This window comes from Bacteroidota bacterium, assembly GCA_016713765.1.
Taxonomy (GTDB): domain Bacteria; phylum Bacteroidota; class Bacteroidia; order AKYH767-A; family 2013-40CM-41-45; genus Pollutiaquabacter; species Pollutiaquabacter aromativorans.
The window spans coordinates 115,344-173,014 of sequence record JADJON010000003.1; the positions used below are offsets into that span (position 1 = coordinate 115,344).

Sequence of the window (57,671 nt, forward strand, 5' to 3'; positions counted from 1 at the left end):
CCAAGACGCCGCCACGTTCCGTGATGCGATCGAACTCGGCCATCACCGCCTCCTCGACGAGATCCGTCAACTCTTCGATGATGAACGAACCCTGCATCGGGTTCTCATTCTTGGCAAGGCCCAGTTCTTTATTGATGATCAGCTGGATCGCCATGGCCCGACGAACGCTTTCCTCCGTAGGCGTCGTGATGGCTTCGTCGTAGGCGTTGGTGTGAAGGCTGTTGCAGTTGTCATAGATGGCATACAAGGCCTGCAGCGTGGTCCGGATGTCGTTGAAGTCGATCTCCTGCGCATGCAGAGAGCGGCCGGAAGTCTGAATGTGATACTTGAGCAACTGCGATCGCTCGTCGGCTCCGTACTTCTGCTTCATCGCCTTCGCCCAAATCCTGCGTGCAACCCGACCGATCACCGCGTATTCCGGATCGATCCCGTTGCTGAAAAAGAAACTCAGGTTCGGCGCGAACGCGTTGATGTCCATCCCGCGCGAACGGTAATACTCCACATAGGTGAATCCATTCGCGAGCGTAAAGGCCAGTTGGGTGATCGGATTGGCGCCCGCTTCGGCAATGTGGTAGCCGGATATGGAAACGGAATAAAAATTCCGCACTTTTTTCTCGATAAAATACTGTTGCACGTCGCCCATGAGGCGAAGCGAAAATTCTGTCGAGAAAATACAGGTATTCTGCGCCTGGTCTTCTTTGAGAATATCCGCCTGCACCGTACCGCGCACGACTTGCACGGTGTGGGCCTTGATCTTATCGTACACTTCCTTCGGCAAGACCTGGTCACCCGTCACGCCCAGCAACATCAGGCCCAGACCGTCGTTACCTTCGGGCAACGGCCCCTGGTAAGCCGGTCGAGCCGTGCCGGCTGCCGCGTAGATCGCCCGGATCTTCGCCTCCACTTCCTGCTCAAGTCCGTGCTGCCGGATGTACAGTTCGCACTGCTGATCGATCGCGGCGTTCATGAAAAAGCCGGTGAGGATCGCAGCAGGACCGTTGATGGTCATCGATACCGATGTCTTCGGATCGGCAAGATTGAATCCGCTGTACAGCTTCTTCGCATCATCCAGGCAACAGATGGACACGCCGCTGTTACCGATCTTACCGTAAATATCCGGGCGATAATCAGGATCGTGACCGTAAAGAGTCACCGAGTCGAATGCTGTCGACAACCGCTTGGCAGGCATTCCCTTGCTCACATAATGGAAACGACGGTTGGTACGCTCAGGTCCGCCTTCGCCGGCGAACATGCGCGTGGGATCTTCTTCCGTCCGCTTGAAGGGGTACACCCCCGCGGTAAAAGGAAACTCGCCCGGAAAATTCTCCTGCAGGCTCCAACGCAATACTTCACCCCAGGCTTCAAATTTCGGCGTGGCGATCTTGGGAATGTGTGTCCTCGACAGGGATTCGGTAAAGGTCTTCACCTTGACTTCCTTGTCGCGGACTTTGTAGGTATAGACTTCATCCCGGAACTGCTGGACCTTCCGGGGCCATTCCTGCAGTGCCTTCTTGTTCTGTCCGTCGAGCTTCAACTCGGTCTGCTCGTACAGTTTGTCAAGCGCCAATTTAACGGGAGCCTTCTCCGCGAGATCCGAAGCATCCAGGGTTTCCAGTGATTTCCGGATGGCAAACAGCCGCTGCGCGATGTCCGCCTGGTCTTTCACCCATTGATTGTAGTTGCGGATCGATTCGCTGATCTCGCTCAGGTAACGGGTTCGTGCCGGAGGAATGATGTAGATCTTCTCCGACATCTCTCCGGTGATCTCGAACTTGCTCTCGAATCCCGCTTCCAGTTTTTCGTTCAACTTGTCGATCAGTTTGCGGTAAAGCCGGTTCATTCCCGGATCGTTGAACTGCGAAGCGATCGTCCCGAAAACCGGCATCGCTTCCGGATCCTGGTCCCACAACTGATGGTTCCGCTGATATTGCTTCTTGACGTCGCGCAACGCGTCGAGCGCGCCGCGCTTGTCGAACTTGTTCAACGCGATCACGTCGGCGAAGTCGAGCATATCGATCTTTTCCAACTGCGATGCGGCGCCATACTCCGGTGTCATCACGTACAAGGAAACATCCGAATGATCCAGGATCTCGGTATCGCTTTGTCCGATACCGGATGTCTCCAGGATAATGAGATCGTATTGGGCCGCCTTCAGGATGTCGACTGCGTCCTTGACGTATTTCGACAAGGCCAGATTCGACTGGCGGGTGGCCAGTGAACGCATGTACACGCGCGGGTGATGAATGGAATTCATCCGGATACGATCGCCCAGCAGGGCACCGCCGGTCTTGCGCTTGGAAGGGTCCACCGAAACGATGGCGATGGTTTTATCCGAAAAGTCGATGAGAAATCGTCGGACCAACTCGTCGACAAGCGATGATTTCCCCGCGCCTCCCGTTCCGGTAATGCCCAGTACCGGCACCTTCTTCGAGCCGACGAGTTTATCGAGATCCCGATGTACCTTGCTAAACTCGTCCGGATTATTCTCGGCACAAGAGATCAGTTTCGCCACCACGCGCGGCTCACGTTCTCCCAAGCGCTTCACTTCTCCATTCAGGTTAATGCCAGTGGGGAAATCACACTGCTTCAGCAGGTCGTTGATCATGCCCTGCAAGCCCATCGAGCGACCGTCGTCCGGTGAATAGATCCGGGTGATGCCGTATGCATGCAGTTCACTGATCTCTTCCGGAAGAATGACACCGCCGCCCCCACCGAAAATCTTGATGTGTCCGCAGCCCTTTTCCTTCAACAGGTCATACATGTACTTGAAGTACTCAATATGTCCGCCCTGATAGCTGGTCATGGCGATCGCCTGCACGTCCTCCTGGATCGCGCAATCGACCACTTCCTGAACCGAACGATCGTGACCCAGGTGAATCACTTCCGCGCCACTGCTTTGAATGATCCGGCGCATGATGTTGATAGCGGCATCGTGCCCGTCAAAAAGCGAGGCAGCGGTAACAATCCGGATCTTATTCTGGGGAACGTAAACGGTCGGCTTTTTCATACTTCGGGGTAATCTCGCAAAGATAAAACTCCGGGGCTAACCTTTTGTTCCGTTTAGCCGGGCCAAGCCAGTTCTAGGGTGCTAATTACCAGTTGTTTACAGACCGACAGCCCTTGATGCTATTTTCACGGACAAGGCTGATTCCTTCGAATGACTTTTCACCCTTCTTCATCGGATTCATTTCCCTAAATTCAAGCGGGAATCCTATGCAGTTTCGTTTTACCTGGCTAATACCCGTCCTACTGATCATCTTGATGGGATTCAGTTGGCAACCTCCATCTTCCTCCCTGCCGGAGTTCGATACGCAAACCCTCGTATCGCTGCGCAACAGTGACGTCATGGCTTTGGAGAAATCCCTGGCCGAACTTCGTAAGACTGCCCTTCGATCTGACGACCCGATCCGGGATAGCCTACTTCGGGAACGATGGATCGACGTTCGCGTTCATTTCAGGTTGCTGGAAGAATGGTTGTTGTTAACCGACCGGAAACTTTTCAAACGCTGGAACGGCCCCCCGCTCGAGCGTCCGGAAGAAGAGGAAGCGTTTGCACCCATCTTACCACCGGCAGGCTTACAAGCACTCGAACCTGCGCTTTTCGATTCAGCCGGACCGCAACGTCGAAAAGAATTGCAGGCACAATTCGAGTCGATCAGGAACCTGGTGCAGCGCCTGAAACTGCATGCGACGAATGAATATTCCAGCGAGCGAAGCTACCTGCGCCTATGCCACCGCCAACTCTTGCGACTGTTTCTCACCGGCCTCACCCAGATGGAAACGCCGGTCAGCCGGATCGCGTTCGAAGAGGCCGCACGAACACTGGATGAACAGGCAAGACGACTTTCGCTTTTGACCCAACCGGAATTCGAAGGTTCCCGGCTTGCCCTGAAGAATTTCGTCGCCCAACTCGCTACTGCAGCGCGGACACTTCGATCATCCGGCAAAGATTCGGAGCCCGACTACTACACACTCTATACGCAATGCTTCCTTCCGCTGAGCGACGCGTTTTCCCGCTACCTCATCACCCGCTTTCCCGACTGGGATTCGACTGACCCGGTCAACCCGGCCGTTCGATCCGTGTTCGACCGCAACGCTTTCCTGCTGGACAAGTTCATGCCGGCAAAGCACGAAGGCGACCACGAGCTGCTGGCTGCAATCGGTCGTATGCTATTTTTCGATCCGGCGCTTTCATCCAACAATGAACGCAGTTGCGCGAGTTGCCACCAGCCCGACAAAGCCTTTACGGATGGACAACTCACCAGTCACGGTGTTCAGCATGGATCGGTTTTACGCCGCAACGCCCCCACCCTCATCAATGCAATGCTGCAGCAAAGCCTGTTCTTCGACCTGCGCGTAGTCAATCCCGAAAACCAGGCGGGAGAGGTCCTGAACAACTCCGAAGAAATGCATGGCGATGCTTCCGTGATCGCGGAAAAACTTCAGGGCTCACCAGGCTACCGTGAGTTATTTCGCAAAGCCTTTGCCGGTTCCGAAGACACCCTTATCACACCGGCATCCATCGTGCTGGCCATCGCGGAATACGAACGCCGGTTGATTGCCTTGAACTCGGAATTCGATCTTGCCATGCGCGGAGAAAGCCAGCTACCATCCGAAGCGATTTCAGGATTCAACCTCTTCGTTGGCAAAGGCCGTTGCGCCAGCTGTCATTTCGTTCCGCTTTTCAACGGAACTGTTCCACCCGACTACTGGGAATCGGAAGCCGAAGTGCTCAATGTTCCTGCCACTTCCGACCCTGCGCACGCCCGCCCCGATCCCGATCCCGGGCGTGCCGGCTTTCTCGACCTGAAAGGTTTCAAAGGCGCTTTCAAGACACCGACCTTACGCAACATCGCCCTGACGGCTCCTTACATGCACCAGGGCGTCTATGAAACGCTGGAAGAAGTGATCGCATTCTACAATCGCGGCGGAGGCGCGGGCTTGGGTATGCTGGATCCGGAGCCGACACTCGACCCTGAACCGCTCAACCTGACGGAAGAAGAACAACAACACCTCATCGCGTTCCTGCAGACACTGACGGACACCAGCGGCACTACCGCATTGCCGGACTCGCTGCCGTCTTTCCCGGATGATCCCCGCCTTCGCAACCGCAGGCCGGGAGGCGCATATTGATTAGAACCGTATGACTCAGGCAATACGACTGGTCCCCGTCACTACGCAGCAGGAATTGAGGACGTATGTGCTGCTTCCCGAGATCATCAATACGCGTCCCAATTTTGTGCCCCCGGTCTGGTCGGATGAGTTCAGCTTCCACGATCCGAAGAAAAATCCGGCGCTCCAGCAGTGCGACACGATCCGCTACCTGGCCTATGTGGGCAACCGGGCCGTTGGTAGGATCATGGGAATCATCCACCATGAGTACAACAGCCGCAAAAAGGAAAAGACCGGTCGATTTTACCAACTCGAGGCCATCAACGACCCGATGGTTGTCCATACCCTGTTGCAAGCGATCCGAGACTGGTGCAAGGAGCGCGGCATGCAACGCCTGATAGGACCGTTTGGGCTTTCCGACAAAGACCCGCAGGGCCTGCAGTTGGAAGGATTCGAACACCTGCCCGTGATCGCGACCGCGACGAATCCGGATTTCCTGCCACCAATGTTGGAAGGCGAAGGCATGACGAAGCTGATCGATTGCCTGGTGTACCAACTGGAGATTCCTCAGTCGGTTCCGGACCTCTACCGGCGTATCGCGGAACGAACGCTTCGCAACAGTCGCCTGCGCGTACTGTCTTTTTCCAAACGTGCTTCGCTCAAACCGTTCATCGTACCCGTGCTTCGACTCGTAAACGAGACCTACAAGGATCTGCTCGGCTTCCAGACCATGAGTGAAGCGGAGATGCGCAAGCTGGCCGCGCAATACCTACCACTCCTGAAACCCGAACTTGTCAAGATGATCGTCGACGATCATGCCGCGCCGGTAGCCTTCGTCATCGCGGTTCCGGATTTCAGCGAAGGCTTGCGCAAAGCAAGGGGTCGTCTGTTGCCATTCGGCTTTCTGCACCTCTTGCAGTCCATGAAAAGAACCCAACAATTGGATTTGCTGCTGGGTGCGGTCCGCTCCGATTTTCAAGGACGGGGACTGACGCCCGTCCTGGGCATCAACTTGTTCGAAAGTGCCCGTAAGCGCGGACTGACGTGCATCGACAGCCACCTGATCCTCGAATCGAACACCCGCATGCGCGCGGAAATGGAACGGCTTGGCGCCGTCGTATATAAACGGTACAGGGTTTACCAGCAGGAACTCCGGTCAGAGTCCTAGCTTGCGCAGCCGACTTCGTAACCCGGGACTCGCCTTTTCCCGAAGCAAACCGGCGACGGCTTTGAATTCTCCTTCCAGTTCCGGGTAACGTTGCACCATGGCGTGTACAATGGTCAACGCGTAAGCATGTACCGCAATGGGTTGTGAACGATCTGCTAACCAGCCCAGACAGGCCTCCAGTACTTCGGATTCAAGCGCCTCCGGTACACCCGAGCATTCAAGCACTTTCAATAGATTCCGCCTGATCGCATCATGACAGGGCCGGCGGGACCGCTGCAAGGCCTTCTTCCACCAGGGACGCATCAAGCCGGGATGACGACAAGCCACCTTGCTCATTACCCAGGCGGCACGTTGCGAGAGAACGGGATCTTCGCCGAGATAGCGGCGCATTAACGACCCAAACAACAGGGAACTTTCCCCGATCTCCCGCGCGATCCGTTCCGTTTGCTGCAACGAATGACGTTCAGCTAGTAATCGGTCAATAAGCCCTGCTCCCGATACTCCTTTGGATTTATTTATTGAAGCGGCAGACTTCATTGAACGGCGTATCGTTCCCGTTGAAAATCCAGAAAGGCAGCAAAATCACTCCCGAATTGCATCCGAAATACGCGATCCAGCGAATCTTTCATCGCATCATACCGGATATAATTTAAAAAGTAGGCATTGTTCGGACGAGTACCGGAAAACCGCCGTTTAGCCCGGAGCGTATCATGAACGGTCACGGTATCCAATGCACTCAGCACCGAATCGATCATGTCGCGTTTCAACAACTGCTTTTCCGCGATTCCCCATTTGTAAAATTCTCGGGTCTGATAAACTGAATCCAGCCATTCGGTACCACGCACCAGGTGACGGGCCAGTGCATTGTAATCATGCAGGAAATCAAGATACCGAATGGTCTCTGGCGCCTCCGCGCCGAAGTGGGCGTTTAGAAATCGCTTCGCCCCTTCTTCGCCAATGAAACTCGCCAGGTTCTCATTGAAATCGACCTCGCCCGGAACATACAGGGTGGCATGCGTCATTTCATGAATGATCAGCTCCGCCAATCTTCCTTGTCCACGCCTCAGCATTCCGGAGAGGATCGGATCCCTGAACCACCCCAACGTGCTCCATGCTCCCACTTCGCCGTAGTCGATGTCGAACCCGCTCTCCTCCAACAGCCGCGCTTCACGCTCGCCGACTTCCTTTCGAAAGAACCCTTTATAGGACACCGTACCCACTACCGGGAATTTCCATTGGTAAGGCCGGATACGAAAGACTTCACTGGCCGTCAGGACCCACAACAACGGCTGACCGTGCTGGTCGTAGTAGGTGGTATAGTTCCTGGTATCGCGCAATCCCAGCGAGTCGATGGCAAAGCGTCTGACTGCATGGATATAAGTCAACTGAGCTTTGACGCTGTCAGGTGTTGTCGGATCTGCCAACACTTCATCAACGCTACGCGCATTCCACACGATGGACAACTGACCGCGCAACTGCATCCATCCGTAGCCCAACAGTTGGTGATACCAGATAGCCAGCAAAAAAAGTAAAACGACCATCAGCTCGATGATCCTGCCGATGGTCGTTCGAATATTCATCATCGATCAGTATTAACCCAAAGCGGCCAGTTGCTCCTCAATGGCGCGGATCTTGGCTTCCGCGTCACTTTGCTTCCGTCGCTCCACCTCGACCACTTCCGGCTTGGCATTCTCGACGAAGCGCTGATTGGCCAGTTTCGCCTGAACCGATTTCAGGAAGCCTTTGTTGTAATCCAATTCTTTCAGCAATCGCTGCTTTTCAGCTTCTACATCAATGCCACCGGAAACAGGCAGGAAACATTCGATCTTTCCAACCAGGAAGCTCAAGGCGCCGGCAACTTTATCGTCCGTCGACTCCAGCGATTCCAAGTTGGCCATCTTGATGATCACCGCATCAAAGCGGCTGTCGATGGTTTGCTCAGACCGGCGAAGCAAACGCAGTGGATCCTTGAACGGGATGTTCCGGGTCTTCCGAAGATTGCGGACCTGGGTAATGGTTTCCTGCGCGCTGGCGAATGCACCCAACAGGTCCGTATCAAACGTTCCTGATTTGGGCCATGCGCTCACAATGATGCAATCGCTACCCGAACGTTCTCCCAAATGATGATACAGTTCTTCGGTAATGAAAGGCATCCACGGGTGCAACACCTTGAGCAACTCCTCGAAGAATCCGACCGTCGCTTGGTGAGTCTGAACATCCATTCCGGTTCCCATGGCGGGTTTCACAATCTCCAGGTACCAGGCACAGAAGTCGTCCCAGATCAGTTTATAGGTACACATGAGCGCGTCACTCATGCGGTACTTCGCATAATGGTCGTTCAACAACTGCAATTGTTCCAGGAATCGCTCCTTGAACCAGGCAACAGCAGCAGCGGACTCCGCTGGTTGCTTCAGGCTGCCATCCACCTGCCAGCCCTGCACCAACCGGAAAGCGTTCCAAACCTTGTTCGCAAAATTGCGCCCCTGCTCACACAAGGACTCGTCGAACAGTAGATCGTTACCGGCTGGCGAAGAAAGCAACATTCCGACACGAACTCCGTCGGCGCCGTAGTTGGCGATCAGATTGAGCGGGTCAGGAGAATTACCCAACGACTTCGACATTTTCCGTCCCAGCTTGTCACGCACAATGCCGGTCAGGTAAACATTCGTAAAAGGTTTCTCGCCCCGGTACTCATAACCGGCAATGATCATCCGCGCTACCCAGAAGAACAGGATCTCCGGGGCAGTCACCAGGTCGTTGGTGGGGTAATAGTATTGAATGTCTTTGTTGTCGGGATCTTTGAAGCCGTCGAATACACTGATCGGCCACAGCCAACTGGAGAACCAGGTGTCCAAGACGTCTTCATCCTGCCTGAGTTGCCCCGTCCCGAATTTCTTCCCCTTCGTTTCAAACAACCTGATCGCTTCGGTTTCCGTCTTACAGACGACGAAATCGGTTCCGTCAGGAGAGTACCAGGCCGGAATACGTTGTCCCCACCACAACTGGCGCGAAATACACCAGTCGCGGACATTCTCCATCCAATGCCGGTAGGTATTGATGAACTTTTCCGGGATGAGCTGGATGTTGCCGTTAAGCACATTGTCCAGGGCCGGCTTCGAGACCTGCTCCATCCGGAGGAACCACTGCATCGATAATTTCGGCTCGATGACGGCGTCAGTCCGCTCGCTGTAGCCGACCTTATTCCTGTAATCTTCCGCCTTGACAAGATGACCGGATGCTTCGAGATCTTTGGCGATCTTTTTGCGAACCACAAACCGGTCTTCCCCGACATAAAAGCGAGCCGCGGCACTCATGGTACCGTCGTCGTTGATGGTATCGATCACTTCGAGCCCATACTTCACACCCAGGTTGTAGTCGTTGATATCGTGAGCAGGCGTCACCTTCAGCGCCCCCGTACCGAACTCCATGTCGATGTAATCATCGAAGATGAAAGGAACCGGGCGGTTCACCATCGGAATGACCGCGAACATACCACGCAAGTGGGTATAGCGCGGGTCATCGGGGTGGACGCATACGCCCGTATCGCCCAGGATCGTCTCCGGGCGGACGGTCGCGATGGTAATGAATCCATCGCCATTGTGCGTACGTCCATTGACCGTTACCTGCCAACCGTCGTCGGCAATGGTCCATGCTGAATTTGACGATTTGAGTTCCTCCGCGAGCGCCGCATCGATGACCGGATACCGGACATGATACAAACGCGAATTCACTTCTTTGTGAATGACCTCCTCGTCGCTGAGTGCTGTTTTTCCCTGCGGGTCCCAATTGACCATTCGGACACCGCGATAGATATGCCCTTTGTTGTAGAGGTCGATGAAAACGGAGATGACCGCGTCACTCAGGTCGTCCTCCATGGTAAAACGCGTGCGGTCCCAGTCGCAGGAAGCGCCCAGCTTCTTCAACTGTTCGAGGATGATGCCACCGTACTTCTCTTTCCATTCCCAGGCATGCTTCAGGAACTCATCACGGCTCAGGTCGCTCTTCTTGATTCCCTTTTCGCGCAACATCGCCACGACTTTCGCTTCCGTCGCAATCGAAGCATGGTCCGTTCCCGGCACCCAACATGCATTGAAGCCCAACATGCGGGCGCGCCGGATCAGCACGTCCTGGATCGTGTTGTTCAACATATGCCCCATGTGCAAAACGCCCGTTACGTTGGGCGGGGGGATCACGATCGTATAAGGTTCACGCTCATCCGGAATACTCCGGAAGAAGCCCTTATCCATCCAGTAACGGTACCACTTATCTTCTACCTGGGAAGGCGCGTATGTCTTTGAAATTTCCATTGAATGCGGGGAGAAAGGCCAAATTTACGCATTTTCAGTGTAAGGATTCAGCCCAATGTAAGACCGGAAAGGGAGAGCCCGTCCATTCAGGGGATTCGAAGATTCTACCTGCGTTTACAAACAACCCATTCGGTTTTAACAGCAGGTGAAATCGTTCAGAAACTCGCGCAATTACCAGATAAATGGCACGAGCTTCCACGAGGATCGTTGATACTCCTGATATGCAGCAAACCTGTTGCTCAGGATCCGCTCCTCCAACTTCATTTTCGTAACCAGCACCAGCAAGAGCAATACGTAAAGCATCCATCGGGAGAACGAAGGATGGTCTGACGCCCAGGAAATACCAACCAACAACAGCGCCGCATACATCGGATGACGGATCACTCGATAGGGCCCCCGACGAACAAGCTTCGCATCCGTCGCGGGCTCGGGATGAATGCGAAGGGATTGCGGAGGGATTACGATAACAGCCCAAAGACCGAGCAGTACACCCAACCCGAACACGTATCGCCAGACGCCCGACGGCAGGTAGGGTGCGTGAATAATCATGGCAAGAAGCAGCGCGAACTGCAAGACAACCAAGACCCAACCGGTCGTTCGCATGTGGCTATTCCCTGCTTTCATGTAACAGGACAAGATTTGAATCTGATGGCGCGAAATCGGTAGACTTGAAGAGAACGTCTGCCAACTTCCGGTCATGGCCATAAATATCTTCACGTTCCTGGAGAATGCCGTCTTCATCCACCCAGGATGTAAAATAAACAATGCTGACCGGCACCTTATTCAAGAGCGGTATGAAACGCTCCTTACCCAGATCCAATTCCCCGGCGAGTCGTTCCTCCGTCCACAAGGAATCTCCGCTAAGGACGAAACGGGCCAGTCGTTCGGGTTGTGCTACTCGTATGCAGCCATGACTGAAGGTACGCTCGGACCGCTCGAACAACTGACGGGATGGCGTATCGTGCAGGTAAATATCGTACGAGTTTGGAAAGAGGAACTTGTAACGACCGAGCGCATTCCAACTTCCCGAGCGCTGTCGGACGATATAAGGGAAGCTTCCAGGTCCGGCCTTTTTCCAGTCTATTTTCTTCGGATTCACGGGATGGCTCAAGTATGCCGGGCGGAAAAGGTCCATTTTATTTCGGGTAAGGTAATCCGCATTCGCCCGTTGCGCCGGAATGATTTCTTCATACACGATCTTACGCGGGACTGTCCAGGTCGGATTCAGCACCAGGGTTCGGATCGAACCGGTAAAGATGGTCGTTGCCGTGCCGACTTTCCCCACGATCACCCGCGTGCTCCAGGCAAATCCCGAATCACTGAACGCATACAATCGAAACGCGGGGATATTGACGACCAGGTGCCGACCAATCGGGTCTTCCGGAACCCACCGGCATCGCTCAAGGTTCAGCAGGATGGTGCGAATACCGGAATCGACTGGTAAGTTGAGCAATCGTAAGGTCGCGCTATCCAATTTCGCTTCACCATTCAGGCCATGGCGTAATCGAAATCGTTTTATCGCCAAAGCGAGAGCGTCATCGTAAAGATCCGACGTACTGGTATCCTGCAAATCGTCTGATTGAAGCAGGCGCTTTCTCAATTGAGCAATGCTGCTGTCCGCATCCCCTACCCGCGCCATTAGCACAACCGGATCTACCAATTGCCATCCGCCGGATGCGCGTATGGACCGATAGGATGCCAGAACCCGGATCAACCGATCATACTGGTGAAACATCGGCCCCTGCCAGGGTACCGCTACCCCGGCGCTGCGAATCGACGAGTCGAGCATCTGCACCCAGTCAACCTTCTTGCGGGGGATAAACCATTCCAGACGTTGCAGGTCCTCTTCCGGCAACCCTTCGAACTCCCGATGGGTATAGGAGAAATACAAGGCAGTCATGCCGATATCCCGGCTCGCATCAATTGAATCAGGACTCCACGAAGACAATAGGCTGTCCGCGTACACCGTCATGGCCGACCATGAAGCGGTGTCTTCAGTAGTTGCGGACGCAGCCGCCTGTTGTATGGCATTCAAAAAGGCCCGTGCACGTTCCGAAGGGCCTTCGGGTGTGAACCAGGCAAATCGGTAATAGCGTTGGTAATAAAATTCCCGCGTGGCGATTCGTGCTAAGGAGTCAACCCGCTGAGCACCCAGCCATGATTCGACAAATGAACTATCGGTAAAGAGATCTGTCTTCTTTAAGACGGCGAGGCCGGTGGTATCGGGTACCGAACGCGCTTTTTCTTCCGTGTGCCGATGACAGGATGAAAGGAGCAGAACGACGACCAACAAGCTCAAACTCGAAATACCTATCGTCCGTTGATCGTGCCTGCCAATCATTATCCTGTGATATACCGGGTGAAAATAGCAAAGTCCGGAGTTGTTTTTCCGGACTTTGTAACGAATTATCCTGATGATCAGAAACGATAAGTAACCGATAATTGCCAGGTAGTGTTACGGGCGTTGGTGATGGTGAAATCCGTTCCCAACAGTTGCTTCACGTCTTCTACTTTCCCCAAGCCGTAGTTGTAACGAACCCCTACGCCAAAATGACCAAGGTCCATCCCGGCACCAGCGGCAAGACCATAGTCCAGGCGGGAGAATACATCATTCGGCAAGTCATAGCTGAAATTCAGGAACGGGATCGTACTGCCGTGTTTCAAATTGGCGTCCAGGAGCAGCGAAGCATACGGACCGGCTTCGATGTGCGCAAACCGACCGAGTTTGACTTGTCCCATGACAGGTAAATCAAGATAGCGCAGATCCAGGGCGACCTGACCATCGAGCCAGTCGGTGATACGATAGGGAACCCGGGTACCTTTCGTGGAATACAGCAACTCCGGTTGGATGGAAAAACGATCACTCAAAGGCAAGTTGACGAAAGCGCCGAGATGATATCCGGTCTTGGGTTTGTCCCATGCAGTAAATGAAAAATTCAGGGAGGAATAATTCAGTCCGCCTTTGATACCAATCGACGGACTGGAAGTATTCTGAGCGCTGACAGTCTTATAAGAGGTGCCCAGCAACAAAGCGATACTCGTAATGCAAGCAAGCAGGAAACTTTTCATGGCTGTGAGGTTTGGTTGCCGCCACTATGAAAATCGCATGCCATCCTGCTCCGAAGCGCATGAAGCCGAAGTGAAGCGCTGGTGCAATCCGTTGAGATTCCAATGAATGCCCGCTCAATGACGTATTCTCCAGCCCTTGGGGAAATGATTGTTGGCGCGGCCATCGCCCACCACCTTCACCCAACCAAGTCCGTATCCGGAAGTCGTGATAAGACACCAGCCCGGCGATGCTCCGATAAAACGCAATGCCTCACCCTTCAGGAAGCAGATCGCTTGAGCATCATCCAATTCGATCCGCCTGACAGTATCCGACAAGGCCGTACTGAAAGCTAGTTCAGGGGCGGGAATCAATTGATCACCCATGATTTCCCCGACACGGACTCCCGCATAGCGAATCGTAAGCCCGGCAGCCAGTTCATGCAAGGCGCCGACAAACCGTTGCGCTATTGCATGCAGATGGGGTCCGACCCGAAATGCCTGCCACTGATCGACAGGCTGCAGGTAAGCTGCACAACGAGGATCCTGAACTACTTGAATTCCTGACTTACCTGGCCGTGGCCGTTGCGTCACGGATCCCTCCGTTTTGCGCAGCGCGCAGAAGAAAAATCCTTCGCCGGCTATACGATGCGGATAAAAACGCAGACATCCGGAACGCTCGTCGACTCCCTGCGGTGCCTGCAACTGAAGGATTTCCGCGCCCAATTTCCGCAAGCGCTCCACCTGTTCTTCGTTCTCCGCGGGCTCATAGGTACAGGTCGAATAGAATAATACTCCTCCCGGCGCCAATGCTTCCCAGGCCGAAGCTAGAATGGTTGTTTGCCTGATCGCGCAAGCCTCCACCGCGTTTTCACTCCATTCGTCGATGGCGGCAGGATCCTTTCGAAACAAGCCTTCTCCGCTGCAGGGCGCATCGACAACCACCAGGTCAAAATAGTCCGGCAGGCGCCGGAATTGTTCCGGGTCCGATTGCGTGACAACAATTCCCGGACTCCCCCACTTCACGAGATTTTGAACAAGGATCTGATTGCGGGAAGCAATGAGTTCATTCGAAACCAGGAGACTTTGGGCTGGCAGCAGGCTGCGCAAATGAGTCGACTTCCCTCCCGGCGCCGCGCATAGATCGAGTACACGTTCGGGAGCACGTGCACCAAAAAGCTGCCGGTATGCGCTCCCAAGAAACATGGAACTGGCTTCCTGCACATAATAACAGCCGGCCTGGAACAAGGGGTCCTGCGTAAAGGATGGCCGCTGGAGGAGCAACCGCCCTTCAGCGCACCATGCAACCTCTTTTTCTTCACGAAACGACTCAACCGGCTTTGCCTGATTCAGACGCAAGCTGACCGGTGCCGGTGATTGCAAGGCGGAAAAGAAGGATTCCGCCTCCTCACCGAGTAAGGCCCGCATGCGACGTACAAAGGGTTCCGGAAAATCGACCACGTGCTGTTGTTCCTGCAGCGAGATTATTACTTTTCCGGCAAAGCGTCAAACAGTCATGAGCGGATACAGTATCAGCACCGATAAACGTCGACTACAACTTCCGGTAATTCACGATTTCCTGCGCGAATCGTACTGGGCGAAGGATATCCCGGAATCGGTGGTACGTCGGTCGGTCGATGGCTCTTTGTGTTTTGGCGTGTATCACGGCCGGGAGCAAGTCGGTTTTGCCCGGGTCATTACAGACGAAGCCACCTTCGCCTATCTCGCCGATGTCTTTATCCTGCCCGCGCACCGCGGGAAAGGCTTGTCCAGGCGCTTGATGGAAGAGATCATCGCCCACCCGGCCCTGCAGGGACTTCGTCGTATGCTGCTGGCGACACGCGATGCGCACGAGCTTTATGCTCGGTTCGGATTCAAAGGACTGGGAATTCCCGACCGTTGGATGGAGTTGCACCAGCCGGACATTTACCGCTGATCTTCGTACTTTACACTGCTCATTCTTTATGAAGTCATTCAAACCTACGCTGACCACCTGGATCATCCTGGGCCTCCTGCTCGGCCTGGCAACCGGTGCCTGGTATCGCGCCAACTGGCCTGACCCGGAGAACATCCGTCCGTTTGCGGATAACATGCACCTATTGAGTGACATCTTCCTGCGCCTGATCAAAATGATCATCGCACCGCTGGTGTTTTCCCTTTTACTGACGGGAATCGCGAAGGCCGGTGATTTCAAAACGGTCGGGCGCATCGGTCTGAAGACCATGATCTACTTCACCGGCGCAACACTGGTGGCCCTGCTGATGGGCCTGATCATCGTCAACATCTTCGAACCCGGTAAAGCCCTGCAACTGGGAGCAGCGGCCCAAACGACGGTTCAGGCAAAGTCCTTTGATGCAAAGGAGTTTGTCACCCACATCTTCCCCGAGAGCGTCATCGACGTGATGGCCCGCAACCAGATACTGCCGATCATCGTCTTCGTGCTTTTCTTCGGAGTGGCCACCGCCTCCCTGCATGAAAAGGGAAAGATCGTTGTGGAGTTCTTCGACTCCGTCGCGCACATCATGCTCAAAGTGACCGCCTACGTCATGAAACTGGCACCAGTCGCTGTATTCGGTGCAACAGCGTCCGTGATCGCTTCCAAAGGACTCGGGGTCATCGGAGGTTACTTGCAGATCATCCTCTGTTTCTTCGGAGGCTTATTGGTTTTCCTCTTCGGGGTGTTGCTCCTGGTCTGTATCGTCACCCGGATTCCATTCTTTCGTCTGTTAGCGCACGTCCGGGAACCGATGCTGCTCGCCTTCAGCACTGCCAGCAGCGAGGCTGCCATGCCGAAGACGATCTTGGGGCTGGAACGCTTCGGCTGCCCTGACCGCATCGTCAGTTTCGTCTTACCGCTGGGTTATTCGTTCAACCTCGACGGATCGATCATGTACATGACTTTCGCCACCATGAGTATCGCCCAGGCATACGGGATCGAACTCAGTACCTCGCAACAGGTTACCATGATGCTCATGCTCATGATCACCAGTAAAGGAATGGCGGGCGTACCCCGCGCCTCGCTGGTCGTCATCGCCGGCATGCTCCACGCGTTCAACATCCCCCAGGAAGGATTGACTCTTTTGTTGGCGATCGACTGGCTACTCGACATGGGACGTTCCGCCACGAATGTGATGGGGAACGCGGTAGCGACTGCTGTGGTCAGTAAGTGGGAAGGCTATTCGGTAGGCCACGGTCATGCCGAAGAATGAACAGATTGAAAAAGTACCAACGGTCCAACTGATCACTCGGCACGGTTTCTAACACCCACACGCTGTGAATCGATCAGAACTTCCTGCCGCGCGTCATCCGGTACAACTCGAATTTCCGTTTGACGTGAATACAGAAATCGTACTGAGTAGCCGTTTTCATGTATTGCTCCGGAATGTTCGCGAAGTCGATAAAGTCGTCAAACTCCGAATTGTCGAGGTGGATGATATCAGCCGCGGCGTAATTCGCCAACAACTCACGCAACAGTTCGCGCCGGCGCTCGTTGTTGATCCGCTCCGCGTTTCGCCGCTTCAATTGCTCCAACCGGCTGAACTCCTGATACAGGAACGTGATCGGACTTTGGAGCGCATCCACGCCTCCGATCTGGAAATCACGCTTACGATATCCCAATTTTTCGATGTCGCGGTAAATGGCATCGAGCTGTCGGGGAGAAAAGATAGCAACCTCTTTGAGCTGTACGTTCAACCTGGTCAGCGGCACACGCAGGAAGTACTCAGCGCGACCTGCGGAATCCGCCAGACAAATCCTCCGGAACTCATAACCGGTACTGGCGATGATGAACGTATCGGCACGCTCGACCACCGATTGAAAACTGCCGTCCGCCAACCCGAACGTACCCTGATTGGTGCGCAGGTTGATGATCATCAGGTCGTCCAGGCGCCGGTTGGGATCGGCTGCATCGAATGCCCGGCCGCGCACCAGAACACGGATGCTATCGGTTTGTCCATTGGCGCAGAAAGAAACCTGAAGAATGGCCCAGAGGGCACAAAGAATGACTCGCACGTCGGGCGAAGGTAGTTGATTCGCCAGGCTCAAGTGGATCTGACGGTTGAGTTTGATGTGATAAAGTATGTTAACATGGCTGGGGCACAGCAGGCTCCGGCCCTGTCAATTACCATGCAATCAGCTGTTTCAAAACAGCTGATAAACGGAATCAATTTAGTGGTACCCAGGCAAAATACCATGTACTGTTAGCAGGATAGGAACGCTGGCAGGTCCTAAAATGTTTGAAATCCTCACGGAATCCGGCTTTTCTTTCAAAATCGGGCAGGATTCACTACCTTTGCAACCCTTGAAAATCAATAAAATCAGCCCATGGCAGATACATCCGATATTAAAGTAGGCAGCATCCTTCGTTACAACGGCGAACTCTGCCAGGTGACCGAATACATCCACCGCACCCCCGGCAACCTGCGCGCTTTTTACCAGGTAAAAATGCGCAACCTCAAATCCGGCAAAGTGGTCGAAAACCGCTTCCGTGCAGGCGAACAGGTTGAACTGGCCCGCGTGGAATTCAAGGAAATGCAGTACCTCTATCCGGAAGGCGAAAACATGGTCGTGATGGATCCGGAAACGTATGATCAGGTGTACATCTCCAAATCCATGTTCGGCGAAAACGCCGACCTCCTCAAGGAAGAGATGATCGTCAAGGTTGCTTTCGAAGGCGACAACGCGATTACCGCAGAAGCCCCGACCTTTGTCGAACTGGCCATTACCTATACCGAACCGGGTGTTCGTGGCGATACCGCTACCAACACACTCAAGCCCGCCAAGGTGGAGACCGGCGCCACCATCATGGTTCCGCTGTTTGTAAACGATGGGGAAGTCATCAAGATCGACACCCGCGATCGCAGCTACGTCGGCAAGGTGAAATAACGAATTACGACTTCATGCAAGGCCATCCATCCGGATGGCCTTTCTTTTTATAGGAACCTCCCGACCGAAATTGCGTATCCTTTAACATGGCAAAGCGGAAGGCTAAACCGGAAAGTTTTATTCGTAAACCCGTTTTCCCGGGAGGGAACACGGCTTTTCAGGAATTCATCCGTACCAACCTCCGCTATCCGGAAGAAGCCGTGGCCAACCGGATAGAAGGAGCGGTCAAAGTCGCGTATGATGTCGATGTCTTCGGAAAGGTGATTGAAGCGAAGGTCACGCACGGTATCGGGTACGGCTGCGATGAAGAAGCGCTGCGCCTCGTGCGGCTGATGCAATACCCCAAGAAGAAATACCAGGGTATGCACGTCGTCTTCCACATGGTCGTCACGATTCATTTCCGGCTGAACCCGGTCAGCAAGCCTGATACAGGTGCGTCGATCAAATTGAATTACATCGGTGATGGCAAAACCACAACGCCGGAAAAAAAGAACGGCGGCGCCACCTACACCTACTCCATTCGCATCGACCCGGATAAAAACTGAGTGCTGACGCATGTGTCTTCGTTGGAAAAGTTCGCTAACTTGACAACGCATGCGCCCCCTCCTCTATCTGCTCTGCATTACCGGTTGGCTGAATACCACCGCACAGACACTTCCGCCCGAACGCCTTTCAGACTGGACTTACCCGGGTTATCCAGGAAATTTTCCGGATTCCGTTACGATTTATAATGTATCCGATTTCGGCATCATCGGCGATGGGGTCACCGACCAACACACGGCACTGACCACCCTGTTCTCCGGCATCAACGGATCAAGGGCCGTGATCTATTTCCCTCCCGGCAACTACAAGATCGGACAGACACTGGACATTCCAGACAGCCTGATCCTTCGGGGAGCCGGCTCGGATAGCACTCAACTCTCCATGGATCTCGGTGGGACCGCCGGAGACGGGCTAATAATCAGCGGCAGTGCAAACGGAACCTGGTTCCCCATGACGGGCGGTACTGAAGCTGGCAGCACAGGTCTGGTCGTAAACGATGGCGGCGTGATCCAGACCGGCGACTGGATCGAAACCCGACAACAAAATGGATCCTGGGATACACAACCGATCTCCTGGGCAGATTTTTCCATCGGTCAGATCCTTCAGGTTACAAGCCGTAGTGGAGACACGCTGATCTGCGATCGTTCGTTGCGCATCGGCTACGATCCAGGGCTCAATCCGGAGGTTTCCGTCTTTAGACCTGCCCGTGAGGTAGGACTCGAGTGTTTCTCCATCGTCCGCAGCGATAATGTAACGGCCGCTTTCTGTCCGCTGATCAACTTTCGACACGCGGTGAATTGCTACGTGAAAGGGATCGATGTCGGCACAAGCATCAGCGCGCACATCCTGCTTGATGCCGCTGCGCAGATCACCGTTACCGGCAGCTACTTCCACGATGCCTACGAATACGACGGAGCTTCCATGCACGGATATGGCATCGCGCTCTACTTTCACACCAGCGACTGCCTGATTGAAGACAATATCTTTCGAAATCTTCGGCACTCGCTCTCCTTCCAGTGCGGCGCCAACGGTAATGTAGTAGGTTACAATTACTCCCGCGATCCGAACCGTTCCGAATTCCCGGCCAACTACGGGGCGGACATCTCCATGCACGGTCATTATTCCTATGCCAATTTGTTCGAAGGCAACATCGTCCAAAACATCCAGCTCGACCAGACCTGGGGCCCATCCGGTCCACGCAACACGTTTTTCCGAAACCGTGCGGAGCTTTACGGGATCCTGATGACCTCCGCCACCATGCAATCAGACTCCCAGACATTCGTAGGGAATGAAGTGCCGAATACCGGATTATTCCTCGGCAATTATACCCTGGCGGGTAGTGGTCATTTTGAACACGGCAATATGGTACGGGGAACCCTGACACCTGCCGGAACCGGTAATCTGCCGGATTCATCTTATTACCTCAGCGGACAACCGGATTGGTGGAGCGGGAGTTCGTGGCCCGGGATCGGTGTCCCATTTGTCACCGGCAGTGGAAGCAACCCGGCCTTTGATCGTTACGCCGCCGGTGGATCGCTGACGGTTTGTGAACGTTCTATAACAACCGGTCTCTCAACCTCCGCTCCTTCCGACTACGTACTTTATCCCAACCCGGCAAGTCGCGAACTTTTTCTCCGGAAAGAAAATCATGAAGCTTCAACTTCCGGACTTATTCAACTCTTCAATTCGCATGGTCAATTGGTTTTCGAAAATCCATTGACGACGGATCAAGTCATGCGAATTGCCCTTCCGTATTTACCGGCAGGAAGCTACCTAGTCAAAATTCTTGAAAAGGGCTCGGAGATTCGTCAGCGGTTAATGTTGCTGCCCGATTGATGTGCTTTCGCTTTTACGGCGGAAGGTGGTACGGAAGATGAGGTCCCAGAATTTCGAACTAACACCGAAACCATTGTGTGCATCCAGGTAGTGGTGCCGCATGTGGTGTTGCTTGAGGTCCAGCCAGAACTTGCTCTTGAAGTTGTAATGGTGGATGGCATAGTGGGTCATGTCATAAAACAAATACCCACACAAAAAGCCGACGAAGAAGGGAGCGACGTGAACAGGTCCGATCATCAGCCGGAACAGCCAGAAAAAGAGTGCAGCCAGCGGTATACTGACGGTCGGAACCATGACCAGTCGTTTGCTATCACTCGGATAATCGTGGTGCACGCCATGGAAAATGAAGTGGATCCGTTCTCCCCATTTACCGGGCGGACACCAATGAAAGACAAAGCGGTGCAGAACGTATTCCGTCAAGGTCCAGATGAATAGGCCGAACAAGAGGTACGCACCGAACGCGAGGATCGTTAACCCTAATGTGAAAAACGACTGGTAAATGAAATAAAGAATGACCGGAACGAAGATGAACAGTGGCACGGAAAAATGGATCCGCGTCAGTTTATCCAGAAGGTCATTCTGGAACATCCGGACTGATTCGTCCTTGTTGCTAATGAAATTCCTGGCCACGACAATACGAAATTAAGCCTGGGGAAGGAATCCGGCAAGCTGATTAACGGATGAGGGTAACCCGTCCGGCGACAACCTTTGGATCGAATTTTTCGTCTTTCAGGTCAACCCGGTACACATATACCCCTTCGGGGATGAGACGGTCGGAATCTTTGTACGTGCCCGGCCAGGGATGCGCTTCGTCCCCTTCGAAGATGATCTGTCCCCACCGATCGTAGATCGCGTAGGTGAACGCGCCGAGGCTTTGTCCGATCGGCAACCAAAGGTCATTCTTGCCATCCTTGTTCGGCGTGAAGCTGTTCGGATAATAAACCGCGATCTCTTCCCGGATGAAGATTCGGTAGGTCAGTGTATCCGTGCATCCGTTCCCGCTGACAGTAATTAACGTGACATCGTAGGTACCGGGCTGTTCGAACGTATAGACCGGATTCCGGGTCATCACGGTATCCGTATCGGCAATGATCCAGGTCCAGGAGGTCGCATTCACTGATTGATCGATGAACGACACCGTATTGTCGAAGGAGAAGGGCTCGACCGGATCGTAGATGAACGAAGAAACCGGAGCAGGTCGCAGCGTCACCAATACCGAATCACGCGCAGGGGTCGAACCACAGGCATCGCGGACGGAAACCGAAACGTATCCGTTGGCCGTCGGATAATGAACCAGGGTCGATGAATCGGAAACACTGTTCGTCCAAGTAAACGTATAGGGACCACCGTCGCCACCGGATGCATTCGCCGGTAACAGGACCGGAGTACCGGGACATGCGGAAGCAGTTGCCGGCAGGGAAACACTCAAAGGTGGGAATGACAGGATCCGAATGATGTTCGAAGTATCACCCGGCTGTGAGAGGCAGGGCGCGTTGCTCATCATGACACACTGCACCACATCACCCTGAACCAGGTTGGGGGTGGTATAGACATCGCTGCCACTGAACACAGCTTGCGAATTAACATACCAGGTATAGGAGGGTGCTCCGCCTCCATTCACCGGACTGGCGTAGAGTGTGGCACTTTGTCCCACACATAGTGTATCGCCCGGAGAGGATGTGATCGATACGGAGGGAGTCACCACGGGCTGCAGTACGACCTGGTAGGTCGCGCTTGCCGTTGGCGAAGTGGCACAGCGCGAATTCGATCCCAGTGTTACGGTTACCACATCGCCATTCAGCAGCGTGGCAGTTATGGTATCATTTGTACTCAGAAAGACACCATTGACATCCCAAACGATCGAGGGCGAGGAACCTCCGTTCGAATAGCTTGCGGCAAGCTGTACGGGTTGGCCTTCGCAAAGTCCGGCAGAGACTGGTGAGATGCTGATCGCAGGGGCCTCGACCGGCAAAACGGTGAACTGTACCGTGTCACTATCCGACGGGGTCAACGCACAACTCAGACCCGACTGCACAACCGCCACCAGGACATCGCCATCGGCCAGACTTGAGCTGGTAAAAATGCTGTCGGTTATCCCTTGCAAAACTCCGTTGAGGTACCAACTATAGGTACCCGATCCCGCGTTGATCGCGGATGCCGTTGCAGTCAGCGGATCACCGGCACACAAGGTATCGGATGGCACCAACTGCAAGGAAACCGACGGACTGACGGCAGCGATCACATCGATGGTATAGGAGGCGTTGGCATCGGTGGTCGTCACACAAAAAGCGCTTGATTGCAAGGTGACACGAACGCTGTCGTTATCGGATGGGGCAATCAGCACAAAAGTGCTGTCGGTCCCCCAGCCTGAAGCTACTGCTCCATTCAAATACCACTGATACAAGGGCGCGGCACCGCCGGTGGTCGGTTGCGCAAGGAATCGGATCGTATCTCCGGCACAAATCGATCCGACCGGTGTAGCCTGGAGGGAAACTGCAGGTGTTAGCGGCGACAGGAAGTTGATCCGGACGGAATCCCGTGCGGTGGGTGTACTGATGCAACCCAAAGAACTGGTCATCACAACACCCACCAGGGTGTCGTTTGCGGTAAGCACCGGTGAGAACGTCGAGCCGGTTGCTCCGCCAACGATGGTGCCGTTAACGGACCATTGATAAGTCGGAGCTCCTCCTCCATTGACCGGCGTTGCGGAGAACGTAACGGAAGAACCGGGGCAGATCGACGTATCCGGATTGATCTGAACATCGGGCGCGACAGCATTACTGACCGCGACGAACAAGGTGGCCGTATCCACCGAAGTGCTCAGACAACCTCCGCTCGCGTTCATGACCACCTGGACAATATCTCCGTTGCTCAGGGAGGAAGTGACCAGTGAATCCGAACTGTTTCCGGGAACCGCGATGCCGTTGATCAGCCAGGCGTAAGTCGGAGAACCGCCATTCACCGGTGCGGCCAGAAACCGAACGGAAGTACCGGGACAGATGACACCGGAGGGGTTGGCGGCCAGGCCTACTTCCGCGGAATCCAATGGATCAACGGTGATGGTAAGCGATGAATCAAATACACAGGTACCCGACTGGTAATTCAAGGTAATGGAATAACTGCCGGGCAACGCGTAATCGATGATCGGAGATCGGTTATTCTGAATGACGCCGCCCGGCGCGCTGCTACCGGGCATCACCCAGTCATAGGCGGAGGCAGCGGCGGCTCCTCCACCAAGCAAGGTCACCGGCTGATTGACGCAGACCGGATTGGGTGTGATCGTAAAGCCTGGGTTGTTGCCAGCTGTCACCTGCACATCGGTGGTAAGACTACCGGTAGTACCACAGGCATCGGTGACGGTAACGGTATAGTTCGTCGCGGTAGCCGGTGCTACGCGAATCGTATCGTTGGCAGCTGCGGCAGGAGACCAGCTATAGGTATAGGGACCGATGCCGTAATTCGCATTCACCACAATCGTGGCCGTATCGCCTTCGCAGACGGTTTGCGTCGGCGTAATGTTGTACACCTCCAGTGTCCGCCCCTCGATGATCATGATCCAGGGTTGCGTTGCCCGGATACAGTTCAGCGAACAGGTGGGATCCGGATCATTGTTACACCGGAAGAAGTGGAGATCGAAGCTCACATTCTGGGGAGCGCAGGCGGGAACCGGCAAGCACCCGAAGAGATCGGCCGTTACCATCACATTGGTCGCCGAGCAATTGAAATTGGTCAACGGAAACGGGCAGGTAAAGACCCCCGGTGCCGCACTGGGCGCCGTACACGCGCCGGAAGTAATGTTATATCCTCCGTCCTGTGCCTGGCAGAGGTTGGTCACTGCGTAATACTCGAAGCTGTAGTATACGTTCGTCAGCTCGGCGTTGGCCGGCGTAGGGACAACCAGGTTATAGTCGCAACTATTGGTCCAGCAAACCGCACCATAGCGCGTACCGGCGATAAGCCCCGCTCCAATGGAATTCACACTGGTAACGACCGGGTCGATCACGACCGGGTAAGTGGTGGCAGGATCCTGCAGCCAACTGACCGGTACGGCTACCTCCAGTTTTTCATCTCCATAAAACGATTCGATCGGCAAGGCTTTGGCTCCAGGCGTGTTGTCAAAAGCAAAACAACTTTCCACACCGAAACGATCCGAACCGGACGCATCGGAAAATCGGATCGGTGCATGGATAAAAGTGTTGACTGGACCATTGTCCGGGCGACGAGATTGAAATCCGGTTGGCAATGACACTCCCTGCCCGAAGATGAGCATCCCGTCCGGAATTGGAATCGGTCGTTTCAATACCACATCCACTTCCGCTTCACCCTGACGCGTGAGGATCAACAAATCAACGTCAGGGTAAAAATCCTTTACACGGATACCATCGTCGCCAGCCGTGATGGCGTGAAAATTCGGACCACCAGGAAGCTGAAAGACACCTGTTGCAGTTCGCACATACAAATACGCGCCCTGCAGAAATCGAATCGCAACATCATCATTGAACAATGCTGCAGCAGGTTTCCCGAGATCCACCATCAAAGGGGAGGGCTGTTGCGTAGCGGCAAATTGTTTCGGCTGACCGCCCACCGGCTTGAAGCGCGGATCGATTTCCCGCCAGTAGCCTTGCTGATCACGGTAGTTGATCGGACCCAGCGATTGCTGCTGAAAAAAATGTCCTTGCTCGGAACCTTTTTGTACAAAGTACCGGCTTTCCGCCGATCGCTTCTCAATCAGTTCGAAGCAATCCGTACAGGGGGGACCGTTATACGGGAAAAGACCTAGGTCCGGATGCCCGCTGAGTTCGGGTTTGGTAGCTTGCTTCAATTCCTCCGATACATCCCGCTGCCGGACACTGAATCCGTCGAGACGCAGACCTTCCATCCGGTGAAATTGAGCGAAAGCCCAAAAGGAACTGCAAATACAAAGGAAGGTCAGGAGCAGTCGGCGCTGCATGGGGAATTCAGTATTCTTTACAAATTTACGGTTCCGGCGCCGTACTAAATAGACTGTTTCAAGGCCATTGTCCCGATTTTCCGACATGGGAAAGCTGACAATTTGGGCTGAAACAAGGCTACCAGGCCAGGAATTCCCGGGCGGATTCAATATCCCGGTAGAGAACACGGTCTTCGTCCACGAAGGACACGCGCTTCCGGAATGAGGTTACGAAGTTCTCGATCACGGGCGATGACTTCTGCGGGCGTCGGAATTCCAGCGCCTGGGCGGCTGTGAAGAGTTCGATCGCGAGGATGGTCTGAAGGTTGGATGCCACGCGCACGACTTTCGTTGCCGCATTGGCGCCCATACTGACATGATCTTCCTGTCCGTTGGAGGATACGATCGAGTCGACCGAGGCAGGTGTGCAGAGTTGCTTGTTCTGGCTGACAATCGAAGCGGCCGAATACTGCGGGATCATGAATCCGGAATGCAAGCCCGGGTTAGCGACCAGGAAAGGCGGCAGACTGCGTTGGCCGGAGATGAGCAGATACGTACGGCGCTCCGAGATCGAACCGAGCTCCGCTAAGGCCATGGCCAGGAAGTCGAGGGCCAGGGCCAACGGTTGTCCGTGGAAGTTGCCGCCGGAAAGGATCTTGTCCTCCTCAGGGAAGATGGTCGGATTGTCGGTCACCGCGTTGATTTCTACATGCAACACATTCGCCGCGTACTGGATCGCGTCACGTGAAGCGCCGTGGACCTGCGGGATGCAGCGGAACGAATAGGGATCTTGCACATGCTCCTTGGCCCGCTTGATCAGTTGGGAACCTTTGAGCATACTCCGGAAATTTTCCGCCACGTCGATTTGCCCCTGGTGCGGACGGATCCGATGCAAGGATTTATCGAACGGATCGATACGACCGTCGAATCCTTCGAGCGAAACAGCCGCGATGATGTCGGCCATGGAAGCCAAATGCATCGCCTGTAACACTGCATACACGCCGTGGGCCGACATGAACTGGGTTCCGTTCAAGAGTGCCAGGCCTTCCTTCGACTGCAACGCGATGGGTTTCCACTTCAACGACTGCAGTACTTTCGAAGCAGGCAAACGCTTCCCCTGATAGTCCACCTCCCCTTCTCCGATCAACGGCAGGCAAAGATGAGCCAGCGGAGCCAGGTCGCCGGATGCGCCCAGGGAACCTTGCTGATAGACGACGGGCAGGATATCCTTGTTGAAGAAATCGATCAGGCGTTCGACCGTTTGCAGTTGCACGCCGGAATTGCCGTAAGACAGTCCCTGGATTTTGAGCAACAACATCAAGCGAACGATATCCGGATGCACTTCGTCTCCTGTTCCGCAGGCATGGGATTTCATCAGGTTGACCTGCAAGGCGCCCAGGTCCTTCTCGTTGATCGACTTGTTATAGAGTGACCCGAAACCGGTGTTAATTCCGTAGATCGGCTCCTTGTGTTCCTTCAATTTGAGGTCCAGGTACCGGCGGCCTTCGCGAATGCGTTGCTTCGCATCTTCTGAAAGCTTCAGCGGAATGCGTTCCCGGAGAATCCGTTCGATCGTTTCAAAATCAAGGCCAGTTAACGAGATACTATACATGATGATTTGTTCTTCAACTTATTTTAAAACGTGCAGCAATTCCTCGAAGGTGATGGTTGATTGTTCGCCCTTCTGCATATCCTTCAGGGTCACCTGTCCGTTCTTCATCTCCTCTGTTCCCACCAACGCGACGTACGGGATCTTCCGCGCATCGGCATAAGCCAGTTGCTTTTTCATTTTCGCCGCATCGGGATAGAGTTCCGCGTTAATGCCGTTGTTGCGCAGTCGCTGCAAAAGCCCCAGGCAGTACCGTGCTTCCGCTTCGCCGAAATTGGCAAAGAGCACCCGGGTAGAGACCGTGCTGAAATCCGGGAACCCCTTGATCTCTTCCAACACATCGTAGATACGATCGGCACCGAATGAAATGCCGACACCGGAAACGCCTTTCAGTCCGAAGATGCCGGTAAGGTCGTCGTAGCGTCCGCCACCACATATACTGCTGGTGAAGGCGGAACGATCGTCATTCACCTTCACTTCGATGATCGCGCCGGTATAATAGTTCAATCCGCGCGCCAGGGTGATGTCGATCTCGACCTGTCGTTCGTTCGGCAAATACGAGAGAATCTGTTCCAACTCCTCGATCCCTTTCCTGCCGGTCTCCGAAGCGGCCAGGAATCCACGCAGGGTTTCCAGCTTGTCGCCGTTGCTTCCCTTCAACTCCATCAGCGGTCGCAGCCGGGTAATGGCCGTTTCGCTCACGCCTTTTCCCTTCAGCTCCTCGTTGACCTTATCCAGGCCGATCTTGTCGAGCTTATCGATGGCGACGGTGATGTCGATGATCCGCTCCTGCTCGCCCAACACCCCGGCGATTCCGCTCAGGACTTTCCGGTTGTTCAACAGGATCTTAACACCGAGTTCCAGGGCATCGAAGACGTCGTGAATGATGTTGATCAGGTCCACTTCATTCAGGAGCGAGTCGCTGCCGATCACATCCGCGTCGCATTGGTAAAACTCCCGGTACCGGCCCTTCTGCGGACGATCGGCGCGCCATACCGGCTGGATCTGATAGCGACGGAACGGAAAAGTGAGCTCGTGTTGGTGCATCACCACGTAGCGGGCAAAGGGTACCGTGAGATCGTAACGGAGGCCCTTCTCTGTCAGCATCTCCATGCCCGTTGCACTTCCGGCCGCTTTCACTTGATCCAGGACCGGACCGGAATTCAACACGCGAAAAAGGAGTTTGTCTCCCTCTTCTCCATACTTCCCTTCGAGCGTGGATAGATTTTCCATTGCCGGTGTTTCGATGGGCAGGAATCCGTAGCGCTGATACACAGTACGAATGGTGTCGAAAATATGGGCGCGACGAAGCATCTCGTCGGGAGAGAAATCGCGTGTGCCTTTGGGTAAACTCGGTTTCATAATGGTCCGGAACCGTATGGGAATTCGGTTTTGGATGATTGATCTCAAAGGTAGCGGACGAGGCTGGAAATTCGCCCCTGGCTTCGGGGAGTTATCCTGCAGAATTCAACAATGAATTCACCGAACTCCCAATGAAAATGGCCGGTCTGATGGACACGGCCTTTCCAAGGATGATTGCAGCAATCGATCAGGACCGCACCAGGCTCTTGTACCGGATGCGATGCGGCTGAACATCGCCGAGGCGCTGTTTTTTGTTCTCTTCGTATTCGGAGAAGTTGCCGTCGAAGAAGTAGACTTGCGAATCGCCTTCGAAGGCCAGGATGTGCGTAGCTACGCGATCGAGGAACCAACGGTCGTGGGAGATGATGACCGCGCAACCGGCAAAGTTCTCGATGGCTTCTTCGAGCGCCCGGAGGGTGTTCACGTCGATGTCGTTCGTCGGTTCGTCGAGGAGTAAGACGTTGCTGCCCTGCTTCAACGCTATCGCGAGGTGAACCCGGTTGCGCTCTCCGCCGGAAAGCACTTCCAGTTTCTTGCTCTGGTCCGTACCGCTGAAGTTGAACTTGGAAACATAGGCGCGGGCATTCAACTGTCGACCGCCTACGACCATCGTTTCGGTTCCGCCGGAGATGATCTCAAAAACCGTCTTACCCGGTACCAGGTCGTCGTGCGTCTGGTCCACATAAGCTACCTGTACCGTATCGCCCCGACGAATGGTGCCGCTATCGGGTTGTTCGAGACCCATCAGCAGTTTAAAGAGCGTGGTCTTACCGGCTCCGTTCGGACCGATAACACCAACCACTCCCGCAGGCGGCAGGGAGAAGCTCAGATTCTCAAACAACACGCGGTCTCCGTAGGACTTGGTCACGTTCTCAAACTCGTACACCACACTTCCCAGGCGCGGGCCCGGCGGGATGAAGAGTTCGAGCTTGTCTTCGCGCTCCTTTACATCCTCGTTCAGCAAACGATCATAGGCGGCGATACGGGCTTTGGATTTTGCGTGACGGCCTTTCGGCGACATGCGTACCCATTCCAATTCCCGCTCGAGTGTCTTGCGGCGCTTGCTTTCTGTTTTCTCTTCCTGAGCCAGACGATTCGATTTCTGTTCGAGCCAGGAGGAGTAATTTCCCTTCCACGGAATACCTTCACCACGATCCAGTTCGAGGATCCAGCCGGCTACGTTGTCGAGGAAGTAACGATCGTGCGTAACGGCGATGACCGTACCGGCATACTGCTTGAGGTGTTGCTCCAGCCAGAGGACCGATTCCGCGTCGAGGTGGTTGGTCGGTTCGTCGAGCAGCAGCACATCCGGCTCTTGCAGCAGCAGACGACAAAGCGCGAGACGACGTTTCTCACCGCCCGACAGGTTGGCCACATTCGTTTCCGGATCCGGACAGCGTAGCGCGTCCATGGCGACCTCGATTTTGTTGTCGAGCTCCCATCCCCCTGCGGCATCGATGGCATCTTGTACCTGCCCTTGACGCTCGATGAGTTTATTCATCTCATCGTCGCTCATCGGTTCCCCGAACTTGTTGTTGATCTCTTCGAATTCCTTCAACAGGTCCACCACCCGCTGTGCGCCTTCCATCACGATCTCGCGCGCGGTCTTGCTCGGGTCGAGTTCGGGCTCCTGTGACAGGTAACCGACGGTGTAGCCCGGCGAAAAAACCACATCGCCCTGAAAGGATTTTTCCAACCCTGCGATGATCTTTAACAAGGTTGATTTACCGGCACCGTTCAAACCCAGGATACCGATCTTGGCACCATAGAAGAAGGACAGGTAGATGTCTTTGAGAACTGTCTTACCGGTAGTAAAGGTCTTGGAGACCTTCACCATGGAAAAAATGATCTTTTTATCGTCTGACATAGTGAGCGTTGCTTTGTTGATTTCGAACGGGAGGGTCGATATTCGCTATTATGTAATTAATTGATAATCAATTACTTGAATAAACACCCTGATCCAACAATTCGAATTTTTACCAGAATGAATGACTTTCCCGTTTTCGGAGCGCCAATTTCGGTAAAAATCTTTAATAATTAGGCAGTTAGATGCTATTGAACTGCAAAGGAACTGATTGATTTTCTGCAACATTTTCATCAACTGTCGGGTATAGGGAATGAGTTTAAGCCCAATGAAAAAAATACTCGCTGCAATCGGTGTGCTGAGCCTTTCCCTGAACGGAATGCAGGCACAAGAATCTTCCAAGTTCAATTTTTCGCTGGCCCGACAGCTCAAGCATTCCCGCATCCAGAATCGCGAGATCGCCTTGTTCGTACAGGGTGATGCAAGCGTCGTTCGCGAGAAGACGGAGGCGCTTGGTGGAACCTTCAAGTATTCGGCCGGAGATATTCATGCTATCCGGATACCGTTGAGCGGTATTCAGGAGTTGGCAGCCTGTGCCGAGATCCGTCGAATCGAAAGCAACGACCTTCAGTTGGAACCACTCAACGACCGCATGGTCGAGATGAATCATGTGAGTGAGGTCCACCTCGGCTTTAATTTGCCGCAAGGATACCAGGGAGATGGTGTCATCATGGGCATCATCGACGAAGGCATCGACTATACGCACCCCGACTTCCGCGACAACAGCGGGCGGACGCGCATCGCCTTCCTTTGGGACCAGGCCAACATCAATTTCGATGCAGCGACGCAGGCGCAGCCCTACGGCTATGGCAAAGAATATACCGGCAGTCAGATCGACACTTCCACCCAACATTACGACAGCCCTACCTCGCACGGTACGCACGTTGCCGGTATCGCCTGCGGCAATGGCCGCGCCCTGAATAATTACCGTGGGGTCGCACCTAATGCCGACATGATTGTGGTCAAGATGAATCTGAACCGCCCGGATAACGAGTTCCTCTCCTCGCTCGTGGACGCAGTGAAGTACATTTTCGACAAAGCCGACAGTCTTGGGAAACCTGCCGTCATCAACATCAGCCTGGGTACGTACTTCGGTTCGCACGACGGCAAGGACATCCAGGCACTGGCGATCGATAACCTGATCAGTGCCCGACCGGGACATGTGGTCGTATGTTCTGCGGGAAATGCGGGCAATGCACCGATCCACCTGGGCTATGAAGCTTCGGCCGATACGCAGTTCACCTGGATGCAACCGGGAACGCAATCGCTGCACATTCAGGCCTGGGGCGACTCCGGCGTCTTTGGCAACATCCGGTTTTCGGTCGGCATCGATCGCGTAAGTCCTACCCGCGCTTCCCTGGCGGAGCTTCCCTTCCGAGCCGGTGATCTTGATCCCGGAGTATTGAAGACCGACACCCTGTTTGACGCGCAGGGAAATCAACTGGGGCTGATCGAAAGCATGGTGCAATACTGGAATGGCGCGTATGGACTGGATTACCGGATCTATCCTGATTCGATCGTCAACATCAACGGCTCCGATACTTCCCGCTACTTCTGGCGATTCAGTTCCACCGGCCTGGGCCGATTCGACGCCTGGAGCTACGACATGGTTTTCGATAACCTGCCCGACTCGATCAGCTATCCGGACATCCGCAACTACCGCAAGCCGGACACCGACCAAACCCTGGTGAGCAGTTTCACCTGCAGCGATAAGGTGATCACGGTAGGCAGCTACGCCAATCGTAATTATTACACCAACGCCAACTTCGCCACTACCATGGACACGTCCATCGTCGTGGGCAAACTCTCCTCCTTTTCAAGCAAAGGACCAACACGCGATGGTCGCATAAAGCCCGACATCACCGCTACCGGCGAATGGGTCTTATCGTGCGGCACACAGGCAGAGCTGAATCAGCTCGTAGCCGTTGAACCCGAGAAGGTCGCTGCAGGTCGCAAGCACAAACGAAGCAGCGGCACGTCCATGTCGTCACCGGTCGTAGCAGGCATTGCCGCCCTCTATCTCGAAAAGAACCCGTCAGCCGATTGGCAGGAAGTGAAAAACGCCTTGCTCCGTTGCGCAGACCAGGATCAATACACCGGAAACAATCTTCCAGACAACGACTGGGGCTACGGGAAAGTGGATGCATACGCAGTCGTTCGCGGATGTACGGTTGGCATTGAGGAAACCGGCGACAGTCCGTATATCGACTTTGGCGTATACCCCAACCCCGCTTCATCATCCACCACCTTTCATTTCGACCTCAGCCTACTGCGTGATAATCGCGAACCGAGGATCCGTATCACCGATCCGGTCGGCCGGACCATTAAATCATTCGTATTGAACAGAGCCGCAGGCACGCTGGAGGCTGGCATCACGGATCTGGCACCCGGGTACTATACGGTATCACTGGAAACCGATCGCCGCATCCTGCGCACCATCCGGCTGGCAGTGGTACGTTAAACAGAACGGTTCATAGCCCCGCCGGTTTATTACCTTTGCAGGGTATGCAGGCCGTTTTTCGAAACTACCTCTCCCTCGTCAAGTTCAGTCACACCGTATTCGCCTTACCCTTTGCGGTAATCGGATATTTCCTGGGCATCTCGCGTCCGGGTTACACGTTCGACTTCCTGTTGTTTCTAAAAGTCCTGGCGTGTATGGTAACGGCACGCACCGCCGCGATGGCCTTCAACCGCCTGATCGACCGCAGGATCGATGCCCAAAACGAACGTACCAGATCCAGGGAAATACCGGCGGGAACCATTTCGCCTGTAGCAGCTACCGCGCTGGTCGCCGTTAGTTGCCTCCTCTTTATCCTGACCACCTGGACGATTAATCCGTTGTGTTTCTACCTCAGCCCTGTTGCCTTGTCGGTAGTATTGGGTTATTCGTACACCAAGCGCTTTACCTGGCTGTGCCATCTGGTCCTCGGACTTGGCTTGTCACTCGCACCGATCGGAGCTTATCTTGCCGTTACCGGAGTGTTCGACTTTTTACCGATCTGTTTTTCCCTGTGCGTCATCACCTGGGTAAGCGGGTTCGACATCATCTATGCATTGCAGGACGAAGCGTTTGACCGATCGCTTTCACTCTACTCGATGCCGGCATCCTTTGGTAAGAAAAAAGCCCTGGGAATCTCTTCGTTGTTACACATGCTTTCTGCCGGGTTCGTCATCCTCGCGGGCTACCTGGGTGACTTCGGTTGGCTGTACTGGATCGGGGTGACGCTATTTATTGCCTTGTTGATCTATCAGCACAGCCTGGTAAAGCCCGACGACCTGCGCAGGGTGAACCTGGCCTTTTTCACGACAAACGGAATCGCCAGCCTGGTTTTCGCAATCTTCGTAGTGGGCGAATTGCTGCTCCACCACTGATTTAAGCGCATTGCCGGCACAGCGAATGCCTTGCGCAATCTGCGCTGCCTTCGTACTTTGGTCAAACGACCAATTCCGATCGCAGTGTCTTCCCGTAAAAAGAACTTATCCAAATCAGGGAACAAACAGGCTCCGCATGCGCCTGCCCTGCCTCCCCTGGCACCCGGACTGTTCTATACCCACCGGTTCGCTTTTCAGGCACTTTTCCTTTTCGTGCTCGGGTTCCTGCTCTATGCCAACAGTATTCCAAACGAATACGCTTTGGACGACGGACTGGTCATCAAGGAAAATATCTGGGTCCAGCAGGGCACCAAAGGGATTGGCAAGATCCTTTCGCACGGGGAATTGGATTTCTTCTACGCACAACAAGGAGTAGGCGAACAATTCGCCGGAGGCCGTTACCGCCCGCTTTCCATCGTCACGTTCGCGATCGAACATTCACTCTTCGGAGAGGATCCCCATATCCGGCATTTTTTCAATGTGTTGATCTATTGCCTGACACTGATCCTCATGCTGGCTCTCCTGCGAAAGCACGTCTTCCCGGACCAGCCCGACGTAGCCTTTCTCGCTACCCTGCTCTTCGCCATTCATCCTGTCCATAGCGAGGTGGTCGCCAACATCAAGAGCCGGAACGAACTATTGCCGCTCCTCTTTTATCTGCTTACACTGATCTACGCCGCGCGCGGAGCCAGATCAGGGAAGATCCTGGATACGATACTCGGTTGTGTTTTTCTTTTTGCCTCGCTCCTATCCAAGGAATACGGCGTTTTGCTCCTGGTCCTTCTGCCGGCCTATCTCTACCTGATCGTCAAGGCACCCCTGCGTAAGAGCCTGTTATCCTCGATTCCCTACTTTGTCGTCATCGGTTTATACTTCCTGGTAAGGATTTCCGCTACTTCCGGAACGACGTTGAATCAAACCGCTTCCGCCGAGGTCCTGAATAACCCTTACGCACTGGGATCCGGCGAAGAGAAACTGGCTACGAAAATCTGGTTGTTGACGCGTTACCTGGGCTTATTGCTCTTGCCGACAGACCTGCGTGCTGATTATTCCTACAACCAAATCGCCTTTGTGAATTTCTCCAGCCTGGAATTCATCACTTCTCTTTTACTGCATATCGGGTTGGTCATCCTGACCTGGATCTTATACAGGAAGCAGCACCATAGAGCGGTTTTCTTTCTGCTCTTTTATCTCGGGCATCTTTTCATCATTTCGAATCTTGCCGTAGAGATCGGTACGATCTTCAGTGAGCGCCTGACCTATATCTGCTCCTTCGCGATTTGCGTCTTGGCTGCCATGGGATTCATCTGGCTGTTGGAAAAACTCCCGGAAACACTCAGGAAACAACGCGCCATCCTGCTGCAGGCCATTCTGTTGGTCATCGGTGTCTTTGCTGCCCGCATTGTTGTCTCGAGAAATGCATTGTGGAAAAATGACTTCACGCTCTTCACGCACGACGTGCGACTGTCTTCAAACTCCGTACTGGTCAATGCGAATGCCGGAAAGAGCCTGCTGGATGAAAGTCAGAAAGAAGGCATTAAAGGTACTCCGAAGGAACAAGCCTACATCGAAGAAGGCATTCGCTACCTGCAACGTTCCGTCGACATCTATCCGAAATTCCCGAAAGGATATTCCAATATGGGAGTGGCTTACTTTTACCAGGGTAAGTATCCGGAAGCTGTTGCAGCCTGGCTGAAGGCGAAAGAATACCACCACAACGACCCCGCGCTCAGGACCTACGCAGAGGTGCTCATGAACAACGCGCTCATGAAAGGATCGAACAAGGACTTTTCCGGAGCCATCCAGTGGCTGGAATGGGCGCGTCAGCTGGATGATCGGAATGAGAGCATCCTATACAACCTGGGCGGCGCGTATTTCTCAGGAGGGCAACTGGAAAAAGCGCGATCTACCTGGGAATTCCTGTTGACCAACATCAATCCGAACAACGAGAAAGCCAAACAGGGCTTTGCCGCTGCCAGCCAGTTAATCGGACAGCAACGCTGAGGCCCTTAGTATCAGGGACGAATACTGAAGATGAATCCCATCAAGTTGTTTTCAATCAATGAATAGTCGGTCGACTCGACCAGGTTATCGCCTGTAAGGTCTTCGACCTGATATCCCGATAAGAAGCCAACAACCGCATTTTCGACGGCACCATAATCTGCAGATTCAATCAAGTCGTCCTGGTTGACATCGCCACTGAACAACGCGAACCGGCCACCGCCCAGATTTCTCAGGTTGCCACCATAAGCCTGTGTACTTGCTGTGGTGAAATCGTAACTGGCGCTTCCTGCTGACAAGCTGATTGCACTGGCGCTCCAGGTTTCAATACTGTTGCGGTGCCGCACACCGATATAATACGACCCCGGTGTGAGGCCGCTGAAGACGAACGCACCCCAACCGCTGGTATTGATCGCTGCGCGGGCGGTTGCAAAGTCAACGCCCGGACTGGCGGCTGCAGCAAGGACGACGGTCACCGTATCACAAACACCGGTAGCCGAGACTTCCGGCATGACTCCTCCACCGAGGTGGTAGCCTTCAATCAGTACGTGAACATTCAACGTGGTGGATGATCCAATGGTAAAGGCTGTTCCCGAGGAGGCTGTTCCGCAGGGCGCCGTAACGACAACGACACCGGTAGTGGCCCCGGCCGGTACGGTTGCCGTTATCGTCGTACTGTTCACCACCGTGAACGAAGCGCTGGTTCCATTGAACGTCACGGCAGTCGCGCCGGTAAATCCGGTTCCGCTGATCGTCACCAGGGTTCCTGCAGTTCCTGCAGTCGGCGAAAAACCGGAGACCGTGACCGCAGGCAACTCAGTAACGATAATTGAATTGGACAAACTCGTGCAGGTATTAGTCTGTGCAGGCAGGTGCAAGGTCCAGGAATTGATCGTTCCCACATCTCCACCGGCTCGGTCATAGACCCGTAAGCTCCAGGTACCATTCGGATTGATCGCTCCTCCACCGATTTGTCCAAAAGACGTAATGTTTGAGGTGATACAACTCGTAAAGGTCGACGTGGCTGGCTTGTAATATCCCGTATAAGGAGCGCCACTCGCGGGCAGAGCGGATGAGGCGGTATCGGTGAAGACCGTGTTGGTGAAATTATCGCCACTTCCACCGAGCTGATTGCTCAGTCCCAATATGTCACCATTCGGCGCCTGAAGGAAGATGGCGATATCGCCATCATAGGTATGTGTCAGATTGATGGTGATGGCGATACCGGCGCTTGGCAATACTGCGCTGTAACCCGACACAACGATATTACTGATTCCGGTAGCCGAGCAGGTATTGTCATTGATCGTAGCCGGCGTAGCATTGGTGATGGACTGTGCGGCTGCGGCTGCAAACGATGTCCGAACATCATACGTGCCGCCCTGGGTTGCGGAATAGGAGCTGGATGTTGCTCCGGAAATGTCGGCGCCATTTCTGCGCCACTGGTAATCATAACCCGACGTTCCGGTGTACGAAAGATTGACGCTGCCGGACGGACAGATATTCGTACTGCCACCGGCACTGATCGTCGGGGCTGCCGGAATCGGCAGCACGGAAACGAAGAGTGATGAGGCCGTTCCGGAACCACAGGAATTCACGCCCGCCACCGAAATAGTACCGGACGAAGCGGAAGTACCGAAGTTAACGGTGATGCTATTGGTGTTGTTACCGGAGACTATGGTCGCTCCGGAGGGCAACGACCAGGAATAACCCGTCACACCAGAGAGCGGCGTGATACTATAGGTCACACCCGATGTGCCGGCACAAACGGACGCGGTGCCGGTAATGACACCTGCGGCGGGTGCAATGGTGTTTACCGTCACCGGCAGACTGGACGAAGCGCCGGTACCGCAAGCGTTGCGGCCCGCTACCGTCACGTTTCCATTGATCGCTACGGCACTGTAGTTCACCGAAATGCTGTTCGTATAGGTGGTCGTTCCGAAGGTGGCTCCGGAAGGCAGGGTCCACTGATAATAAGCCGCGTTCGCGACGGCCGGAACCGTATAGACGACACCCGTTTGGGTTTGACAGACACTAACCGAACCGGTGATTGCGCCTGCCGCAGCCGGCAAGGCGGTAATGGTCAGATTGGAACCGTTATTAGCGCCGATCAAGGCCGGATTGGAACTGATCACCCTGATGCGGTAGGCTGTATCGCTTACTGTTCCGAGCGGTATCGTGACGGTAATCGCAGCCGGAGATGTCGCAGTCAGCGTTCCGATCGTGACTGGTGAAGAAAACGACCCGCTACCATTGCTGAGCTGAACGGTGAACACATTGCCCGCGTTAAACGTCCCGTTACCCGTGAATACGATGGATGCCGTGGATCCCGGGCAAAGCGATGCCGATGCAAGCGAATTGGTTTGCAAACTCGTTGCAACAGCAGCAGGCGCAGTGATCGTGAAATTCGTATTGGAGATGTCGAAGAAGATATTGCCCACCGCCTCCACCTTGATTCGCGCCTGGGTCGTCGCGAGATTCGGGACGGTGACGCTTTCACTGCCATCGTTCGCGGTCGAACTGTTCAGGGTGTAATTGAAATTCAATCCTCCGTCGATCGACAACAGAATCCGGACATTGGCGCAACTGATCGGCGCACCCGTCGTTCCGGATACATTCCAGGTAACCGTCTCGGTAGCACCTGAAGCCCAGGTAACGGCCGTATTCGGAGCCGTTACAGAGAACGCACCTCCCGAATTGACAACGGTCACGCGGATCGTATCGTCGTGATGGGTCACTCCGCCGCCGCCGAAGCGATTGTCGCGCACGGTCATACGGAATTTCAGGGTCCGCGCTACGGAAGGCAGGATCTCGCCGATCGTGGTGGTGTTATTGAGGATGTCGGAAAGCTTCGGAAACGTTCTGGAAGGTGTTGAAGCAGGAACGAAGCAACGGAAGATGGGTGCCGTGGTACTCGTGGCGTTTCCCGGAGCGCCTGCAGCGCCCAGGTCGAATTGCTCCCACAGATAAGTAACCCGATCACCATCGGGATCGGTTCCGCTGCCTGTGAGGGTAAAGGGTGTACTGATCGGAATCGTATAATTCGCTCCTCCATTGCAGGAAGGAGCCTGGTTGCCGGAAGCGCTTGCAACACCGCACGTACTGCCACTGCCGGTCTCGACGAAATTCCTGATTTCATCAAAGCTGATGGTATGGAAATACGGATCACTAAAGCTTTGGGTATTGTCCGTTCCGCAAATACCTGCGTAGGCCATGATGGTCGTTCCACTCCCAACCTCGTAGGCCGTCGAGGCATTCCGGTTGCCGCTGCAAGAGCCCTGGTTGCCGTTGAAGGTATGGTTGCCTCCGAACTGGTGTCCCATTTCGTGGGCGACGTAGTCGATGTCGAAGGCATCGCCCGTGGGACTACCCCTTCCCGTCACGCCACGTGCCTTCGAGGATGTGCAGGGTGAACGCAGCGATGCGACTCCGCCACCGCCGGTACTGAAGACGTGTCCGATATCGTAATTCGCCGAACCGATCCGCGAATCGAGGGTCGTCTGGTTCTCCCCCAGCATCGTCGAACCCGAACTATTCGTGTAAGGATCCGTGGCTGCATTCGTGTAAACCACACGATCGTTGTTTGTCACGAGGACCATGCGAATGGCCAACTCCTGTTCATAGACTGCATTCACACGATTGACCGAGGTTACGATACCCGACATCGCCCCGGGCACCGTACCCCCAAAGAAAGCAGCATATTCACCGGTGCAACCGACAGCAAGCCGATAGGTACGCAAGGTGGTTCCTGCGGATCGTTGTACCTGTGAACCGTTTGATGGTAAGAGTTTCTGCGATGCAGTTCCCGATCCGCATTCGAATGGAACGCCAGACCGCGCATCGCGTTTGAAATAGACGATGTAGTGTAGCGAATCACCGACCGTGAACGGATCGATAAAATACCAGCCGGCCGGGTCCATCACCATTGCATGAAAACCCAGGTAGGTTAGGTCCAGTACAGCCGTCACACTTGGGTCACTGATACTCACAGCCTGATAGGTCCGGAGGGCAGGAAACTTCCTGCTTAGTCCGGGCTCCATCATTTCGTATGCTCGGACTTTGAAATCCATCGAACGGCCATCCGGACCGGGAAGTGAGATCACCAGGGAAGATGCGAACGGTTGTCCGGGGACTTCCATTGGCGCTTGCTGCAGTTTGGATTGCAACACGGATAAGTCGAGCTCAAAGCTTCGATAAGAAACTGGCAGATCCGTTCGCAGTTCGCGATTCGGTATCTTATCGGGTGTCGTTTCCTTCCAGGGTGCTTCAGCGCCCCAAACCGACGTCGGCACACTGAAAGAGAAAATGAATAGGTAAAGCAGTAGCCTTACCCTGTTGTTGAGGGAGTAACGAATGCTCATAGGTGGCTTTGACCGGTTCGCAGTCCGGGTTAATTGTAAAACAGAAATATACCCCCGAAATCAGCGGCTTTAATGAAATTTTAATGCATTGAATTCCAGTTAAATAACTCAGCGAAAAGCAAACTGGAGACCGGCAATCAGGCGGAATTTATTCTCGGTTTGGGTACCGACAAGATCCTGGGCCAATGGCAGTTGTCCGGCCAGGTGGAGAGAGGTACGACCGTAATAGAGATCGAAACCGGCACTTCCCAATAAGCCCCAACCACCGGTATTGCTGACCGTCAGTTCATCCTGTTCATCCTTACCCGCCTGCTCGAAAAACGCTCCCAGGCTGGGTAGCATCGTCCAATCCTTAACAACAAACTGATGAAATATGGAAGTATTAACATTAAACCGATCGCCCATGTGATAACCCAGATCGTTCTTTCTCCCGGTGCGGAAAGTGACATCGCTACTAGCGCCCCATTGCCGCCATTTCAGCAGGTAACTACCCGCCAATAACAAATCCCATGTGCCAGTTCCGGGCTGGTAGTGCGCTTCGATTTCTCCGTCATCGGAAGGCTTGTCGTACACGCCGGTTGGAGCTTTTACACCGCCCCCAAGAAAAACCCGATGACGTACATTATCCGAATCGGGCATCGTGTTCAGCACCTGGTACTGGCCCAAGATGAAAGCATCGCCAAATCCTTTGATCACATCGGTGACCATTCCGTTCGTCTCGATGTAATTGTAGCTGTAGGGAAGATTGACGAAAAGTTGCAATTCCGGCAATGGATAGAGCCGCAGGTTCAGATCGGTGGTTTGAAAATTCTCCCGGATCGTCGGCGTCACTTCCCCCGGATGCACATGATTGTGACCGTCACTGGCCTGATGTACATGCAGTCCTTGATACACGCGATGACGGAAGTTCACGCCGATCATGTGCTGATTATAATTCGGATTGATTCCGAGATAGCAGTTGCACATTTCACAGGCTGTTGCTGATCCTGCTAACAATAAGAGGGACAGCAGGACGGAAACAACAATTCGATCTACGGAAAAACGCATGGTTGCAAGGCTTGAATGATCAACCGGACAAGCGAGTCCGAATGTCCTAGTGATGCGAAACTAATTAATGACCGACAGCAGCCCGATGACCGGCATCACGCATAAAGCAGGATACCTACCGCTCTGGAGCAGTCCTCCGGTTACGAAAACGCACTTCAGCGCTCAAGGCTGAAATGGATCCGCAAACCGATGGTCCTGCAGATACGACTGATCTGTCAGGGTCTTCAGGAAGGCGATCAGCGCTGTTTTCTCGTCGGCAGTAAGCGGAATACCGCTGGTCAGGAGCGGATCCAGTGTGGCGGATGCCTGGATACCCGAGTTATAATGATTGAGAACCTGATCCAGTACAAGGAATCGTCCATCGTGCATGTACGGTCTGCTGACTTCCACGTTCCGCAGACTGGGTACTTTGAATTTGTAACGATCAGCCGGCATACCGGTAATATGTGCCCGGCCGGAATCATTGAACACAGGCGATGGAGTCAAACCATTGTTGCGATACGAATTGTCGGTGAACAGGGGCTCCGCGTGACAACTGGCACATTTGGCTTGAAACAATGCATAGCCATCCTGTTCCAACTGCGAAAACGACTCCGTTCCCGCCTTCACCCGATCGTACTTGGCATTTGAGCTGTTCAACAGGCTCATGAACTGGGCCATGGCTTTCAGCATTCGTTGAGAAGTAATGGAGTCGGTCCCGAATGCTCGTTTAAACAAGGCAGGGTATTCGGGATGTCGGTTCAGCTTAACAAGGATATTCGCCAGATTGTCGTCCATCTCGACGGGATTGGTGATGGCCGCGATAGGCTGAACTTCAATGTTGTTCACCCCACCATCCCACATCAACTCATCCTTCCAAATAAGGTTGGCAAGACTCGGCGCATTACGAATTCCGAATAGTCCGTCGATACCATGGCTCCGATCATGATCCAGGTGCGAGAATCCCGCGAACTGCTGGTGGCAGGAAGCGCAGGAAATCGTACTGTCGCGGGATAGTATTGGATCGTAGAACAGTTTCCGGCCAAGTCGGAATCCATCCAGGGTAATCGGATTCGTGGCGGTGGAATAGTATGGCACAGGGAAACCGGCCGGGAGCCGCAACTCCACATCGGCTTCGGTGAGTCCATCACCGTCCGAAGGCAGTTGCAGCTCCGTGGACTCATCCTGCCCGCACCCAACGAACAGAACGATTCCGGCTCCCATCAGGAGGATAACCTGATAAAGTCTTAGAGACAGACGCATTCGGTCAGTCGTTGTGGATATGATCGACCCGGAACATGTCGGCGTAGTTGTCGGCCAGGGTGACCGCTTCCGCGCTCGGCATATGGATCATGCTCAGGGTACCAATATCAATAGTCGTAGGATTGGCGAACAATTCCGCAAGGTTCGCAACCATATGGATGGTGGAAGTCTTTCCGGCTCGCATGTCGACTACGTCTCCGTTGAAGTCAGGTGCAATGGTCCGGATCGCGTTGGTCGTTCCTTTGAAACCACCCACGTGATACATGAACATACCACCGGAGGCGGAGGAACTCATGCCTTCCAGCTTCAGGAAAATGTAACCGTTATTCCAACTCCAGAACATTCCGTTGAGGGCGTCGAGCGCGCCCGACTGGGCACCGGAGCAATTACGGGTACTGTCTACTCCCAGCAAAAAGGTCATGGAAGTATATTCGCCTACCGGAATATCGGAAATCGTGAAGGTCTTCGAGCTTGACACCGAATCATCCACGAGGTAATAACATTCCGACGGGGCATAGGTACTTCCGTCTGATTTCTTCAAAACTACATTGGAGATATAATACCGGAACTTCGTCACGACGAATGAATCGCCGTCGAGATTCACATAGGTCACGGTATTCTGCACCAGCGGGTCCGAACCAACCTTATGGGTCAGTTCGAAAGACAACGAACCAGTGGTCGGAGTCGGTTGATCGTCGTCTTCGTCTTTTTTACAAGAGCTGAAAACGGTCGTGAGGGCGAATGCGGACAGGATGGCGTATTTGAGGAGATTGGATTTCATTGAAGGGGATACTTGATGGATTAAACTGAATGGATTTTGCAGGCTTCACCAAACAATTGCATTCATTCAGGACCAGACAGCTTCAAAGGCTGAATCGCGCCTGAATCTGTGATGCAATAGTGTGGTTGTAAGGAAGCAGTAAAACCGGTAAAGCGTGCTTTACCGGGGCCGCATTCAGACCGCAGGTGGCCGACAAAGCGGCTTAGAAAAAGCGGTGGTAGATCCGATCAAATATTCACTCGGAAGTGCCGTGACAAAGCCGGCAGTGGAAACCAAAGCAGTTGCTTGATGGGGAATGTAAACAACCTCACCGCCCGACTGGACATTTCCTCCGGAGCGTTCTTCCCGTTGTTCCTCTTTTTTCATTTCCTTCATCATATGACAACTGCCGTGGCAATGCGATTTGGGCACGAAGCGGTTCTCACAAAGATTCTTGGCAATGAAATCCTGGTTCAAGCGAAAGCCGGAAAAAATGACCAGGGAGCTCGACGCTTGGAGCAGGGTCATCAGGCTGACAAGTATCGCCAGTAGGGAACGCATAGTTGCAAATATACATCACAAACAATCCGGGAAAACAAGAGTTTTGTCATGTTCTGACGGTTTTATACTTGAAACAGTTGTGAATCGTTCGGCCCTGATTTGTTATATTTGTTCGGTTTTGGGCACTTTTAGGCCGATTTCATGAAACAGCACGCTCCTTCTTCCCCGACAAATACGCCGGATTTTTCAGCCTTTCGGCTGGAAGTGTTGAACGATTATCGTCTCGCCAACGAAAGCCGACAGGCTTCACTGCTGGGGAGAAAAGAAGTCCTCACAGGCAAAGCCAAGTTCGGAATCTTCGGCGATGGAAAAGAAGTGGCGCAACTGGCACTCGCGAAACAATTCCGTGAGGGAGACTTCCGATCCGGATATTACAGAGACCAGACCCTGATGTTCGCCATCGGGGAATCCGATATCGAAAAGTTCTTTGCTCAACTTTATGCTACTCCGAGTCTGGAAGACGAGCCTGCCTCAGCGGGCCGTTCCATGAACGGGCATTTTGCCACCCGCAACCTGAACGATGACGGTAGCTGGAAAGATCTTACCAGGCAAAAGAATTCATCAGCCGATATCTCCCCTACCGCAGGACAAATGCCCCGCCTGGTCGGACTGGCATGGGCATCCAAACTGTACCGCAATAACCCGGGCTTGCAGGCTGTGACGGGTTTCTCGGTGAACGGAAACGAAGTCGCTTTCGGCACCATCGGCGATGCCAGTACCTCCGAAGGCCTCTTTTTCGAATCCATCAATGCTGCCGGCGTTTTACAGATCCCAATGGCGATCAGCGTTTGGGACGATGGCTATGGCATCTCGGTACCGGCGAAGCACCAGACCACGAAACAGAACATTTCGGAAATCCTCCGGGGGTTTGAGCGAAATGAAAAAGGAGAAGGCTATGTGATCCTGCGGGCCAGAGGCTGGGATTACCCGGGTCTCTGTGAAATGTACGAACAGGGTATCCGGATCTGCCGCGAAGAGCATGTTCCGGTCCTCTTTCATATCCAACAGGTAACACAGCCGCAGGGTCATTCCACCTCCGGTTCCCACGAACGTTACAAATCGAAAGAACGTCTGCAGTGGGAAGAAGAGTACGACTGCATCCGGAAAATGCGGGAGTGGATGATCTCCTCCGCCATCGCTACCGCAGAAGAATGTGACGCGATCGAATCGGAAGCCAAGAAGAGCGTAACCGATGCCCGCCGGCGTGCCTGGGACCGTTTCCTCGGACCTATCCGGCTCGACATGCAGGAACTAACTACCCTGCTGGAAGATCTCGCGCAGTCCAGCGACCAGTCATCCGCTCTTTTACAAGCCGCCGAGGCAATGAACAAGTCGCTGGATCCCTCCCGACGCGACATTGCCACTACCCTGCACAAGGCGCTGCGCCTTACCCGTGGAGAGACTTCTCCGGCCAGGACCGCTTTGGTACAATTCGACCAACGGTTCCGTGCTATCAATGCCGATCGCTACAATTCCAGGCTACACAGCACATCGGACGAAGCGGCTACCAAAGTCGAAGCCATTGCAGTCCGATATGCGGAGGAGGCTCCCCTGGTCGACGGACGGGAAGTCCTGCAGGCGAATTTCGAAGCACTCTTTTCCCGAGACCCGCGCCTGGTCGCGTTCGGTGAAGACGTTGGAAAGATCGGCGACGTCAACCAGGGATTTGCCGGATTACAAGCCAAGTTCGGTGAACTACGCATTGCCGATATGGGTATCCGCGAGGCTACGATTGCCGGTCAGGGCATCGGACTAGCCTTGCGCGGACTTCGTCCGATCGCGGAGATTCAATACCTGGACTATTTGCTATACGCCTTGCAGATACTCAGTGACGATCTTGCTACCCTGCAATACCGTACCAAAGGAGGTCAAAAAGCACCGGTCATCATACGCACCCGCGGCCATCGTCTGGAAGGTATCTGGCACAGCGGCTCCCCCATGGGCATGATCCTGCATTCCCTGCGCGGTATCCATGTGTTGACCCCCCGTAACATGACCCAGGCAGCAGGGTTTTACAATACGCTACTCGCCGGTGATGAACCCGGTTTGATCGTAGAGTGCCTCAACGGTTACCGTTTGAAAGAGCGTCTTCCTTCGAACTTGGGTGAATACCGGGTTCCGCTTGGTAAAGTGGAGCTGCTGGAACCCGGATCCGATGTGACCTTGCTTACCTACGGTTCCTGTGTACGCATTGCCCAGGAAGCCATCCTGATGCTGCGTGAGCTCGGCGTTTCCGTCGAACTCATTGACGCACAGTCTCTCCTACCCTTCGACCGGGAACATGCCGTTGTTGAATCCTTGCGCAAGACAAACCGTTTGTTTATCCTGGATGAAGATGTGCCTGGTGGTGCCAGCGCGTATCTGCTGCAACAAGTCCTGGAAGAGCAACAAGGCTTTCAGTACCTCGACAGTGCGCCGGTAACCATTACCGCAAAGGCTCACCGACCGGCCTATGGATCCGATGGAGATTACTTCTCCAAACCGAATGCTGAGGATGTTACCGATTCGGTGTACAGGATGATGCACGAAGCCGATCCGCTTCGGTTTCCGCTTTATAAGTAAATTGGCACCGCATTTGTAAAGACCCGGCGAAAATTCCGGGCGCAAGAAAACGCCTTTCACTATTTATGGCTGAAAAGATCACAGAAAAAGATTCCCCCTACCGCAATCTCGACGAATTGCCGGTATATGACCTTCTTACGGCCATTAACAAAGAGGATCAAACGGTTCCGCTTGCGATTGAGAAGATCCTGCATCGCATCGAGACGGTAGTCATTTTGATCACGGAAAAGATGCGAAAAGGCGGCCGACTCTTCTACCTCGGCGCCGGGACCAGTGGTCGCCTCGGGATAGTCGATGCATCGGAACTCCCTCCAACCTATGGTCTGGAACACGGGCGGGTGATCGGACTTATAGCCGGCGGAGATGCCGCCATTCGGAAGGCCGTCGAATTCGCGGAAGATGATCCTGAAAAAGGCTGGAACGATCTGCAACAGCATGATATCTGTCCGGACGATGTGGTGATCGGCATTGCCGCATCAGGAACTACACCTTACGTGGTAGGCGCTTTGGAACGCTGCAAACAAAACCAGATCCTGACCATCGCGATCGCCTGCAACCCCGGAACACCCGTAGCCAAGGCGGCGCACTACCCGATCGAAATCATCGTCGGGCCGGAAGTCGTTACGGGTAGCACCCGGATGAAAGCCGGAACAGCACAGAAACTCGTGCTGAATATGATCTCCACCTCAGTCATGGTCCAACTCGGCCGCGTACAGGGAAACCAGATGGTCGACATGCAACTCACCAATAACAAGCTGATCACCCGCGGAACGAAAATGCTGATGAACGCCCTCAACATCAACGCGATCGAGGCCGGCGACTTGTTGAACAAATTTGGCTCAGTTCGGAAAGCACTGGCACATTACAGGCGTGATTGATCGGACGTTCTGCTCCCGCTGATTTTTTGTAAATTAGCGGTAGTCATGCAGGATATTGAACCGTTCTACAATTGGTCGGGGTATTACTCCGCGGCCCAAGACGAACGATCCCCTTTTTATGGCACCGAGTATAGCGAGTTCGAATACACGAACACGGTTTACAACTATTACATTCATCCGCAATGGGACCAATTCGGATCCAATACGCTATACCTCAAGATCCTTTTCGCAGAATATGAACGCGGCTTCGCGATCATTGAACTGATCGGTGAATGGAACGACGCCTTGTACAACGACATCATGTTCCTCAAACGCGATGTCATTGAATCCATGCTGGGAGAAGGCATCAACAAGTTCATCCTCATCGGTGAAAACGTGCTCAATTTTCATGGCTCCGACGATTGCTACTATGAAGAATGGTTTCAGGAAGTGGAGGACGGATGGATCGCGTTCGTCAACTTTCGCGAGCACGTCGCGAAAGAAATGAACCGCTTCAACCTCGATTATTACACGATCAGCGGAGGCGAGTTGAGTGAACTGAACTGGCGGAACTTCCTTCCGCAGGAACTATTCAAGAAGATCGACGGCATCATTCGCCATCGCTTGGTCAGTTGATTTGTCAAGGGCTGCAGGATTGAGTAACTTGAGCCTCGCCGTGCATCCCCTCTTCCTTTTACACTATCTATTCATCCTCCTTCAGCAACCGGGCTTATCATCCGTCATCGCTGCAGGAGATTCCGCTTCGCAAGCGGGGAAAGCTTCCTTCTATCACGACCGGTTTCACGGACAGGAAACCAGCAACGGAGAATACTATGACAAAGGCGACTTCACAGCCGCTCACCGCAATCTACCGTTCAACAGCATCGTACTTGTAACAAACAAGAAGACCGGCCGATCGGCGATCGTCCGCATCAACGACCGTGGCCCGTTCGTGAAGAGTCGCATCATCGACTTGTCGCGCGCTGCCGCCAACAAGCTGGGCATGGTTCCCTTTGGGGTCGTACCGGTCACGATCCGGCAACTGAGCCTGTTCGACCGAATCCCCTTGTCCGATTCTCTCATGCAGGACGGAGAGGTCTGGGACGTATTCGGGCAGAAAGTCGAACTGGGAAGCGACTATCTGCAGGTTTGGTCAACAGAACACTGGAAGCACGCCTTCTACATGGCCACCCAGATCAGCCTGGAGTACCACCTGTCCGAAGTTTATATCCTCGTTGACGGCCCGCAGGAACATCGAAACTATCGTGTCCTCGCTTCAGAACCGCCGGATCCGAAAGAGCGAAAAGCCCTGGAATCTAAATTGAGGAATGACGGATTCGTGCAGCTAAAACAGTGGCCCGGAATCAGGAAGCCTTGATCAGTCCCGCAACTTTCTGGTCGATCACCAGCGTCATATCCGACGGAACAAGACCGTGAATGGATTTCCATCGAAAGACCTGCGCGTTCTCCGTGTACGTCACGAAATCGAACGGCCGGTCACGCGTTTCCATCCTGAATTCTTCCAGCGGTCGCATACGGTAATAGATGCTCATCACCTGGATCTGAGGATCAAAGGCGGACGGCACAAAAAAATCGGTTGTGTACAAATGATCCAAAACCTCGAACCGATGACCGGTCTCCTCCATCATTTCACGCTCGAGGCACTCCCGGGTACCTTCACCGAATTCGAGGCCCCCGCCGGGGAACTTGGTCACTTCCCGTCCGTAAATGAACTCGTCGCTCAACAGGACTTCTTCCCGTTCGTTGATGTATATGCCGTAAACACGGATCACGAATCGTTTACTCACCATACAAAGTAACCGAAAATACCCGATCAAGTTTTACATAGACATTCCCTTAACTTTGACCAGTGGGACATTCGTCATCTGAACACTTTCCGGTTGTGATACTCGGAGCCGGTCCAGCCGGTTCCGGTACAGCTCTGGCACTGGCGCGGCAGGGCATCCGGCATCTGCTGGTTGACAAGGCGGTCTTCCCCCGCGATAAGATCTGTGGCGACGCCCTGAGCGGTAAAGTCGTGCAGGTACTGCGGAATCTGGATCCGGAGTGGATCAACGAACTTGCTTCGAATCAGTCCGAATTCGTTGGCAGTTATGGTGTCCGATTCGTTTCGCCGGGCGGACATGCCGTGGATATCCCGTTCAGTTCCAACCTGGCTTCCCTGAAACATCCACCTGGTTTCCTTTCACGCCGTCTGCACTTTGATGCCTGGCTGTTGAAAAAACTCGATGCCACCTACACGACCTTTCGACAAGGATGGGAAGCGAAATCCCTCCGCGTAACCCCGGAACAGGCTGAAATCACCTTCCATCAAGATGGCCAGGAACATGTCGTAACGGCCGATGTGGTGGTCGGCGCTGACGGAGACCGTTCGCTGGTCAACCGCGAATTGAATACCCGCACCATAGACCCGGGTCATTATTGTGCCGGCATCCGTGCTTATTACCGGAATGTGCAGGGCTTACACGCCGACCATTTCATCGAGTTGCATTTTTTAAAGGAGTTTCTCCCTGGTTACCTCTGGATCTTCCCTATGGCTAACGGTATGGCGAATGTGGGTGTCGGCATGTTAAGCAGCGAGGTCTCCCACAGGAGAATTGACCTGAAAGCCATGATGCAGCATGCGATCCGACAGCATCCGGAACTGCATGCGCGATTCGCTCACGCCGAATTGGAAGGCGATGTACGTGGCTGGGGGCTGCCCCTGGGCTCCGTTCGCAGGAAACTGTCGGGCAACCGCATGATGCTCACCGGTGATGCTGCTTCACTCATCGATCCATTTACCGGAGAAGGGATCGGCAACGCCATGCTGAGCGGGGAAGTCGCTGCTGGTATACTGCATAAAGCCTTTGCGCAAGGCGAATTCGACTCAACCTCCCTGGCTGCTTATGATGCGGAAATTTATCGGCGCCTGTGGCCGGAGATCCGGCTAAGTCGCCGGATGCAACAACTCAGCAGGCAAGCCTGGCTCTTTGATCTGGTCGTACGCAAAGCGAAGAAGAACCCAACCCTGCGGGAAACCATCACGTGCATGTTCGAGGACATCGATCTTCGCGACCGATTCCGTTCTCCGTCATTCTACTTTAAATTGCTGTTCCAATGAAGCGAATTGCGGTTGTACGCTCGATTGGCTTCCTGGCGTTGTTGCTAACGTCCAGATTGATTCATGCACAAAACACCGGGGATCCCGATCGTCCTTACAAGAACCAGCAACCACACGGAAAGTGGACGATCTGGTCGGATAGCCTGAAAACGAAGATCGAAAGCACTGGTAAGTATCGGAACGGAAAGGAGCGGGGTACTTGGCGATACTTCAGTCCGACAGGGCAACTTTTAAAGAAAGAACACTACCGTGCCAAGTTTATCCAGACCCGGTACTACCACGAAAATGGGAAGCGAAAGAGCAGTGGAAAAGCGAGGCTGACCATGGAGGAAGAGTACATCCACTATTTCGTCGATGGCAAGTGGAAAGAATTCGACAGCCGTGGAAAGCGATTAGCTACCGTCTGGTACAACAAAGGCGAAGAGATCCGACGCGAAGACCGCTGAACCGGGCTTACTTTTTCTCCGCCGCATATGCCTTATTCAGCCCATCGACCACTTGTTGTGTGATGTCAAGACTATCGTTGGCAAAGAGGATGCCGCCTCCTTTCTGATAGCCCAAGACGAAATTGACATTCTTATCGCTAATGTATGTCCGAAGAAATGCCGTTAGCCGGTTGAAGAGCTCTTCCGTCGATTTAGCCTGCTCATCATCCAATTGCGCCAGCAATTTTTCCCGGCGATCCATCAGCGATTGCTGCTTCATCATCAACTCTTCTTCTTTTTTCTGCCTTTCCTGATCGGTCATGCCGACCGCCTGCTGTTGGTATAACTGGATCGAGGCATCCAGTCGCTCCTTCTCCGTGGAAAGTTCACTTCTGATCTTCTCCTGTCGGGCATCCAGTTGATTCCGTTTTTCCGTGAAGTAATCGTACTGGTCAAGCAATGTATCCGAATTCAGGAATAGAATACCGCCTGATTGCTGGGAAGCCGCAGGAAGCGCGAGGGGCTTAACCTCCTCCGTTACCGCTCCGCTCTTGGATGAATAATGGAGGTAATAGAGGTACGCTACCGCTAATGTCAGGACAATATTCAGGAGCAGTGAAAATTGCTTCATTTCCGAAGGATTTTGGGCAAAGATAGCCGAAATCAATGCCATTAACCGATGATTTCATTTGAAAAACAAGGTTAGAACCGCTTATTTTACGAGTCTAAATCCGCACTATGCGTTTCCGCTCCTTTTATCACCTTCTGCTGGCCGGCCTGTTGTTGAGTAGCTGCAATAAAGAGGAAGGTGTTCTTGAAAATCCCGGCAACCTGCCGCCGATCTCCCCGGTACCCGCTTCGTTCAAACAGAACGTCCTGATCGAGCAATTCACCCAGGCCGGAAACGGTCTTTGTCCTGCTTCGCACCTGATCGTCGACAGTTTGGTGACCTTCAATCCAGGACGCGTATGGGCGGCGAGTATTCACGTTGGGGATCCTATGGTGGATTCCTCGATTACCAATCTGTTGACCGGGGCTAATTACCTCGATACGCTGTTCAATCCGTCGTCCTTTTATCCTTCCGGCATGTTGAACCGGACAGTCACCGACTTCAGCGACATCTTTCCAACATTCTGGCCAGCCAATGTAAATGCGGCTTTAGGCGCTATCCCACGCTGCGGTCTTGCGCTCGAGGCCAGTGATGTCACCGGCAATACGTTGAAGCTCGCGGTACACGTTGGTTTTTCCGACGACCTGCTTGGCGACTACCGCCTGCATGTTTTCCTTGTCCAGGATGCCATTCAGACCTCGGATACGACCTACGATCAACAAAACGCTTTCAGCCAGTACGGTACTTCCCCGGACCCTGCCTCACCTTACTATCTTGATACCACCTATCTGCGCAACTATCGTCATGAATACGTGCTCAAGCGCATCGCCACCGATGCAGGACTGGCCGGCGATATCATTCCGCAGAATCTCATGAGCAGCGGGAACGAATTCGTTCGTACGTACACGATCAGTCTGACGGGCATTAACCGGTCCAACACGCGTGTCATTGCTTTCGTCGACAAATACGGCACCAGCGGCACCACGCACCGGATCGAAAATGTGAAGGCTTGCTACATCGGCGAAGCAGTCGACTGGAACTAAACCGGCATGGATTTCCTCCCAGTAGAGCTTGCCGAATACGTGGCAGCTCATACTTCTCCTGAACCTGACTACCTGCAGGAACTCAACCGGGAGACCTGGAGCAAGGTGCTGATGCCCCGCATGCTGTCGGGACATGTACAAGGTCGCTTCCTGTCCATGCTCAGTCGCATGGTGCGCCCACGCCGTATCCTGGAGATCGGCACGTACACCGGTTATTCGGCGCTTTGTCTGGCGGAGGGCTTGGCGGATGGAGGAGTGCTCGAGACGATCGACATCAACGATGAATTGACACCCATGGTCCGTCGCTATATTCAGCGGGCCGGATTCGAAGACCGCATCCGGCTCCATTGCGGCAACGCGATGGAAGTCATTCCGCAGATCGAGGGAATGTTCGATCTGGTGTTCATTGATGCGGACAAACGGAATTATCCGAACTATTATCGACTGGTGCGCGAACGCATGCAACCGGGTGGTTGGATCCTGGCTGACAATGTCCTGTGGAGTGGTAAAATTGTTCAACCTCAGGAAAAGATGGATGCCGACACCCGGGCGCTGGCAGCATTCAACGATGCCGTGCATGCAGATCCGCAGGCCGATCATTTTCTAGCCCCGATCCGGGATGGAATCCTGATTATTCGCATGCGGAATTAAACCGAAGGATATTATCTTCGTCAAACCCGCAATTCCAACGACCATGAAAAACCGGACGATCCTGCTGCTTGCCGGCGCATTATTCATCGCGACCTCTGCCTTTTCACAACAAGGCGGCCCGCGCAACGAGATGACCAAAGAGCAACGCGCCGAACATTCATCACAACGGATGAAAGCGCAGTTAGGCCTGACCGACGAGCAAACTCAGAAGATCTACGATGTGATGCTGAAACGGGAAGAGCAGTTGGTCAACAACCGGGATGCCATGCGCCAGCGGCGGGAAGAAATGGACAAACAACTCATCCAGATCCTGACGCCCGAGCAATTCGACAAATATCAGCAAAACAGGATGGAGCGTCGGGAGAAGATGAAAGACCGTCGCCGTGGCCAGCAGGGTCCACCGGCAAGCAAGATGCAGGAACCGGCTCCAGTTACACCAGAAAAGAACTAGTTTCCAGCCCCGCTTTAGCGGGGCTTTTTATTTCGGGTTGCCAGGCTAGCTGTATCTTCGTCATACAAGACCCTCCTATGACGAAAGAACCGATCATCGATCTGCGCAGTGACACCGTCACCAAACCGACACCCGGCATGCTGGAGGCCATGTTCTCCGCTGAAGTCGGCGACGATGTATTCGGAGAAGACCCGACCGTCCGCCGCCTGGAGGAACGATCGGCCAGAATCTTTGGCAAAGAAGCCGCCCTGTTTTGTCCATCGGGTACGATGGCGAACCAGATCGCACTTCGGCTCCACACCGAATTGCAGGACGAAGTGATCTGCGACAAACTTGCCCACATTTATTACTACGAAGGAGGAGGTCCGGCGGCCAATTCCGGAGTATCGCTTCGAATGGTCGAGGGTGACCGTGGCCGACTTACGCCTGAATTGGTTCGGCAGAATATCAATGATCCGGACAACTACCATTTGCCGCGTACACGTATGGTGTGGCTGGAGAATACCAGCAACAAAGGCGGTGGCAGTTATTACGATGTGAACGGGATGCGCGCGGTCACCGACTTGGCCAGGAGTTACGGTTTAAGCACGCATCTTGACGGAGCACGGATCTTCCATGCGCTCACGGAGAGTGGTGATCAGCCACAGGCTGTCGGCGCATGCTTCGACAGCGTCACCTTCTGCTTGTCGAAAGGACTGGGTGCGCCGATTGGGTCGATGATCGTCGGAAGTCGGGAGCTGATGAACAAAGCGAAACGCATCCGCAAAGTATTCGGAGGCAATATGCGTCAGGCGGGTTTCCTGGCTGCTGCCGGTTTGTACGCGCTTGACCACCATGTTGATCGCTTGAAGGAGGATCATCAGCGCGCCCGCCGGATCGCGGAAGCATTACACGCGGTGCCATATGTGGAGTCACTCCTGCCCGTAGACACGAATCTTCTTGTATTTCGTCTGGTACCGACGCTACCCCTTGAGGTATTCCTGCGCAAGCTGGAAGAAGCGGGAATCCGTGCCGTGAAATTCGGGGAGCAGACCGTACGGATGGTGACGCATCTAGACATTCAAGACTGGATGATAGAGCGGGTCGTGAAGGTGTTGGGAAGCATCCGGTCATGAAGCGGCAGGACTACCCGGAAGCACGGATCAGCAAGGACTTGTATGGACAAAAAAAAGCCCCGAATCTTTCGAAACGGGGCTTAATAATTTACGGCGACGACATACTCTCCCGGATGTTACTCCAGTACCATCTGCGCGAAGGGGCTTAACTTCTCTGTTCGGAATGGGAAGAGGTGGACACCCATGCAATAGTCACCATAAATGTCTTGGATACATTTATGACATATTGTGAAAGAAAACACATTGAGTTCGATAGAAATTGGCTGTTGACCGAAAGCTACGGGCAATTAGTATTGCTCAGCTTTGTCATTACTGACTTTACACTTGCAACCTATCAACGTCGTAGTCTCCAACGACCCTTAAAGGAAATCTCATCTTGAGGCAAGTTTCGTGCTTAGATGCTTTCAGCGCTTATCTTGACCGTACATAGCTACCCTGCGATGCAGCTGGCGCCACAACAGGTACACTAGAGGTACGTCCGACTCGGTCCTCTCGTACTAGAGTCAGGCCCTCTCAAATTTCCAACGCCCACAACAGATAGGGACCGAACTGTCTCACGACGTTCTGAACCCAGCTCGCGTGCCACTTTAATCGGCGAACAGCCGAACCCTTGGGACCTTCTCCAGCCCCAGGATGTGACGAGCCGACATCGAGGTGCCAAACCTCCCCGTCGATGTGAGCTCTTGGGGGAGATCAGCCTGTTATCCCCGGCGTACCTTTTATCCTTTGAGCGATGGCCCTTCCATGCGGAACCACCGGATCACTATATCCCACTTTCGTGCCTGCTCGGCTTGTATGCCTCACAGTCAAGCACCCTTATGCTATTGCACTCCACGTACGGTTACCAAGCGTACTGAGGGTACCTTTGAAAGCCTCCGTTACTCTTTTGGAGGCGACCACCCCAGTCAAACTACCCACCATGCAATGTCCCCCGACTGATCGGGGTTAGACTCCGAAAGAATGAAGGGTGGTATTTCAAGGTTGACTCCACGAAAGCTAGCGCTTCCGCTTCAAAGTCTCCCACCTATCCTACACATCATTCGTCCAGAATCAATGCAAAGTTGTAGTGAAGGTGCACGGGGTCTTTCCGTCCCGTTGCGGGTAAACGGCATCTTCACCGTTACTACAATTTCACCGAGCTCATGGCTGAGACAGTGCCCAGATCGTTACACCATTCGTGCAGGTCGGAACTTACCCGACAAGGAATTTCGCTACCTTAGGACCGTTATAGTTACGGCCGCCGTTTACCGGGGCTTCGATTCAATGCGTTGTATTGCTACTAACATCTCCTCTTAACCTTCCGGCACCGGGCAGGTGTCAGGCCATATACATCATCTTTCGATTTAGCATAGCCATGTGTTTTTGTTAAACAGTCGCCTGGGCCATTTCACTGCGGCCCCGTCATCGCTGACGGGGCACCCTTTATTCCGAAGTTACAGGGTCAATTTGCCGAGTTCCTTAGCCATGAATCACTCGAGCACCTGAGGATGTTCTCCTCGACTACCTGTGTCGGTTTACGGTACGGGCAGTACAATCATAAGTTTAGAGAGTTTTCTTGGAAGTCTGCTTAGGGTCATTATCCGATTGTCCGAAGACTCTCGGTACTGTCACCTTTCGACAACACCTGCGGATTTACCAGCAAGCGCTATATCTACGGGCTTCAACGTACTATTCCGTCAGTACGCAGACCTTTCACTCCTCCGTCATCCCTTCACTGATTGCACCGGTACAGGAATATTAACCTGTTGTCCATCGGCATTTCCCTTCGGATTAGCCTTAGGCCCCGACTAACCCTGATCCGATTAACGTTGATCAGGAAACCTTAGTCTTACGGTGGAGGGGTTTCTCACCCCTCTTATCGTTACTTATGCCTACATTTGCTTTTCTAACCGCTCCAGCCCTCCTTACGAAGAACCTTCGGCGCTGGTTAGAATGCTCCCCTACCGATCTTTCGATCCCATAGCTTCGGCACTGCGCTTAATGCCCGATTATCATCCACGCCCGGTCGCTCGACTAGTGAGCTGTTACGCACTCTTTAAATGAATGGCTGCTTCCAAGCCAACATCCTAGCTGTCAATGCAACCGGACCACGTTTGATCAACTTAGCGCAGATTTTGGGGCCTTAGCTGATGGTCTGGGTTCTTTCCCTCTCGGCCTGTGACGTTAGCACCCCAGGCCTCACTGCCGATCAGAAGTACATAGCATTCGGAGTTCGTCAGGGTTTGGTAGGCGGTGAAGCCCCCTAGCCCTATCGGTAGCTCTACCTCTATGACTATACAATCGACGCTGTCCCTAAAGACATTTCGGGGAGTACGAGCTATTTCCCAGTTTGATTAGCCTTTCACCCCTACACACAGGTCATCCGAGAGCTTTTCAACGCTCACCAGTTCGGACCTCCAGATGGTGTTACCCATCCTTCATCCTGCCCATGTGTAGATCACAAGGTTTCGCGTCTACCCCCACTGACTATACGCCCTATTCAGACTTGCTTTCGCTTCGGCTCCGGACCTTGGGTCCTTAACCTTGCCAGTGAGGAGTAACTCGTAGGCTCATTATGCAAAAGGCACGCGGTCACCCCTTACGAGGCTCCCACCGCTTGTAAGCACACGGTTTCAGGTTCTATTTCACTCCTCTGTTCGAGGTTCTTTTCACCTTTCCTTCACAGTACTTGTACGCTATCGGTCTCTTGCTAGTATTTAGCCTTACCGGATGGTGCCGGCTGGTTCCCACAGGGCGTCTCCGACCCCGCGGTACTCAGGATACTGCTAGCATGTGATTGCTTACGCTTACGGGGCTATCACCCTCTATGGCGGAACTTTCCAGATCCTTCAG

41 protein-coding genes and 2 rRNA genes (2 of these 43 cut by a window edge) are annotated in these 57,671 nt (G+C 53.8%); 20 read left to right on the plus strand and 23 right to left on the minus strand.

From position 1 onward, the window contains the following. Nucleotides 1-3,007 carry the 5' portion of a methylmalonyl-CoA mutase family protein gene (locus IPJ96_11260; protein MBK7910912.1) on the minus strand. It extends 374 nt beyond the left edge of the window, so only the first 3,007 of its 3,381 coding nucleotides appear in the window; its start codon is at nucleotides 3,005-3,007; the stop codon falls past the left edge of the window. Nucleotides 3,008-3,213: 206 nt separating this feature from the next. On the opposite strand from IPJ96_11260, the gene IPJ96_11265 reads away from it, so the two are divergent. Then, nucleotides 3,214-5,133, plus strand: a complete 1,920-nt coding sequence (locus IPJ96_11265) for a hypothetical protein (GenBank protein MBK7910913.1) — start codon at nucleotides 3,214-3,216, stop codon at nucleotides 5,131-5,133. 10 nt (nucleotides 5,134-5,143) lie between these two features. Then, nucleotides 5,144-6,280 (plus strand): hypothetical protein, encoded by a 1,137-nt coding sequence (locus IPJ96_11270; protein MBK7910914.1) that lies wholly within the window; start codon nucleotides 5,144-5,146, stop codon nucleotides 6,278-6,280. On the opposite strand, the gene IPJ96_11275 is transcribed toward IPJ96_11270, so the two are convergent. From IPJ96_11275 to IPJ96_11305, 7 genes are all read right to left on the minus strand, one after another. After that, nucleotides 6,269-6,670: a hypothetical protein gene (locus IPJ96_11275; protein ID MBK7910915.1), complete on the minus strand. Its 402-nt coding sequence runs from the start codon at nucleotides 6,668-6,670 to the stop codon at nucleotides 6,269-6,271. The genes IPJ96_11270 and IPJ96_11275 overlap by 12 nt on opposite strands. Before the next feature lie 143 nt (nucleotides 6,671-6,813). Then, the gene (locus IPJ96_11280; protein MBK7910916.1) at nucleotides 6,814-7,863 is read right to left on the minus strand and encodes an aminopeptidase; all 1,050 of its coding nucleotides are present in this window, start codon (nucleotides 7,861-7,863) and stop codon (nucleotides 6,814-6,816) included. Nucleotides 7,864-7,872: 9 nt separating this feature from the next. Continuing rightward, nucleotides 7,873-10,587 carry a valine--tRNA ligase gene (locus IPJ96_11285; GenBank protein ID MBK7910917.1) on the minus strand — a complete coding sequence of 905 codons (2,715 nt, stop codon included), beginning with the start codon at nucleotides 10,585-10,587 and terminating at the stop codon, nucleotides 7,873-7,875. Between the two features lie 171 nt (nucleotides 10,588-10,758). Beyond that, nucleotides 10,759-11,211 (minus strand): isoprenylcysteine carboxylmethyltransferase family protein, encoded by a 453-nt coding sequence (locus tag IPJ96_11290; protein ID MBK7910918.1) that lies wholly within the window; start codon nucleotides 11,209-11,211, stop codon nucleotides 10,759-10,761. Further along, on the minus strand, nucleotides 11,195-12,880 hold the full coding sequence (locus IPJ96_11295) for a L,D-transpeptidase family protein (protein MBK7910919.1): 1,686 nt from the start codon (nucleotides 12,878-12,880) through the stop codon (nucleotides 11,195-11,197). The genes IPJ96_11290 and IPJ96_11295 overlap by 17 nt, the downstream gene beginning before the upstream one ends. Before the next feature lie 125 nt (nucleotides 12,881-13,005). Next, complete coding sequence (locus IPJ96_11300) at nucleotides 13,006-13,656, minus strand: PorT family protein (protein MBK7910920.1); 651 nt, start codon at nucleotides 13,654-13,656, stop codon at nucleotides 13,006-13,008. Nucleotides 13,657-13,770: 114 nt separating this feature from the next. After that, complete coding sequence (locus IPJ96_11305; GenBank protein ID MBK7910921.1) at nucleotides 13,771-15,060, minus strand: hypothetical protein; 1,290 nt, start codon at nucleotides 15,058-15,060, stop codon at nucleotides 13,771-13,773. Nucleotides 15,061-15,148: 88 nt separating this feature from the next. Here IPJ96_11305 and IPJ96_11310 point away from each other — a divergent pair, with 88 nt between their 5' ends. Both IPJ96_11310 and IPJ96_11315 read left to right on the plus strand, forming a co-directional pair. Then, nucleotides 15,149-15,568, plus strand: a complete 420-nt coding sequence (locus IPJ96_11310; GenBank protein ID MBK7910922.1) for a GNAT family N-acetyltransferase — start codon at nucleotides 15,149-15,151, stop codon at nucleotides 15,566-15,568. Nucleotides 15,569-15,596: 28 nt separating this feature from the next. Further along, nucleotides 15,597-16,841, plus strand: a complete 1,245-nt coding sequence (locus IPJ96_11315) for a dicarboxylate/amino acid:cation symporter (protein ID MBK7910923.1) — start codon at nucleotides 15,597-15,599, stop codon at nucleotides 16,839-16,841. A 73-nt stretch (nucleotides 16,842-16,914) separates the two neighbouring features. On the opposite strand, the gene IPJ96_11320 is transcribed toward IPJ96_11315, so the two are convergent. Then, nucleotides 16,915-17,643: a hypothetical protein gene (locus IPJ96_11320; GenBank protein MBK7910924.1), complete on the minus strand. Its 729-nt coding sequence runs from the start codon at nucleotides 17,641-17,643 to the stop codon at nucleotides 16,915-16,917. 312 nt (nucleotides 17,644-17,955) lie between these two features. On the opposite strand from IPJ96_11320, the gene efp reads away from it, so the two are divergent. The 3 genes from efp to IPJ96_11335 all read left to right on the plus strand — a co-directional run bounded on the left by efp (nucleotide 17,956) and on the right by IPJ96_11335 (nucleotide 20,895). Then, nucleotides 17,956-18,516: an elongation factor P gene (gene efp / locus IPJ96_11325; protein ID MBK7910925.1), complete on the plus strand. Its 561-nt coding sequence runs from the start codon at nucleotides 17,956-17,958 to the stop codon at nucleotides 18,514-18,516. 86 nt (nucleotides 18,517-18,602) lie between these two features. Further along, nucleotides 18,603-19,061 (plus strand): energy transducer TonB, encoded by a 459-nt coding sequence (locus tag IPJ96_11330; GenBank protein ID MBK7910926.1) that lies wholly within the window; start codon nucleotides 18,603-18,605, stop codon nucleotides 19,059-19,061. Nucleotides 19,062-19,110: 49 nt separating this feature from the next. Beyond that, nucleotides 19,111-20,895: a T9SS type A sorting domain-containing protein gene (locus tag IPJ96_11335; protein MBK7910927.1), complete on the plus strand. Its 1,785-nt coding sequence runs from the start codon at nucleotides 19,111-19,113 to the stop codon at nucleotides 20,893-20,895. Here IPJ96_11335 and IPJ96_11340 read toward each other — a convergent pair. From IPJ96_11340 to ettA, 5 genes are all read right to left on the minus strand, one after another. Next, nucleotides 20,875-21,525 carry a sterol desaturase family protein gene (locus IPJ96_11340; GenBank protein MBK7910928.1) on the minus strand — a complete coding sequence of 217 codons (651 nt, stop codon included), beginning with the start codon at nucleotides 21,523-21,525 and terminating at the stop codon, nucleotides 20,875-20,877. The two genes, IPJ96_11335 and IPJ96_11340, sit on opposite strands and share 21 nt — an antisense overlap. A gap of 43 nt (nucleotides 21,526-21,568) precedes the next feature. Next, the gene (locus tag IPJ96_11345; protein MBK7910929.1) at nucleotides 21,569-25,846 is read right to left on the minus strand and encodes a gliding motility-associated C-terminal domain-containing protein; all 4,278 of its coding nucleotides are present in this window, start codon (nucleotides 25,844-25,846) and stop codon (nucleotides 21,569-21,571) included. 118 nt (nucleotides 25,847-25,964) lie between these two features. Then, nucleotides 25,965-27,437, minus strand: a complete 1,473-nt coding sequence (gene hutH / locus IPJ96_11350; GenBank protein MBK7910930.1) for a histidine ammonia-lyase — start codon at nucleotides 27,435-27,437, stop codon at nucleotides 25,965-25,967. A gap of 18 nt (nucleotides 27,438-27,455) precedes the next feature. Beyond that, entirely contained in the window at nucleotides 27,456-28,796 is a 1,341-nt protein-coding gene (locus IPJ96_11355) for a histidine--tRNA ligase (GenBank protein MBK7910931.1), read from the minus strand. A 187-nt stretch (nucleotides 28,797-28,983) separates the two neighbouring features. Next, nucleotides 28,984-30,663, minus strand: coding sequence for an energy-dependent translational throttle protein EttA (ettA, locus tag IPJ96_11360; GenBank protein ID MBK7910932.1), 1,680 nt, complete (start codon nucleotides 30,661-30,663; stop codon nucleotides 28,984-28,986). Nucleotides 30,664-30,928: 265 nt separating this feature from the next. Between ettA and IPJ96_11365 the strand changes: the two genes are divergently transcribed. The 3 genes from IPJ96_11365 (at nucleotide 30,929) to IPJ96_11375 (ending at nucleotide 36,036) form a co-directional block, all read left to right on the plus strand. Beyond that, complete coding sequence (locus tag IPJ96_11365; protein ID MBK7910933.1) at nucleotides 30,929-33,121, plus strand: S8 family peptidase; 2,193 nt, start codon at nucleotides 30,929-30,931, stop codon at nucleotides 33,119-33,121. 44 nt (nucleotides 33,122-33,165) lie between these two features. Then, on the plus strand, nucleotides 33,166-34,032 hold the full coding sequence (locus tag IPJ96_11370; protein ID MBK7910934.1) for a UbiA family prenyltransferase: 867 nt from the start codon (nucleotides 33,166-33,168) through the stop codon (nucleotides 34,030-34,032). Between the two features lie 84 nt (nucleotides 34,033-34,116). Further along, complete coding sequence (locus IPJ96_11375) at nucleotides 34,117-36,036, plus strand: tetratricopeptide repeat protein (GenBank protein MBK7910935.1); 1,920 nt, start codon at nucleotides 34,117-34,119, stop codon at nucleotides 36,034-36,036. A gap of 11 nt (nucleotides 36,037-36,047) precedes the next feature. Here IPJ96_11375 and IPJ96_11380 read toward each other — a convergent pair whose 3' ends face one another. The 5 genes from IPJ96_11380 to IPJ96_11400 form a co-directional block, all read right to left on the minus strand. Continuing rightward, nucleotides 36,048-40,391 (minus strand): proprotein convertase P-domain-containing protein, encoded by a 4,344-nt coding sequence (locus IPJ96_11380; protein ID MBK7910936.1) that lies wholly within the window; start codon nucleotides 40,389-40,391, stop codon nucleotides 36,048-36,050. 108 nt (nucleotides 40,392-40,499) lie between these two features. Beyond that, nucleotides 40,500-41,438 (minus strand): hypothetical protein, encoded by a 939-nt coding sequence (locus tag IPJ96_11385; GenBank protein MBK7910937.1) that lies wholly within the window; start codon nucleotides 41,436-41,438, stop codon nucleotides 40,500-40,502. Nucleotides 41,439-41,600: 162 nt separating this feature from the next. Then, nucleotides 41,601-42,680 (minus strand): cytochrome-c peroxidase, encoded by a 1,080-nt coding sequence (locus IPJ96_11390; protein ID MBK7910938.1) that lies wholly within the window; start codon nucleotides 42,678-42,680, stop codon nucleotides 41,601-41,603. Nucleotides 42,681-42,684: 4 nt separating this feature from the next. Further along, nucleotides 42,685-43,461, minus strand: a complete 777-nt coding sequence (locus IPJ96_11395) for a hypothetical protein (protein ID MBK7910939.1) — start codon at nucleotides 43,459-43,461, stop codon at nucleotides 42,685-42,687. 174 nt (nucleotides 43,462-43,635) lie between these two features. Continuing rightward, nucleotides 43,636-44,001 (minus strand): hypothetical protein, encoded by a 366-nt coding sequence (locus IPJ96_11400; GenBank protein ID MBK7910940.1) that lies wholly within the window; start codon nucleotides 43,999-44,001, stop codon nucleotides 43,636-43,638. 141 nt (nucleotides 44,002-44,142) lie between these two features. On the opposite strand from IPJ96_11400, the gene IPJ96_11405 reads away from it, so the two are divergent. The 4 genes from IPJ96_11405 to IPJ96_11420 all read left to right on the plus strand — a co-directional run bounded on the left by IPJ96_11405 (nucleotide 44,143) and on the right by IPJ96_11420 (nucleotide 48,798). Beyond that, a complete protein-coding gene (locus IPJ96_11405; GenBank protein ID MBK7910941.1) occupies nucleotides 44,143-46,563 on the plus strand; it encodes a transketolase in 2,421 nt (806 codons plus the stop codon). A gap of 65 nt (nucleotides 46,564-46,628) precedes the next feature. Beyond that, entirely contained in the window at nucleotides 46,629-47,441 is an 813-nt protein-coding gene (gene murQ, locus IPJ96_11410; protein MBK7910942.1) for an N-acetylmuramic acid 6-phosphate etherase, read from the plus strand. Nucleotides 47,442-47,486: 45 nt separating this feature from the next. Then, complete coding sequence (locus IPJ96_11415; protein MBK7910943.1) at nucleotides 47,487-48,056, plus strand: hypothetical protein; 570 nt, start codon at nucleotides 47,487-47,489, stop codon at nucleotides 48,054-48,056. Beyond that, on the plus strand, nucleotides 48,040-48,798 hold the full coding sequence (locus tag IPJ96_11420) for a septal ring lytic transglycosylase RlpA family protein (GenBank protein MBK7910944.1): 759 nt from the start codon (nucleotides 48,040-48,042) through the stop codon (nucleotides 48,796-48,798). Before IPJ96_11415 ends, IPJ96_11420 begins: the two co-directional genes overlap by 17 nt. On the opposite strand, the gene IPJ96_11425 is transcribed toward IPJ96_11420, so the two are convergent. Continuing rightward, on the minus strand, nucleotides 48,785-49,231 hold the full coding sequence (locus IPJ96_11425) for an NUDIX domain-containing protein (protein ID MBK7910945.1): 447 nt from the start codon (nucleotides 49,229-49,231) through the stop codon (nucleotides 48,785-48,787). The genes IPJ96_11420 and IPJ96_11425 overlap by 14 nt on opposite strands. A gap of 92 nt (nucleotides 49,232-49,323) precedes the next feature. Between IPJ96_11425 and IPJ96_11430 the strand changes: the two genes are divergently transcribed. Both IPJ96_11430 and IPJ96_11435 read left to right on the plus strand, forming a co-directional pair. Then, complete coding sequence (locus IPJ96_11430; protein MBK7910946.1) at nucleotides 49,324-50,544, plus strand: NAD(P)/FAD-dependent oxidoreductase; 1,221 nt, start codon at nucleotides 49,324-49,326, stop codon at nucleotides 50,542-50,544. Continuing rightward, nucleotides 50,541-50,990, plus strand: coding sequence for a hypothetical protein (locus IPJ96_11435; GenBank protein MBK7910947.1), 450 nt, complete (start codon nucleotides 50,541-50,543; stop codon nucleotides 50,988-50,990). The genes IPJ96_11430 and IPJ96_11435 overlap by 4 nt, the downstream gene beginning before the upstream one ends. A 7-nt stretch (nucleotides 50,991-50,997) precedes the next feature. Here IPJ96_11435 and IPJ96_11440 read toward each other — a convergent pair whose 3' ends face one another. Then, nucleotides 50,998-51,600, minus strand: coding sequence for an OmpH family outer membrane protein (locus IPJ96_11440; protein MBK7910948.1), 603 nt, complete (start codon nucleotides 51,598-51,600; stop codon nucleotides 50,998-51,000). A 107-nt stretch (nucleotides 51,601-51,707) separates the two neighbouring features. On the opposite strand from IPJ96_11440, the gene IPJ96_11445 reads away from it, so the two are divergent. The 4 genes from IPJ96_11445 (at nucleotide 51,708) to IPJ96_11460 (ending at nucleotide 54,839) form a co-directional block, all read left to right on the plus strand. Next, nucleotides 51,708-52,622: an Omp28-related outer membrane protein gene (locus IPJ96_11445; protein MBK7910949.1), complete on the plus strand. Its 915-nt coding sequence runs from the start codon at nucleotides 51,708-51,710 to the stop codon at nucleotides 52,620-52,622. A gap of 6 nt (nucleotides 52,623-52,628) precedes the next feature. After that, the gene (locus IPJ96_11450) at nucleotides 52,629-53,273 is read left to right on the plus strand and encodes a class I SAM-dependent methyltransferase (protein MBK7910950.1); all 645 of its coding nucleotides are present in this window, start codon (nucleotides 52,629-52,631) and stop codon (nucleotides 53,271-53,273) included. Between the two features lie 43 nt (nucleotides 53,274-53,316). Then, complete coding sequence (locus IPJ96_11455; protein MBK7910951.1) at nucleotides 53,317-53,724, plus strand: hypothetical protein; 408 nt, start codon at nucleotides 53,317-53,319, stop codon at nucleotides 53,722-53,724. Between the two features lie 77 nt (nucleotides 53,725-53,801). Further along, nucleotides 53,802-54,839: a PLP-dependent transferase gene (locus IPJ96_11460; protein ID MBK7910952.1), complete on the plus strand. Its 1,038-nt coding sequence runs from the start codon at nucleotides 53,802-53,804 to the stop codon at nucleotides 54,837-54,839. 88 nt (nucleotides 54,840-54,927) lie between these two features. Here the strand turns inward: IPJ96_11460 and rrf are convergent. Next, nucleotides 54,928-55,039 (minus strand): 5S ribosomal RNA (gene rrf / locus IPJ96_11465). A gap of 68 nt (nucleotides 55,040-55,107) precedes the next feature. Beyond that, nucleotides 55,108-57,671 (minus strand): 23S ribosomal RNA (locus IPJ96_11470) (it continues 313 nt past the right edge of the window).

Coding starts and splice junctions, on each gene's coding strand:
- IPJ96_11445 (MBK7910949.1), top strand. CDS start 51,708: ATGCGTTTCCGCTCCTTTTATCACCTTCTGCTGGCCGGCCTGTTGTTG.
- ettA (MBK7910932.1), bottom strand. CDS start 30,663: ATGTCAGACGATAAAAAGATCATTTTTTCCATGGTGAAGGTCTCCAAG.
- IPJ96_11305 (MBK7910921.1), bottom strand. CDS start 15,060: ATGCGGGCCTTACTCGGTGAGGAGGCGGAATCCTTCTTTTCCGCCTTG.
- efp (MBK7910925.1), top strand. CDS start 17,956: ATGGCAGATACATCCGATATTAAAGTAGGCAGCATCCTTCGTTACAAC.
- IPJ96_11450 (MBK7910950.1), top strand. CDS start 52,629: ATGGATTTCCTCCCAGTAGAGCTTGCCGAATACGTGGCAGCTCATACT.
- IPJ96_11275 (MBK7910915.1), bottom strand. CDS start 6,670: ATGCGCCGCTATCTCGGCGAAGATCCCGTTCTCTCGCAACGTGCCGCC.
- IPJ96_11315 (MBK7910923.1), top strand. CDS start 15,597: ATGAAGTCATTCAAACCTACGCTGACCACCTGGATCATCCTGGGCCTC.
- IPJ96_11335 (MBK7910927.1), top strand. CDS start 19,111: ATGCGCCCCCTCCTCTATCTGCTCTGCATTACCGGTTGGCTGAATACC.
- IPJ96_11415 (MBK7910943.1), top strand. CDS start 47,487: ATGCAGGATATTGAACCGTTCTACAATTGGTCGGGGTATTACTCCGCG.
- IPJ96_11455 (MBK7910951.1), top strand. CDS start 53,317: ATGAAAAACCGGACGATCCTGCTGCTTGCCGGCGCATTATTCATCGCG.
- IPJ96_11460 (MBK7910952.1), top strand. CDS start 53,802: ATGACGAAAGAACCGATCATCGATCTGCGCAGTGACACCGTCACCAAA.
- IPJ96_11390 (MBK7910938.1), bottom strand. CDS start 42,680: ATGCGTCTGTCTCTAAGACTTTATCAGGTTATCCTCCTGATGGGAGCC.
- IPJ96_11330 (MBK7910926.1), top strand. CDS start 18,603: ATGGCAAAGCGGAAGGCTAAACCGGAAAGTTTTATTCGTAAACCCGTT.
- IPJ96_11395 (MBK7910939.1), bottom strand. CDS start 43,461: ATGAAATCCAATCTCCTCAAATACGCCATCCTGTCCGCATTCGCCCTC.
- hutH (MBK7910930.1), bottom strand. CDS start 27,437: ATGTATAGTATCTCGTTAACTGGCCTTGATTTTGAAACGATCGAACGG.
- IPJ96_11370 (MBK7910934.1), top strand. CDS start 33,166: ATGCAGGCCGTTTTTCGAAACTACCTCTCCCTCGTCAAGTTCAGTCAC.
- IPJ96_11435 (MBK7910947.1), top strand. CDS start 50,541: ATGAAGCGAATTGCGGTTGTACGCTCGATTGGCTTCCTGGCGTTGTTG.
- IPJ96_11265 (MBK7910913.1), top strand. CDS start 3,214: ATGCAGTTTCGTTTTACCTGGCTAATACCCGTCCTACTGATCATCTTG.
- IPJ96_11440 (MBK7910948.1), bottom strand. CDS start 51,600: ATGAAGCAATTTTCACTGCTCCTGAATATTGTCCTGACATTAGCGGTA.
- IPJ96_11290 (MBK7910918.1), bottom strand. CDS start 11,211: ATGAAAGCAGGGAATAGCCACATGCGAACGACCGGTTGGGTCTTGGTT.
- IPJ96_11285 (MBK7910917.1), bottom strand. CDS start 10,587: ATGGAAATTTCAAAGACATACGCGCCTTCCCAGGTAGAAGATAAGTGG.
- IPJ96_11400 (MBK7910940.1), bottom strand. CDS start 44,001: ATGCGTTCCCTACTGGCGATACTTGTCAGCCTGATGACCCTGCTCCAA.
- IPJ96_11355 (MBK7910931.1), bottom strand. CDS start 28,796: ATGAAACCGAGTTTACCCAAAGGCACACGCGATTTCTCTCCCGACGAG.
- murQ (MBK7910942.1), top strand. CDS start 46,629: ATGGCTGAAAAGATCACAGAAAAAGATTCCCCCTACCGCAATCTCGAC.
- IPJ96_11405 (MBK7910941.1), top strand. CDS start 44,143: ATGAAACAGCACGCTCCTTCTTCCCCGACAAATACGCCGGATTTTTCA.
- IPJ96_11280 (MBK7910916.1), bottom strand. CDS start 7,863: ATGATGAATATTCGAACGACCATCGGCAGGATCATCGAGCTGATGGTC.
- IPJ96_11385 (MBK7910937.1), bottom strand. CDS start 41,438: ATGCGTTTTTCCGTAGATCGAATTGTTGTTTCCGTCCTGCTGTCCCTC.
- IPJ96_11345 (MBK7910929.1), bottom strand. CDS start 25,846: ATGCAGCGCCGACTGCTCCTGACCTTCCTTTGTATTTGCAGTTCCTTT.
- IPJ96_11425 (MBK7910945.1), bottom strand. CDS start 49,231: ATGGTGAGTAAACGATTCGTGATCCGTGTTTACGGCATATACATCAAC.
- IPJ96_11380 (MBK7910936.1), bottom strand. CDS start 40,391: ATGAGCATTCGTTACTCCCTCAACAACAGGGTAAGGCTACTGCTTTAC.
- IPJ96_11310 (MBK7910922.1), top strand. CDS start 15,149: ATGAGCGGATACAGTATCAGCACCGATAAACGTCGACTACAACTTCCG.
- IPJ96_11365 (MBK7910933.1), top strand. CDS start 30,929: ATGAAAAAAATACTCGCTGCAATCGGTGTGCTGAGCCTTTCCCTGAAC.
- IPJ96_11300 (MBK7910920.1), bottom strand. CDS start 13,656: ATGAAAAGTTTCCTGCTTGCTTGCATTACGAGTATCGCTTTGTTGCTG.
- IPJ96_11270 (MBK7910914.1), top strand. CDS start 5,144: ATGACTCAGGCAATACGACTGGTCCCCGTCACTACGCAGCAGGAATTG.